General features: G+C 67.6%; 46 protein-coding genes and 3 pseudogenes (1 of these 49 only partly in view). 30 read left to right on the top strand and 19 right to left on the bottom strand.

Translation table 11 applies throughout. The features are described from left to right. Positions 1-131: 131 nt before the first annotated feature. The 4 genes from WT16_RS24305 to WT16_RS24290 all read left to right on the top strand — a co-directional run bounded on the left by WT16_RS24305 (position 132) and on the right by WT16_RS24290 (position 5,023). Positions 132-1,382: an ROK family protein gene (locus WT16_RS24305; protein WP_006028466.1), complete on the top strand. Its 1,251-nt coding sequence runs from the start codon at positions 132-134 to the stop codon at positions 1,380-1,382. Next, complete coding sequence (locus WT16_RS24300; RefSeq protein WP_015603781.1) at positions 1,369-2,922, top strand: sugar ABC transporter ATP-binding protein; 1,554 nt, start codon at positions 1,369-1,371, stop codon at positions 2,920-2,922. The genes WT16_RS24305 and WT16_RS24300 overlap by 14 nt, the downstream gene beginning before the upstream one ends. 42 nt (positions 2,923-2,964) lie before the next feature. Continuing rightward, positions 2,965-3,999: a branched-chain amino acid transport system / permease component family protein gene (locus WT16_RS24295; RefSeq protein WP_015603444.1), complete on the top strand. Its 1,035-nt coding sequence runs from the start codon at positions 2,965-2,967 to the stop codon at positions 3,997-3,999. 76 nt (positions 4,000-4,075) lie between these two features. After that, positions 4,076-5,023: an ABC transporter substrate-binding protein gene (locus tag WT16_RS24290; RefSeq protein ID WP_015602678.1), complete on the top strand. Its 948-nt coding sequence runs from the start codon at positions 4,076-4,078 to the stop codon at positions 5,021-5,023. Between the two features lie 99 nt (positions 5,024-5,122). Here WT16_RS24290 and WT16_RS24285 read toward each other — a convergent pair whose 3' ends face one another. Beyond that, positions 5,123-6,502 carry an FAD-containing oxidoreductase gene (locus WT16_RS24285; protein ID WP_063534956.1) on the bottom strand — a complete coding sequence of 460 codons (1,380 nt, stop codon included), beginning with the start codon at positions 6,500-6,502 and terminating at the stop codon, positions 5,123-5,125. A gap of 385 nt (positions 6,503-6,887) precedes the next feature. On the opposite strand from WT16_RS24285, the gene WT16_RS24280 reads away from it, so the two are divergent. Continuing rightward, positions 6,888-8,276, top strand: coding sequence for a GGDEF domain-containing protein (locus tag WT16_RS24280; protein WP_015603642.1), 1,389 nt, complete (start codon positions 6,888-6,890; stop codon positions 8,274-8,276). Positions 8,277-8,389: 113 nt separating this feature from the next. Here WT16_RS24280 and WT16_RS24275 read toward each other — a convergent pair whose 3' ends face one another. The 4 genes from WT16_RS24275 to WT16_RS24260 form a co-directional block, all read right to left on the bottom strand. Further along, on the bottom strand, positions 8,390-9,415 hold the full coding sequence (locus tag WT16_RS24275; RefSeq protein WP_063534402.1) for a methyltransferase: 1,026 nt from the start codon (positions 9,413-9,415) through the stop codon (positions 8,390-8,392). 100 nt (positions 9,416-9,515) lie between these two features. After that, entirely contained in the window at positions 9,516-9,911 is a 396-nt protein-coding gene (locus WT16_RS24270; RefSeq protein ID WP_015603358.1) for a nuclear transport factor 2 family protein, read from the bottom strand. A 24-nt stretch (positions 9,912-9,935) separates the two neighbouring features. Further along, positions 9,936-10,913 (bottom strand): NAD(P)-dependent oxidoreductase, encoded by a 978-nt coding sequence (locus WT16_RS24265; protein WP_063534955.1) that lies wholly within the window; start codon positions 10,911-10,913, stop codon positions 9,936-9,938. Between the two features lie 39 nt (positions 10,914-10,952). After that, complete coding sequence (locus tag WT16_RS24260) at positions 10,953-13,760, bottom strand: non-ribosomal peptide synthetase (RefSeq protein ID WP_063534401.1); 2,808 nt, start codon at positions 13,758-13,760, stop codon at positions 10,953-10,955. Positions 13,761-13,774: 14 nt separating this feature from the next. Here WT16_RS24260 and WT16_RS35170 point away from each other — a divergent pair, with 14 nt between their 5' ends. After that, complete coding sequence (locus WT16_RS35170) at positions 13,775-14,047, top strand: hypothetical protein (RefSeq protein WP_156436732.1); 273 nt, start codon at positions 13,775-13,777, stop codon at positions 14,045-14,047. A gap of 541 nt (positions 14,048-14,588) precedes the next feature. Here the strand turns inward: WT16_RS35170 and WT16_RS24255 are convergent. The 4 genes from WT16_RS24255 to WT16_RS24240 all read right to left on the bottom strand — a co-directional run bounded on the left by WT16_RS24255 (position 14,589) and on the right by WT16_RS24240 (position 20,018). Further along, a complete protein-coding gene (locus WT16_RS24255; RefSeq protein WP_063534400.1) occupies positions 14,589-15,797 on the bottom strand; it encodes a sugar diacid recognition domain-containing protein in 1,209 nt (402 codons plus the stop codon). A 100-nt stretch (positions 15,798-15,897) separates the two neighbouring features. Next, the gene (pyk, locus tag WT16_RS24250) at positions 15,898-17,352 is read right to left on the bottom strand and encodes a pyruvate kinase (RefSeq protein WP_063534399.1); all 1,455 of its coding nucleotides are present in this window, start codon (positions 17,350-17,352) and stop codon (positions 15,898-15,900) included. 92 nt (positions 17,353-17,444) lie between these two features. Beyond that, entirely contained in the window at positions 17,445-18,611 is a 1,167-nt protein-coding gene (locus tag WT16_RS24245) for a glycerate kinase (RefSeq protein ID WP_015602548.1), read from the bottom strand. 81 nt (positions 18,612-18,692) lie between these two features. Beyond that, entirely contained in the window at positions 18,693-20,018 is a 1,326-nt protein-coding gene (locus WT16_RS24240) for an MFS transporter (protein ID WP_063534398.1), read from the bottom strand. Positions 20,019-20,279: 261 nt separating this feature from the next. On the opposite strand from WT16_RS24240, the gene WT16_RS24235 reads away from it, so the two are divergent. The 3 genes and pseudogenes from WT16_RS24235 to WT16_RS35165 form a co-directional block, all read left to right on the top strand. Continuing rightward, positions 20,280-22,673, top strand: a complete 2,394-nt coding sequence (locus tag WT16_RS24235) for a DNA polymerase II (RefSeq protein WP_063534397.1) — start codon at positions 20,280-20,282, stop codon at positions 22,671-22,673. A gap of 198 nt (positions 22,674-22,871) precedes the next feature. Then, positions 22,872-23,153 (top strand): annotated as a pseudogene (locus WT16_RS32615) (cbb3-type cytochrome c oxidase subunit I); the annotation flags it as partial. A gap of 117 nt (positions 23,154-23,270) precedes the next feature. Further along, positions 23,271-23,675: pseudogene (locus WT16_RS35165) on the top strand (DUF2244 domain-containing protein); the annotation flags it as partial. On the opposite strand, the gene WT16_RS24220 reads toward WT16_RS35165, so the two are convergent. Next, the gene (locus WT16_RS24220) at positions 23,662-24,354 is read right to left on the bottom strand and encodes a hypothetical protein (RefSeq protein WP_006028450.1); all 693 of its coding nucleotides are present in this window, start codon (positions 24,352-24,354) and stop codon (positions 23,662-23,664) included. The pseudogene WT16_RS35165 and the gene WT16_RS24220 overlap by 14 nt on opposite strands. Positions 24,355-24,743: 389 nt before the next feature. On the opposite strand from WT16_RS24220, the gene WT16_RS24215 reads away from it, so the two are divergent. Both WT16_RS24215 and WT16_RS24210 read left to right on the top strand, forming a co-directional pair. Then, positions 24,744-25,070, top strand: a complete 327-nt coding sequence (locus WT16_RS24215; RefSeq protein WP_009917547.1) for a thioredoxin family protein — start codon at positions 24,744-24,746, stop codon at positions 25,068-25,070. 33 nt (positions 25,071-25,103) lie between these two features. Further along, positions 25,104-25,523, top strand: coding sequence for a secondary thiamine-phosphate synthase enzyme YjbQ (locus WT16_RS24210; protein ID WP_006028448.1), 420 nt, complete (start codon positions 25,104-25,106; stop codon positions 25,521-25,523). Between the two features lie 327 nt (positions 25,524-25,850). Here the strand turns inward: WT16_RS24210 and WT16_RS24205 are convergent, their stop codons facing one another. Beyond that, positions 25,851-28,046, bottom strand: coding sequence for a phospholipase C, phosphocholine-specific (locus tag WT16_RS24205; protein ID WP_063534395.1), 2,196 nt, complete (start codon positions 28,044-28,046; stop codon positions 25,851-25,853). Positions 28,047-28,410: 364 nt separating this feature from the next. On the opposite strand from WT16_RS24205, the gene WT16_RS24200 reads away from it, so the two are divergent. The 3 genes from WT16_RS24200 (at position 28,411) to WT16_RS24190 (ending at position 32,694) form a co-directional block, all read left to right on the top strand. Continuing rightward, positions 28,411-29,673 carry a putative glycoside hydrolase gene (locus WT16_RS24200; RefSeq protein ID WP_063534954.1) on the top strand — a complete coding sequence of 421 codons (1,263 nt, stop codon included), beginning with the start codon at positions 28,411-28,413 and terminating at the stop codon, positions 29,671-29,673. Continuing rightward, a complete protein-coding gene (locus tag WT16_RS24195) occupies positions 29,628-32,009 on the top strand; it encodes an exo-beta-N-acetylmuramidase NamZ domain-containing protein (RefSeq protein WP_063534394.1) in 2,382 nt (793 codons plus the stop codon). The genes WT16_RS24200 and WT16_RS24195 overlap by 46 nt, the downstream gene beginning before the upstream one ends. Positions 32,010-32,154: 145 nt before the next feature. Further along, positions 32,155-32,694, top strand: coding sequence for an Hsp20/alpha crystallin family protein (locus WT16_RS24190; RefSeq protein WP_006028443.1), 540 nt, complete (start codon positions 32,155-32,157; stop codon positions 32,692-32,694). 211 nt (positions 32,695-32,905) lie between these two features. Here the strand turns inward: WT16_RS24190 and WT16_RS24185 are convergent, their stop codons facing one another. From WT16_RS24185 to WT16_RS24175, 3 genes are all read right to left on the bottom strand, one after another. Further along, positions 32,906-33,253, bottom strand: a complete 348-nt coding sequence (locus tag WT16_RS24185) for a hypothetical protein (RefSeq protein WP_015602628.1) — start codon at positions 33,251-33,253, stop codon at positions 32,906-32,908. A gap of 191 nt (positions 33,254-33,444) precedes the next feature. Further along, positions 33,445-34,560 carry an alanine dehydrogenase gene (gene ald, locus WT16_RS24180; protein WP_006028441.1) on the bottom strand — a complete coding sequence of 372 codons (1,116 nt, stop codon included), beginning with the start codon at positions 34,558-34,560 and terminating at the stop codon, positions 33,445-33,447. Positions 34,561-34,684: 124 nt separating this feature from the next. After that, positions 34,685-35,134 carry a CBS domain-containing protein gene (locus WT16_RS24175; protein ID WP_006028440.1) on the bottom strand — a complete coding sequence of 150 codons (450 nt, stop codon included), beginning with the start codon at positions 35,132-35,134 and terminating at the stop codon, positions 34,685-34,687. Positions 35,135-35,504: 370 nt separating this feature from the next. On the opposite strand from WT16_RS24175, the gene WT16_RS24170 reads away from it, so the two are divergent. Both WT16_RS24170 and WT16_RS24165 read left to right on the top strand, forming a co-directional pair. Beyond that, positions 35,505-37,637: an NAD(+) synthase gene (locus tag WT16_RS24170; protein WP_063534393.1), complete on the top strand. Its 2,133-nt coding sequence runs from the start codon at positions 35,505-35,507 to the stop codon at positions 37,635-37,637. Between the two features lie 90 nt (positions 37,638-37,727). Then, a complete protein-coding gene (locus tag WT16_RS24165) occupies positions 37,728-38,714 on the top strand; it encodes a ribose-phosphate pyrophosphokinase (protein ID WP_063534392.1) in 987 nt (328 codons plus the stop codon). Here WT16_RS24165 and WT16_RS24160 read toward each other — a convergent pair. Continuing rightward, a complete protein-coding gene (locus tag WT16_RS24160) occupies positions 38,692-39,768 on the bottom strand; it encodes a hypothetical protein (RefSeq protein ID WP_015603633.1) in 1,077 nt (358 codons plus the stop codon). The genes WT16_RS24165 and WT16_RS24160 overlap by 23 nt on opposite strands. 243 nt (positions 39,769-40,011) lie before the next feature. Further along, positions 40,012-41,946: an SMP-30/gluconolactonase/LRE family protein gene (locus WT16_RS24155; protein ID WP_063534391.1), complete on the bottom strand. Its 1,935-nt coding sequence runs from the start codon at positions 41,944-41,946 to the stop codon at positions 40,012-40,014. Between the two features lie 147 nt (positions 41,947-42,093). Between WT16_RS24155 and WT16_RS24150 the strand changes: the two genes are divergently transcribed. Further along, on the top strand, positions 42,094-42,615 hold the full coding sequence (locus tag WT16_RS24150) for a hypothetical protein (protein WP_156521488.1): 522 nt from the start codon (positions 42,094-42,096) through the stop codon (positions 42,613-42,615). A 62-nt stretch (positions 42,616-42,677) separates the two neighbouring features. On the opposite strand, the gene WT16_RS24145 is transcribed toward WT16_RS24150, so the two are convergent. Together WT16_RS24145 and WT16_RS24140 are read right to left on the bottom strand one after the other, a co-directional pair. Then, positions 42,678-43,139 (bottom strand): SRPBCC family protein, encoded by a 462-nt coding sequence (locus WT16_RS24145; RefSeq protein WP_063534952.1) that lies wholly within the window; start codon positions 43,137-43,139, stop codon positions 42,678-42,680. 98 nt (positions 43,140-43,237) lie between these two features. Further along, a pseudogene (locus WT16_RS24140) lies at positions 43,238-43,369 on the bottom strand (formaldehyde dehydrogenase, glutathione-independent); the annotation flags it as partial. A 176-nt stretch (positions 43,370-43,545) separates the two neighbouring features. Here WT16_RS24140 and WT16_RS24135 point away from each other — a divergent pair. The 3 genes from WT16_RS24135 (at position 43,546) to WT16_RS24125 (ending at position 45,960) form a co-directional block, all read left to right on the top strand. Further along, the gene (locus tag WT16_RS24135) at positions 43,546-44,043 is read left to right on the top strand and encodes a helix-turn-helix domain-containing protein (RefSeq protein WP_006028432.1); all 498 of its coding nucleotides are present in this window, start codon (positions 43,546-43,548) and stop codon (positions 44,041-44,043) included. A gap of 485 nt (positions 44,044-44,528) precedes the next feature. Next, the gene (locus WT16_RS24130; RefSeq protein WP_009914102.1) at positions 44,529-45,134 is read left to right on the top strand and encodes a glutathione S-transferase N-terminal domain-containing protein; all 606 of its coding nucleotides are present in this window, start codon (positions 44,529-44,531) and stop codon (positions 45,132-45,134) included. 85 nt (positions 45,135-45,219) lie between these two features. Continuing rightward, positions 45,220-45,960, top strand: coding sequence for an SDR family NAD(P)-dependent oxidoreductase (locus WT16_RS24125; RefSeq protein WP_043282967.1), 741 nt, complete (start codon positions 45,220-45,222; stop codon positions 45,958-45,960). A gap of 134 nt (positions 45,961-46,094) precedes the next feature. Here the strand turns inward: WT16_RS24125 and WT16_RS24120 are convergent, their stop codons facing one another. After that, positions 46,095-46,553: a helix-turn-helix domain-containing protein gene (locus WT16_RS24120; RefSeq protein WP_009914101.1), complete on the bottom strand. Its 459-nt coding sequence runs from the start codon at positions 46,551-46,553 to the stop codon at positions 46,095-46,097. A gap of 508 nt (positions 46,554-47,061) precedes the next feature. Between WT16_RS24120 and WT16_RS24115 the strand changes: the two genes are divergently transcribed. From WT16_RS24115 to WT16_RS24070, 10 genes are all read left to right on the top strand, one after another. After that, positions 47,062-47,361: a 2Fe-2S iron-sulfur cluster-binding protein gene (locus WT16_RS24115; protein WP_006028428.1), complete on the top strand. Its 300-nt coding sequence runs from the start codon at positions 47,062-47,064 to the stop codon at positions 47,359-47,361. Between the two features lie 109 nt (positions 47,362-47,470). Beyond that, positions 47,471-48,175 (top strand): iron-containing redox enzyme family protein, encoded by a 705-nt coding sequence (locus WT16_RS24110; RefSeq protein WP_230479349.1) that lies wholly within the window; start codon positions 47,471-47,473, stop codon positions 48,173-48,175. A 17-nt stretch (positions 48,176-48,192) separates the two neighbouring features. Then, entirely contained in the window at positions 48,193-49,536 is a 1,344-nt protein-coding gene (locus tag WT16_RS24105; RefSeq protein ID WP_015602607.1) for an ATP-grasp domain-containing protein, read from the top strand. Positions 49,537-49,539: 3 nt separating this feature from the next. Beyond that, positions 49,540-50,883: a hypothetical protein gene (locus tag WT16_RS24100; protein ID WP_063534390.1), complete on the top strand. Its 1,344-nt coding sequence runs from the start codon at positions 49,540-49,542 to the stop codon at positions 50,881-50,883. Positions 50,884-50,897: 14 nt separating this feature from the next. Next, on the top strand, positions 50,898-52,142 hold the full coding sequence (locus WT16_RS24095; protein ID WP_015602995.1) for an ATP-grasp domain protein: 1,245 nt from the start codon (positions 50,898-50,900) through the stop codon (positions 52,140-52,142). A 46-nt stretch (positions 52,143-52,188) separates the two neighbouring features. After that, on the top strand, positions 52,189-53,088 hold the full coding sequence (locus WT16_RS24090; RefSeq protein ID WP_015603501.1) for an iron-containing redox enzyme family protein: 900 nt from the start codon (positions 52,189-52,191) through the stop codon (positions 53,086-53,088). A 67-nt stretch (positions 53,089-53,155) separates the two neighbouring features. Beyond that, positions 53,156-54,550 carry a pyridoxal-dependent decarboxylase gene (locus WT16_RS24085; protein ID WP_006028422.1) on the top strand — a complete coding sequence of 465 codons (1,395 nt, stop codon included), beginning with the start codon at positions 53,156-53,158 and terminating at the stop codon, positions 54,548-54,550. A 94-nt stretch (positions 54,551-54,644) separates the two neighbouring features. Next, a complete protein-coding gene (locus tag WT16_RS24080) occupies positions 54,645-56,129 on the top strand; it encodes a catalase (RefSeq protein ID WP_009914096.1) in 1,485 nt (494 codons plus the stop codon). A 225-nt stretch (positions 56,130-56,354) separates the two neighbouring features. Beyond that, positions 56,355-57,221 carry an alpha/beta hydrolase gene (locus tag WT16_RS24075; protein WP_015604149.1) on the top strand — a complete coding sequence of 289 codons (867 nt, stop codon included), beginning with the start codon at positions 56,355-56,357 and terminating at the stop codon, positions 57,219-57,221. 56 nt (positions 57,222-57,277) lie between these two features. Beyond that, positions 57,278-57,671 carry the 5' end (the start) of an MFS transporter gene (locus tag WT16_RS24070; protein ID WP_006028419.1) on the top strand. It continues 875 nt past the right edge of the window, so 394 of the gene's 1,269 nt are visible here — the first part of the coding sequence; its start codon is at positions 57,278-57,280; its stop codon lies off the right edge, out of view.

The raw sequence follows: 57,671 nt of genomic DNA, 5'->3' as shown, positions 1-57,671 counted from the left end.
CCATTTCCTTACATCAAGCCGTCGTTCCTCGGGAATCCCCTAGGCAGACACATGGCGCGTCGCGCAGTTAAATAAATCAACTTGATTTATTTAACCTCCGGCGCCCCGTGCCGGCTGGAGGAGGAGACATCATGAGGAGTCCGCACATCGGCCAGGGCAGCAACTCGGCCAACGTGCGCCGCTACAACGAGCGCCTTCTGCTGAAGACGCTCAGGCGCGCGGGCAGTGCGTCGAAGGCCGATCTCGCGCGGCTCGCCAATCTGACGGGCACCGCGGTCGGCAGCATCATCGCGTCGCTCGCCGAAGCGAAGCTCATCGAATTCGCCGGCCGCCGCGCCGAGGGCCAGCGCGGCCAGCCCGCTTCGCTGATCCGGCTCGACCCGCGCGGCGCGTTCGGCATCGGCGTGCGGCTCGACCGGATGCGCATCGAGACGGCGCTCGTCAACTTCGCCGGCGACGTGATCGGCCGCCGCTCGCACGACACGCTGCTGCCGCCGCCCGCCGTCGTGCTCGACATCGTCCGGGAAGACGTCGCCGCGATGCAGCGGCTGCTTCCCGCGCACGAGCGCGCGCGGCTCACGGGCGTCGGCGTCGCGCAGCCGTACAACCTCGGCAGTTGGCTGCGCGAGATCGACCTGCCCGCCGACGCGTTCGGCACATGGGCCGAAGTCGATTTCGCGCGCGAGCTCGATCGCGCGATCGAGCTGCCCGTCTTCAGCGAAAACGACGGCAACGCCGCCGCGATCGCCGAGCTGTTCTACGGCTGCGGCCGGCAGCGCGACGATTTCGTCTACCTGTTCCTCGGGCCCGCGATCGGCGGCGGCATCGCGGTGGACGGCGACTGCCTGCGCGGCGTCACCGGCAACGCGGGCGACTTCGCGATGATGCCGGTGCCGCCGAGCCGCCTGCCTTCGGCGCCGAAGCCGCGCGGCGCATGGGACATCCTGATCACGCGCGCATCGCTGAACGGGCTCGTCCGGCATCTGCGCCACTGCGGCGAAACAGTCGAGACCCGCGCGGATCTCGAAGCGTGCGTCGCGCGCGGCGCGAAGGCCGTCGGCGAATGGATCGACGATTGCGTCGACGCGCTCGCGCCCGCGCTGCGCGCGACGCTCGCCGTGCTCGATTCGCCCGTCGTCGTGCTCGACGCCGACACCGACGCGGGCCTCATCGACACGCTGATCGCGCGCCTGCACGCCGCGCTCGCGGCGCTCGCGCCCGAAGCGCGCGGCACGCCCGTGCTCGTGCGCGGCTCGTTCGGCCCGGACGCCGGCGCGATCGGCGCCGCGACGCTGCCGATGTTCTTCAACTTCTCGCCGCGCGCCGGCATTCTCCGCGGCGCCGGCGTGGATTCTCAGGAGGTCAGATATGCCGCGTTCTGATCCGTCACGGCCGCTGCTCGAAATGCGCGGCATCAGCAAGACGTTCCCGGCCGTGCGCGCGCTCGCCGGCGTGAGCCTCACCGCCCATCCGGGCGAAATCCATTCGCTGATGGGCGAGAACGGCGCCGGCAAGTCGACGCTCATCAAGATCCTGTCGGGCGCGTATCAGGCCGATCCCGGCGGCGAGATCCGGATCGACGGCGCGCCCGTCGCGATCGACGGCCCGCTCGCCGCGCGCGACGCCGGCATCGCGGTGATCTATCAGGAGCTGTGCCTCGCGCCGAACCTGACCGTCGCGGAGAACATCTACGTCGGCCGCGAGCTGCGCCGCGGCAACGGCCGCTGGAGCACGATCGATCGCGCCGCGATGGCGCGCGGCTGTCAGGACGTGCTCGAGCGGCTCGGCGCGGATTTCGGGCCGAACACGCTCGTCGGCACGCTGTCGATCGCCGAGCAGCAGCTCGTCGAGATCGCGCGCGCCGTCCACACGAAGGCGCGCATCCTCGTGATGGACGAGCCGACGACGCCGCTTTCGTCGCGCGAGACCGAGAACCTGTTCCGGCTGATCCGGCAGTTGCGCGCCGAGGGGCTCGCGATCATCTACATCAGCCACCGGATGGCGGAGATCTATGAGCTGTCCGACCGCGTGTCGGTGCTGCGCGACGGCGCGTACGTCGGCACGCTCGATCGCGATTCGCTGTCGGCCGAGCGGCTCGTCGGCATGATGGTCGGCCGCGATATTTCGGGCTTCTACAAGAAAGCGCACGCGCCATACGATCCGGGCAACCTGCTGCTGTCGGTGCGCGACGTCGCGGACGGCCGCCGCGTGCGCGGCTGCAGCCTCGATCTGCACGCGGGCGAAGTGCTCGGCATCGCGGGCCTCGTCGGCGCGGGCCGCACCGAGCTCGCGCGGCTCATCTTCGGCGCCGAGCCGCGCGTGCGCGGCGAAGTGACGCTCGGCGGCAAGGCGTTCGATGCGCATTCGCCGCGCGACGCGATCGACGCCGGGCTCGTGTATCTGACCGAGGACCGCAAGCGCCAGGGCCTGTTCCTCGACATGAGCGTGCGCGACAACATCAACATCTCCGTGTGCGGGCGCGACGCGCGGCTCGGCGCGCTCGATCTCGCACGCGGCGCGCAGCGCGCGCGCGACGCGATCGCCGCGCTGTCGATTCGCGTGCCGCACGCAAACGTTCACGTCGGCGCGCTGTCGGGCGGCAACCAGCAGAAGGTGCTGCTGTCGCGCCTGCTCGAGACGAAGCCGCGCGTGCTGATCCTCGACGAGCCGACGCGCGGCGTCGACATCGGCGCGAAATCAGAGATCTACCGGATCATCAACGATCTCGCGCGCGCCGGCGTCGGCGTGATCGTGATCTCGAGCGAGCTGCCGGAGATCATCGGCGTGGCCGACCGCGTGCTCGTGATGCGCGAAGGCCGGATCGCCGGCGAGCTCGGCGGACACACGGGCGAGCCGATCACGCAGGAAGCGATCATCGCGCTCGCCACCGGCTCCCGCACCGAGGCCGCGGCCGCGCACTGAGCGGCCGCCGCCGTCCTGTCATTTCACCTTCGGGTTATCGCCATGAACCAACAGATGAAGCAAAGCGAGATCGCTTCCGCGCCGCCGGGCGCGGCGCAACACCGCGCGACACCGCGCGCCGCCGACCGCCGCGCACGGATGCAGGCGCTGATGCGCACGGCCGGCATGCTGCCCGTTCTCGTGCTTTTGTGCGTCGGCTTCGGCTTCATGACCGACGGTTTCTTCACGCTGCAGAACCTGTCGATCGTCACGCAGCAGGCGTCGATCAACATCGTGCTCGCCGCCGGCATGACGTTCGTGATCCTGACGGGCGGCATCGATCTGTCGGTGGGCTCGGTGCTCGCGGCCGCCGCGGTCGCGTCGCTGCTCGCGTCGAACATTCCCGGCTGGGGCTGGCTCGGCATTCCGGCCGCGCTCGCGGTCGGGCTCGTGTTCGGCGTCGTCAACGGCGGGCTGATCTCGTTCCTGCGCCTGCCGCCCTTCATCGTCACGCTCGGCGCGCTGACCGCCGTGCGCGGCATCGCGCGCCTGATGGGCAACGACACCACGATCTTCAACCCGCAACTGCCATTCGCGTTCATCGGCAACGGCTCGATCCTCGGCGTGCCGTGGCTCGTCGTGATCGCGCTCGCCGTCGTCGCGCTCTCGTGGTTCATCCTGCGCCGCACGGTGCTCGGCATGCGGATCTATTCGGTCGGCGGCAACCCGGAGGCCGCGCGGCTGTCCGGCATCAACGTGCGCGGCATCGAGCTGTTCGTCTACGCAACGTCGGGCCTGCTCGCCGGCCTCGGCGCGCTGATGTCCGCCGCGCGGCTGTATGCGGCGAACGGACTGCAGCTCGGCCAGTCGTACGAGCTCGACGCGATCGCCGCGGTGATTCTCGGCGGCACAAGCTTCGTCGGCGGCGTCGGCTCGATCGTCGGCACGCTGATCGGCGCGCTGATCATCGCGGTGCTGTCGAACGGGCTCGTGCTGCTCGGCGTGTCCGACATCTGGCAATACATCATCAAGGGGCTCGTGATCATCGGCGCGGTCGCGCTCGACCGCTACCGCCAGCACGAATCGGCCCGCACCTGACATCATCAGCCGCCATGCGGCGCGCGCGCAGGTCCTCGCGCGCGCCCTCCATCCCGGACCATACGGAGACAACGACATGTTGGAGATCAAGCACAAGCTCGTTCAGACCGCCGCCGCGTGCGCGCTCACGTTCGCCGCATGCGCGGCGCACGCGGCCGACAAGCCGCTCAAGTCGATCGGCATCACCGTCGGCTCGCTCGGCAATCCGTACTTCGTGACCGTCGTGAAAGGCGCGCAAGCGCAGGCGAAGGAAATCAATCCGAACGCGAAAGTCACCGCGGTTTCCGCCGATTACGACCTGAACAAGCAGTTCACGCAGATCGACAACTTCATCTCGGCCCACGTCGACATGATCCTGCTGAACGCCGCCGATCCGAAGGCGATCGAGCCCGCCGTGCGCAAGGCGCAGGCGGCGGGCATCGCGGTGATCGCGGTCGACGTCGCGGCTTCCGGCGCGGACGCCACCGTGCAGACGAACAACGTGAAGGCGGGCGAGCTCGCGTGCGACTACCTCGCGAAGAAGCTCAACGGCAAGGGCAATGTGATCATCGAGAACGGCCCGCAGGTGTCGGCCGTCGTCGATCGCGTGAACGGCTGCAAGGCGGTGCTCGCGAAGAATCCGGGCCTCAAGCTGCTGTCGGGCGACCAGGACGGCAAGGGCTCGCGCGAAGGCGGGATGAACGCGATGCAGGGCTACCTGACGCGCTTCCCGAAGGTCGACGGGCTCTTCGCGATCAACGATCCGCAGGCGATCGGCAGCGACCTCGCCGCCAAGCAGTTGCATCGCACCGGCATCGTGATCACGTCGGTCGACGGCGCGCCCGACATCGAGATCGCGCTGAAGAGCGATACGCAGGTGCAGGCATCGTCGAGCCAGGACCCGTTCGCGATGGCGAAGAAGGCTGTGTCGGTCGGTTACGAAATCATGAACGGGCACAAGCCTGGGAACGCGATGATCCTGCTCGAGCCGACGCTCGTCACGCGCGACAACGTGAAGAGCTACAAGGGCTGGAGCTCGCATTGACGCGCGGCGGCCGCTCGCGCGGGGCGACGCGCGCGCCGACCGCGCATGCCTGAACGGCGCGCCGCCGCTGCGATTACGGCCGGCGCGTTCGCCGCCGCCCTATGCGGGCGGATGCAAATCCTGAAGCAGCGTCGGCACCAGCTCCGACACGGTCGGATGAATGTGCATCGCGCGGCTGATCGTCGTGTACGGCGCCTTCGCGTACATCACGTCGAGCAGCGAATGCACGACTTCGTCGCCCGTCACGCCGAGGATCGACGCGCCGAGAATCGCGCGGCTGTCCGCATCGACGATCACCTTCATGAAGCCCAGGCTCTCGCCTTTCTCCACCGCGCGCCCGACGCGCGTCATCGGGCGCGTGCCGACCAGCAGCCTGTGCCCCGAGCGCGCGGCCTCGGCCTGCGTGAGCCCGATGCGCGCGAGCGGCGGATCGATGAACATCGCGTAGGCTGGAATGCGGTCCGAGACCTTGCGCGGATCGTTGTCGAGCAGGTTCGCCGCGACGATCTCGTAATCGTTGTACGACGTATGCGTGAACGCGCCGCGGCCGTTGCAGTCGCCCATTGCCCAGATGCCCGCCACGTTCGTGCGCAACTGCTCGTCCACCCGGATATAGCCGCGCGCATCGGTTTCGACGCCCGCCTTCTCCAGCCCGAGATCGTCGGTATTCGGCACGCGCCCGACGGCGAGCAGCAGGTGCGAGCCCGTCACCTCATGCGCGCCGGCCGCGCAATCGAGGCTGACGGTCAACCCGCCGCCGTCGCGCCGCACGCTCAGGCAATCGGCGTCGAGCCGAACGTCGACGCCCTCGCCTTCCAGAATCTCGCGCACCGCCCGCGACACGTCCTCGTCCTCGCGCCCGATCAGCCGCGGGCCTTTCTCGACGATCGTCACGCGCGAGCCGAAGCGCCGGTACATCTGGCCGAACTCGAGCCCCACGTAGCTGCCGCCGAGAATGATCAGATGCCCGGGCAGGAAATCGACGTCCATCATCGTCGAGTTGGTCAGGTACGGCACCTGATCGAGGCCCGGGATCGGCGGAATCAGCGCGCGGCCGCCGACGTCGATGAAGATCCGCCCGGCTTCGAGCAACGCGTCGCCGACGCGCACCGTGCGCGCGCTCTCGAAGCGCGCGTGCCCGTGGTAGACCGTGCCGTTCTCGAGGCCGCGGACCCACTGCTCGACGCCGTGGTTCGAGCGCCCGGCAACCTGATCCTTGCGCGCCTTCACCTTCTTCATGTCGACCGTGACCGGCCCGCCGAGCGTCACGCCGTATTCGCCGGCCCGCCGCGCGAGATGCGCGGCGTAGGCGCTCGCGATCAACGTCTTCGTCGGAATGCAGCCCGTGTTCACGCAGGTGCCGCCGAAGCGCGCGCGCTCGACGACGGCCACTTTCATGCCCGCGGCGGACAGCCGGGCCGCGAGCGGGGGACCGGATTGACCGGTGCCGATGATGATCGCATCGAAACGTCGAGTCATGGCGCTCTCCTTCGTTGCGGCGGCGTGAAAATGCATTTGGCCGGCAATCCGCGTGCCTTCGGCTACGCATTCCGGAACGGCAATGGGTATGGTACGCGCGGCCGGCACGGAACGAATTGACAACATTACGCGCCCCTGTCGCCGCGAACGTGCTGGCGCGAACGGACGCAACCATCGGAACAATTCGTTTCGCGCCACGCCGCCGTCGCGCCGGCTCCGCGCGCATGACGGCGCATCCCGGAATGAACTAAAGTGAATCAACGTCGCGAAGGGGCGCGTATCGATACGCGATCCATTCGCACGGGACGCGTCACGGGTCCGCTTTCCACGCTACGATTCGCCGCCCACCGGAGGGCGGCGTCGGCTTTCGCGTTCGGGAGGTCCAATGGATGGTTTTCTCATTCAGCGCCCGTCTCGTCTGCAGACGCTTGGGGCCGGAGCATTCGCGCTGCTGACGCTGGGCGCGCTCGTCGCCACCGCGCCGAACGCGAATCTGAGGCTGCCGACGATCGAGCCGTTCCTGCCGATGTGCGCGTTGACCGTGTTCAGCACGTCGATCATCGCGGCCTTCCTGCTCGGCGCGCAGTTCACCGTCATGCGTCGCCCGGTTCTCGGCACGCTGGCCGGCGCGTATGCGTTCATCGCGACCACGGTCGCGCTGCAACTGCTCGCGTTTCCGGGCGTTTTTGCGCCGACCGGCCTGATCGGCGCCCGGCGTTACAGCGCGGCATGGATATGGATGTTCTGGCACGGCGGCTTCCCGCTGTTCGTCGTGCTCGCGATGCTGACGCGATACCGGCTCGCGAAGCGGCTCGACGACACCCGTCACGTCGGCCTCTGGCTGGCGGCATTGGCGGGCGTGCCGGTCGCAACCGGCATCGTGCTCGGGTCCGTCGCACTGTCCGTCGATCTGCCCGAGCCGTTCGACCCGTCGCTCGACAACGCGTTGCTCGCCGCCAATCCGGCTGCGATCGTCGTCTCGACGATCAATCTCGGCGCGTTCGCGGCCGCGCTGCTCGTCGGCCGAATGAGGACGATGCTCGACGTCTGGCTCATTGTCGTCCTGCTCGCCTCTTTCGCCGATACCAGCCTGAATCTGCTGAGCACGACGCGCTTCAGCGCCGGCTGGTACGTCGCGCGTCTGTTCAGCATGTTCACGCCGGGCATCCTCGTATGCGTGCTCGTCTGGGAAGTGACGATGCTGTACCGGCGGCTCTTCGACGCGCATACGTCGCTCGTGCGAACCGCCTCGCACGACGCGCTGACGATGGTGTACAACCGCCGCTATTTCAACGAGCAGTTCGAACACGCCTTTCACTACGCGCGCCGGCACCACTTGCCGATCGCACTCGTGATGGTCGACGTCGATCATTTCAAGCAGTACAACGACACGTTCGGCCACCTGCAAGGGGACACGTGCCTCGCCGCCGTCGCAGCCGCGCTGTCCAGCGTGGCGAGCCGCGCGACCGATTTCGTCGCGCGCTACGGCGGCGAGGAATTCGCCGTCGTGCTGCCCGGGACGGACGAACGCGGCGCGGCGGCGATCGCCGAACAGGCGCGGCAGTCCGTCGAGCGGCTACGCATCGCGGCCGATACGACGCCCGGCTACGTGACGGTGAGCGCCGGCTACGCGGCGAGCAGCGGCAATCCGTTCGAAACGCCCGGCGCGCTGGTCGCGGCCGCCGACGCGGGGCTGTATCGCGCGAAGATGCTGGGGCGCAACGTCAGCGCGGCGCCTCATCTCGACATGCAGAATGCGGCGATGCGCGACTGAGGCTCGGGACGCGGGCCGCCCGCTACCTTACGACGCAAAACCGCCGTGCGCCGGCCGCGACGCATTCGGCGAAGCCGCGCGGGCGGCTTCGCCACCGAATCGCGGTCACGCCGTCACGGCTTGACGCCCTCGATCACGCTCAGTGCGCCTTGCGTCGGATGAACGGCCGTCATCGACAGCCCGGCCGCCGCATAGAGCCGCCCGTACCCTTCGGCCGTGCGCCCGTGCCCGCCGGAACTCATGATCAGCATTTCGAGATCGTGCAGCTTCGCGAAATGCGGCTCGCCCGGCGGCGTGAGCACCGCATCGACGAGCAGGAGCTTGCCGCCCGGGCGCATCGCCTCCGCGCAGTTCGCCATGATCCGCGTCGCCTGCTCGTCGTCCCAGTCGCAGATCACGTGCTTCATCACGAACACGTCGCCGTGCGCGTCGATCGATTTGCTCGCGTCGCCCGCGACGACCTTCACCCGCCCGGTCAGCCCGTGTTTCGCGAAAAGCTGCCGCGCGCCTTCGCACGCGTGCGGCAGCTCGAAGAGCACGCCGTTCGCATTCGGGTTCGCGTGCAGCAGCGTCGCGAGCAGAAAGCCGTGGCCGCCGCCCACGTCGACGATCGTGCGCGCTTGCGAAAAATCATAGGCGCGCGCCACCGCCGGCGATTCCAGCTCGCTGATGCTCGTCATCGCATCGTTGACGATCGTCGCGATCTCCGGATGCGCATCGATGTACGCGAAGCCCGGCCCGCCCACGACATGCTCGAACGCGCTGCGTCCGGTCTTGACGCTGTACATCAGTTGCCCCCATGCCCGCCATCCCGCGTCCATTCCCGCGAGCCGCACGAAGCCGCGCATCGAGCCCGGCGCGTCGCGCCGCAGCGTGTCGCCGAGCGGGCTGTTGCGAAACCGCCGGCCCTCTTCCTCGACGAACACGCCGAGACTGCCGAGCGCGCGCAGCATGCGGTAAAGCGCCTCGGGATGGGTGTCCGTCGCGGCGGCCAGTTCGTCCGCCGTGCGTTCCCGCTCCGCCAGCAGGTCGGCAATGCCGAGCTCGGCGGCGACATAGAGCGCCTGCGCGTGCCACTTGCCGGTGACCATCTGCAGTATCGCGATATGCGGCGGCTGTCCCGCCTGCACTTCCGTCATGAGTTTTCTCCTTTCAAGTGATCGATCGAAATGCGAATGCGCAAGAGCGCGTATGAATGCGGCATGTCGGCGGCGGCCCGCGCCGCGCGAGCCGGTACGGTCAGGCCGCGATCAGCTTGATCATCTCGGCCGTGTCGAAGTGATCCTCGAACGTGACCGCCCGGCCGTTCTCGAACCGCCACACGTGCACGAACCTCAGCGTCGCGCTGCGCCCGTTGACCGCGGTGACGCGGCGCGAGCCGAGCACGACGATCCGCTCGCCGGACTCGATGAACTCCTCAGGCTCGATCCGCATCTCGGCGATGTGCGTCGGCACGTGCCTGATGAACGCGATCACTTCGTCGTGGCCGCGCTTCGTTCCGCCGAGCCCGTACGGGCTCATGCCGTCCGGATGGGTCCAGCGCACGTCCGGCGCGAGCGCCGCGAGCACGCCGGGCAGGTCGCGACGGTGGAAGGCCTCGTATGACTCGCGCACGGTCTGCATGTTGATCGACATTGCAAATAGCTCCTGTCTCGCGCGTCAGCGCTGCTCGGCCGGCAGCGCCTTCACCGCGCCGGGGAAGTGGGCTTCGATGGTCCGGCGCACGCCTTCCTTCCAGTGCACCGTGCAATCGCCGATCAGCGCGCGCCGCTTCGTGTTGTCGAACGCATAGGTTTCGCGCGTCACGTCGCTGCGCTCGAAACGCGCATCGACGCCCGTGATGTCCGCCACGTATTGCAGGCAATCCTGAATGCCGACGGCCTCGTCGCCGCCCCAGTTCAGCACGAGCGCGGGCGAGCTCGCCGCCTCCCACAGCAGCGGCACCTGGCGGACGAGATCGTCGGTGTGGATCAGCGACGCCCAGTTCTGGCCTTCGCGCGGCACCGGCACCGGCTTGCCGGCGAGCAGTTGCCGGTACAGCAGCACCGGCACGCCGCCGTGGCCGTATGGGCCGTACGCGACGTTCAGGCGTGCGATCACGGTCGGCAGGCCGAGCGTGGCCGAGAACGCGCGCACGACGCCCTCGCACGAGATCTTCACGATCGGATAGGCGGGCAGCCAGTGCGCGACGCCGTTCAGCGGGTCCGTCTCCGCATACGGATGATCGAGCGCCTGCCGCGCGTACAGGCTGCCGCTCGATACATAGATGAACGATTCCGCGTGGCGGCAATGCGTCATCAGGCGCCCGGTGGCGACCGTGTTGATCTCGATCGCCTTGTCGAAATCGCCGTCCTCGCCGCGCCTCACCGCCGCGTGCAGCACGTGCGTGAAGTCGTCGGGCAGGCCGTCGAGCGTGTCGCGCTCCATGTCCCACCGCCACGTGTTCACGCCCTTCGCGCGCAACGCGTCCTCCACGCTCGCATCGCCGAACCGGCCGATCGCCCACACCTCGTCCCGCGCCGCCAGCGCTTCGGCGACGGGCCGCGCCACCTGGCCGGTCGCGCCCGTGATCAGAACCTTGCGCTTCGCGTGCCGCCGTTTCGCGTCACCGCGCGCTTCGTTGACAGACACTGCCATGAGCCTCTTCTCCTTGTTCATCGTGATGTCGGACATCGGTCATTTGCCGCCGAGCGCGCGATCGAGCTCGGCCCGCAGCACCGCCTGGAACGTCGCGACGTGCGCGGGCCCCATCAGCGTGTAGTGCTCGCCCGCCACGTCGATGTAGCGATTCGGCGCGCGCGTGAACTCGTCCCACCGGCGCAGTTCGTTGTTCAGCCAGTCGTCCTTCGTGCCGCGCAGCGGGATCGCGTAGAAAATCGACATCGCCTGCACGCTGCCCGACGGCACGTACGAACGCCCGAGCGTCAGCAGCGATTGCGCGAGCCCCGCCCATGCGCGGAATTTCGGCAGATCGAGATCGAGCTCGGCGAGCCGCCCGGGCGGCGCGTGGTCGATCAGGTACGCGAGCGGGTCCTGTGCCGGCATCGCGGCGCGCAACTGCGGCGGCAGCGTCAGCGACTGCTGCTTGTCGATCAGCGACAGGAAGAACGCGAGGTTGACCGCGCCTTCCACCTCGTCGAGCTCGTCCATCCGGTACTTGATGTGCGGCGGCAGATTGAAGCTGCCGACGAAATCCACGCGCTCGCCCTGCGATTCGAGCACCTTCGCGATCTCGAACGCGACCGCGCCGCCGTACGAATAGCCGGCCACCGCGTAAGGTCCGTGCGGCTGCCGCTTGCGGATCGCGTCGGCATACGTGTTCACCATCTCGTCGAAGCTGGAGAAATACGTCTCCCCTTCGTTGAAGCCGCGCGCGCGCAGCGCGTAGAACGGGCGCTCGTTGACGAAATACTTCGCGAGATTGACGAACACGAGCACCTCGCCGACGCCGGGGTGCACGCAGAAGAGCGGCGTCTTGCCGCCCGTGAGCTGCAGCGGCACGACGGGGTCGTAATCGCCCGCCGTCACGCGCTCGCCCGACGCGAGGCGCGCGGCCAGCGCGCGCACGGTCGGATTCTGGAGAATCGTCACGATCGGCAGGTCGACGACGCCGAGCCGCTGCTCGACGTGGCGCTTGAGCTTCAGGATGTCGAGCGACGTGCCGCCGAGATCGAAGAAGCTCGCGGTCGCGCTGATCGCGTCGGGCGCGACCTGGAACATCTCCGCGAAGATCGCGGCGACCGCGGCCTCGGTGTCGCCCTCGGGCGCGGCGTAGCCGCCCATCTGCCGGTTCGCGAGATCGGCGACCAATGCCTTGCAGCCGTCGTAGCCGCCCGCTTCGAGCCGCTTGCGCATGATCGTGCGCTGGGTCTTGCCGAGGCTCGTCTTCGGAAACTCGTCTTCCGGCAACGGCAGGATCAACGCGGGCCGGAAGCCCCAGAGCAGGATCGTGCTGTTGCGGATCGCGATGATGACGCGATACAGCGCGTCCTCGTCGTCGAGCGGGAACGACGGCGTGAACGTCACGACGAGCTGCTCGGATTCGTCGCCGGCGCTGCGCGTCGGGAACGCCGCGACGAACGAGCGCTTGATGCCGTCGAGCGCTTCGAGCGTCGTCTCCAGCTCGTGGCTGAAGTAGTTGACGCCGTTGACGATGATGCTGTCCTTGCTGCGGCCGACGAGCCACAGCCGGCCGCGCTCGATGCGCCCGAGATCGCCCGTGCGAAACCAGCCGTCGCTCGTGAACGCCGCGCGCGTCGCCTCGGCGTTGTTGTAATAGCACTGGAAGATCATCGGGCCGCGCACCTGGAACTCGCCCGCTTCGCCGTCCGGCAGCACGTTGTTGCGGTCGTCCGCGATGCGCATCTGCAGCCCGGCCACCGGCAGGCCGAGCGACGCGAACTCGCGGCCCGCGTCGCCGTGCGGAAATTCGCGCGAATACACGGAGCCCGCGCACGTCTCGGTCATCCCGAACGCGGGCCACAGCGCGTCGCGCGCGAGGCCGCACGGCGCGAGAAGATCGAGGAAGCGCTGCCCGGTCGCGACGACGATCGCCTCGCCGCCCGACACGGCGTGCCGCAGCGACGAGAGATCCACCGAGCGGCGCCACGCCGCGAGCGCCTCGTCGCCCATCGCTTCGAGCGCGGCGTTCAGTTGCCCGAACAGGAAGTTCGGCGAGAAGGTCATCGTGACGCGATAGCGGCTGATGAGCCGCAGGAAGCGCAGCGGATCGGTCAGGATCGCCGCGGATTCGACATGGAGCTGCACGGCGCCCACGCAGAGCGGCAGCAGGTGGGCTTCGAGCAGCGCGGCGACGTGATCGAACGAGATCCAGTTGAGCGTGACGTCCGCGCCGGCGAGCTGCTGCCGGTCGTTCTTGCCCGCCATCGACGCGAGCAGGTTGCCGTGCGTGAGCACGACCGCCTTCGAATTGCCGGTGGAGCCCGACGTGAGCACGAAGACGGCCGGGTCCGACGGTTGCGCGGCATGAACCGATTCGTCGGGCGCGCCGGCGCGCAGTGCGTTCAGGTTGACGGCGAACGCGCCGCCCGGCAGATCGCTCTTCAGCGCTTCGGTGGTGACGAGCAGCGGATGGTCGAGCAGCGTGTCGACGTGCGCGAGATGCTTTGCCCAACGCTCGGGATCGTTGCGGATCGGCACGAGCGGACACGGCACGAATCCGCCGAGCGCGCACGCCCAGAACGCCGGGATGAAATCGTTCGCGTGCTCGAGCAGCAGCGCGACCTTCATGCCGGACCGGTAGCCGCGCGAGCGCAGGCCGCCCAGGATGCGGCGCGCCTCGTCGAGCAGTTCGGGATACGTGACGAAAGCGCCCTTTTCCTCGGATTGCGCGGCGATGAAACGCACGCCCGTATGCGGATGCAGCCGTGCGGCCCGCAACAGCAGGTCGACGATGTTGTGCGGCGAAGTGGCGCGCGATTCGTGTTCGGAAACGCGCGGCAAATCGAGAGTGGATGTCGTCATGGTGCAGGTACTCCATGCTGGTGGTGCAAGTGGTGAACGAACGTCCGGGCGCGTCCGCGCGGACGCGTCGATTGACGATTGCGGGTGAATCCCTACCTGACTGGCCGCCGATCCTCGCAAAGACGGACCGGCAGCCGATTGACACTCGACTGCGTGAGACGAACCGGCCGCTTGCCCGGCAAATAGCGGAATTGTTCGATCGAATCCCGACAACGGGCGCCGATGCGATCCGAAATGCCCGATTTCACCCCGAATCGCACACGGCGATGAACGGGATTTCGAAATAATCCACCGGCTGCATGGATGAAAAACGCCGAATGATTCGATTGTTTTCCGTGCGCCAATGATCGATGCGATTCATCGGCCGCATGCAAACGACTTGGCCCCGGCGACCGACAGGACGCCGCACGGAAATCGGCCGATCAACGGCGTTCCGGCGCCAGCGGCCCGCCGGTACCGGTTCGAGCGACAAGCATTGAAGCGAAACGGGAAACGGTCGGCGTTTCAATGAAACGCCGCGAGTTGCGACGGCGATATCCCTGTACCAGTCGGGATGATTGAAACGAAACGCAGTCTACGACAAAACGCGTGAAGTTTAAACGCGATTCGCAAGAATGCATTCGTACAAAAGCGCGGCATTTTTATTAAATATAATTCCGGGCAAATCAATTCATCCCGCCATTCACGCCATCGAAATCATGCGATTTTATTTGGCGACTTATATCCCGATCGAACGACATATTATCGACATTTATCGAGCCCGGCATTTCAAACTGGATATCCGTATTTCTTACGTACATTTCCAAAATCGATCGGGCGCGGCGGCGATCAGCTCGCCGAACGTCGGCCGTCAGCGTCGGCGTCGTCCTCGCCGCCGTCGCGGCTGCCCGCCATCGTCTGCAGCGCGATATAGAGCCAGAGCCGATCGTCGATCGCGCCGAGATCGAGGCCCGTCGCGTCGCGGATCTGCTGCAGCCGGTAGTCGAGCGTGTTGCGGTGAATGCCGAGCGCTTGCGCCGTCGCGCTCGGGTGGCCGTCGTTCGCGTACCAGGCCCTCAGCGTGTCGAGCAGCGCGCCGGAGCGCCGCTCGCGCGCGAGCAGGCGCGTGAGCGGCAGCCGCAACTGCCGTGCCTGCCAGCCTTGCGACAGCGCCGACAGCAGAACGGGCAGCACGAAGTCGTAGTATGAATAGGCAGCCTTTTGCGGCGTGCGCGCCGCGCCGACGCGAAGCGTCGCGAGCGCGCACTGATACGAGCGCTCGAAGCCGTCGATGCCGTCGAGCGCGATGCCGAGCGCGAGCGAGAACGGCTGCGTCGCGACCTTGCGCAACGTGCCCTCCAGCGCGGCGAGCCGCTTGCCGGCGTGCGTCGCGAGCACGCTGTCGCGCACCGCGCGCGCGTCGATCGCATCGAACATCACGAGCTCCCGATACGACGTCTGCGCGCTCAGCAACTGCGGCCACTCGTCGGCCAGTTGCGACCGCATCGCCTCGATCTGGCCGACGCCCGCTTCCGGGTCCGCGTCGACGCCGCTCAGGCGGCACACGATCGCCGCATGCGCGAGCCGCAGGTCGATGCCGAGCCGGTCGGCCCACGCTTCCAGCTCGGCGGCCGCGGCCGTGCGCCTCAGAAGCTGAAGCACGAACTCTTCCCGATGGCGCGCGTTGCGGCGCAATTCGACGGTCAACTGCTCGCGCTCGAGGATCAATTCCGCGGTGACGCGCAGCAGCTCGCCGAAGCCGCGCACCGCGTCCGGCTCGCCGGTGACGCCGATCACGCCGCACACCTTGCCGCGCACGCTCAGCGGCAGGTTGATGCCGGGCCGCGCGCCGCTCAGGTTCGCGGCCATCGCGTCGTCGATCTCGACCGCGCGCGCCCGGGCGAGCGCGAGCTGCGCGCCCGCGTGGATCTCGCCGACGCGCGCCGCGTCGCTGCTCGCGAGGATCAGGCCGTGCGCGTCCATCACGTTCACGTCGAACGGCATCACTTCGACGGTGCGTGCGACGATTTCAGTCGCGAGACGGGCATCGATCATCATGGCGGTCAGGTCGAATGGCAGGAACGGCGGCGAGCGGGCCGTGGAGCGGGCTGCAAGGCAGACGGCGAAGCAGGCCGCGGGCCATCGTGCGGCCCGACGCCTATTGTCGCGTCATTTCGGTCGGCCAGACGATGCGCATCAGGTTCGTCGAGCCGGGATGGCCGAACGGCACGCCCGCGGCGACGACGATCGGGCGTTCGTCAGTGGCGAATCCTTCCGCGTGCGCGGCTTCGATCGCGATCTCGACGATGTTCTCGATGCCGGCCGCCTCGACCGCCACGCGCGAGCGCACGCCCCATGCGAGCGTGAGCCGCCGCGCGATGTCCGCGCGCGGCGTGAGGCTCAGGATCGCCGTGCGCGGCCGCAGGCGCGACAGGCGTATCGCCGTGGCGCCCGACGCCGTGTACGTGACCGCGACGCCGAGCCGCAGCGTGTCCGAAACCACTTCGATCGCCGCGCCGATCGCGTCGGTCGCGTTCGGCGCGTGCGCGGTGACGATCGCCTTCATCAGTTGCGGCTGGATCGGGTCCGCCTCAGTCGTCGCGATGATCTTGCGCATGAAGTCGACCGCCTCGACCGGATACTGGCCCGACGCCGATTCCGCGGACAGCATCACCGCGTCGGCGCCGTCGTAGACGGCCGCGGCGACGTCGGACGCCTCCGCGCGCGTCGGCGTGGGCGCGAGCGTCATCGATTCGAGCATCTGCGTCGCGACGATCACCGGCTTGCCCGCCGCGCGCGCGAGCCTGATGATCTGCTTCTGCACGCTCGGCACGTCCTCGAGCGACATCTCCACGCCGAGATCGCCGCGCGCGACCATCACCGCATCGGCGGCGTCGACGATGTCGACGATGTTCGCCACCGCCTGCGGCTTCTCGATCTTCGCGACGATCGCCGCGCGCGCGCCGATCAGCGCGCGCGCGGCGCGCACGTCCTGCGCGGTCTGCACGAACGACAGCGCGACCCAGTCGACGCCGAGCGACAGCCCGAATTCCAGATCGTCGCGATCCTTCCCGGACAGCGCCGGAATCGCGAGCGGCGCGTCGGGCACGCTCACGCCCTTGCGGTCGGACACGATCCCGTCGAGCAGCGCGGTCGTCTCGATGCGCGCCGCCGACGCCGCGTCGACGCGAAACCGCAGCTTGCCGTCGTCGACGAGCAGCAGATGGCCGGGGCGCGTGGCGGCGAAGATCTCCGGATGCGGCAGCGACACGCGCCGCGCGTCGCCGGGCGCGGGGTCCAGGTCGAACACGAACGGCTGGCCCTTCGCGATCTGCGCACGTCCGCCCGCGAACTGCCCGACCCGCAGCTTCGGGCCCTGCAGATCGAGCAGGATGCCGATCGGGTGCCCGATGCGCGCCTCGATCGCGCGCACGGCCGCGTGGCGCGCCGCGTGATCGGCGTGCTCGCCGTGGCTGAAGTTCAGGCGGAACACGTCGGCGCCCGCGCGCGCGAGCGCTTCGATCGTGGTTTCCGTCGAGCTCGACGGGCCGAGCGTCGCGACGATCTTCGTCGAACGGCAGCGCTCGCGGCCGGTGTGGCTTTCGTTTCGCATGTCCGGTTCCAGTGCAGGAAATGAGTCGGATGGTTCGGGAGGATCGCGCCGCCCGCTGCCGGGCGGCCCGGGATGAATGCGTGGCGAGTGCGCTACGCGACGCGCGGCGGCGACGCGTGACAGCCGAGCTCCCGGCCGATGCGAATCGCCGCCGCGACGTTGCGCGCCGCGAAGCGCACGTTCGTTGCCGCGTCGCGCAGCGCCTCGTCGATCGTACACGCGCGCCGGACGGACGCGAAGACCGCGTCGAAGCCGTGCGCGTACAGCGCGTCGGCCTGTTTCGTCACCGCGCCGCCGATCGCGACGACGGGCACCCCGCATTCGGCCGCGATCCGCGCAACGCCGATGGGAGCCTTGCCGCGCAGCGTCTGGCCGTCGATGCAGCCTTCGCCCGTCACGACGAGGCTCGCGCCGCGAATCGCGTCGCGCAGCCGCAGCGCGTCGGTGACGATCTCGACGCCCGGGCGCAGCGTCGCGTTCAGGAACGCGGACATCGCCGCGCCGAGGCCGCCCGCCGCGCCGCCGCCCGGCAGCCGCGCGACGTCCGGGCCCACGTCGCGCGCGACGATCGCCGCGAAATGCGCGAGATGCCGGTCGAGATCCGCGACCATTTCCGGCGTCGCGCCCTTCTGCGGGCCGAACACCGCCGACGCGCCGTTCGGCCCGACGAGCGGATTGTCGACGTCGCACGCGACTTCGAACGTGCAATCGGCAAGCCGGCCGTCGAGGCCCGCCGCATCGATGCGCGCGAGCCGCGCGAGCGATGCGCCGCCCGGGCCGAGCGGCCGGCCGCCGGCGTCCGCGAGGTGCACGCCGAGCGCCTGCAGCATGCCCGCGCCGCCGTCGTTCGTCGCGCTGCCGCCGAGGCCGACGATGAAGCGCCGCGCGCCCGCGTCGAGCGCCGCGCGGATCAGCTCGCCCGTGCCCCGGCTCGACGTGACGCGCGGATCGCGCGATTCGGGCGACACGAGATGCAGGCCGCTCGCCTCGGCCATCTCGATCACGGCGGTGCCGTCGGGCAGGACCCCGAACGCGGCGTGCGTCGGCCGGCCGAGCGGATCGGCGACGCTCGCGCTGCGGCGCTCGCCGCCCGCGGCCGCGACGAGCGCGTCGACCGTGCCTTCGCCGCCGTCGGCGATCGGCAGGCACCGGTAATCGGCGTCGGCGAACACCTCGCGGAATCCGGCCTCGATCTGCCGCGCCGTTTCGACCGCGGTCAGGCTTTCCTTGAACGAATCGGGAGCAATCACGATCTTCATCAGCGAACCTCTTCGGTGACGGGTGACGCGCGCGGCTCGCGCGCTCAGCATGCAATGACGAAACGCGCGGCGTGGCCCGCGTCAGCGGCCGGCGCGTCGCGCGTGCGTGCGCATCACGAGCACGATGCCGACGACCATCGTGCTCGACAGGATGTAGAGCGCGAGATCGGTGCGCTGCGTCGCGTCCTTGATCCAGCCGACGATGTAGGGGCTCACGAAGCCGGCAACCTGCCCGAGCGAGTTGATCAGCGCGACGCCGCCCGCCGCGGCCGTACCCGTCAGCACGAGCGTCGGCAGCGGCCAGAACATCGCGAGCGCGGTGAGCGCGCCGGCCGTCGCGAGCACGAGGCCGATCATCGCGGGCACGATCGCGTTGCCCGATTGCGCGGCCATCAGCAGCCCCGCGACGCCGACCGCCATCGGCACGCTCAGATGCCAGCGGCGCTCCTGCCGCGCATCGGCCGATTTGCCGACGGCGATCATCGCGACGCACGCGAACAGGTACGGGATCGCGCTCAGCCAGCCGATCGCGCCGCTACCGCCGACGCCGAGCGAGCGGATGATCGACGGCAGCCAGAAGTTGATCGCGTACACGCCCATCTGGATGCTGAAATAGACGACGCCGAATTTCCACACGGAGGCGTTCAGCAGGATGTCGCGCAACGTGTGCGGCCGGCCGGACGATGCGAGGGCGGCGTCGGCGGCCGTCGTCGCGATCGCGCGGGTGAGCGCGGCCTTCTCGTCGCCCGACAGCCAGCGCGCGTCGTCGATCCGGTCCTCGAGAAACACGAACACCGCGGCGCCGAGCACGATCGTCGGCGCGCCCTGCAACAGGAACAGCCACTGCCAGCCGGCGAGCCCGCCTTGGCCCGCCGAGAAGCGATCGAGCATCCAGCCCGACAGCGGGCCGCCGATCACGCCGGAGATCGGGATCGCCGACATGAAGAGCGCGATCGCGCGGCCGCGGTGCTCGGCGCTGAACCATTGCGTCAGATACAGCACCATGCCCGGGAAGAACCCGGCTTCCGCGATGCCGGTGAAGAAGCGCAGCGTATAGAACGACGCCGGCGTCTTCACGAGCAGCAGCGCCGACGACAGCGCGCCCCACACGATCATGATGATCGCGATCCACGCGCGCGCGCCGACGCGCCGCAACACCAGATTGCTCGGCACGCCCGCGAGCACGTAGCCGACGAAGAAGATGCCCGCGCCGAGACCGTAGACGGTCTCGCTCATGTTCAGGTCGCCCAGCATCTGCAGCTTCGCGAAGCCGACGTTCACGCGGTCGAGGTAGTTGAACAGGTAGCAGACGAAGATCAACGGGATCAGCCGCAACGTGACCTTGCGATAGCCGTCGTTCAGCGGTTCCGATGCGGGCCGTGCCGCAGCGGACGAGAGAGGGTTCATGCGTGTCTCCGGATCGTTTGTATCGTGTGATGCGTATGGTAGGCACGTCGCCCCAGGGATTCATCGGGCGAATGCATGGCTGCGAAGCATGCCTGACGTTATATATTAGGCAAACGCCCAATCCGGCGAACGTTCCCGAGCGGCCGAACCACGGCGACCGCGCTCGTCGACCGAATCGGCGGCCGCACGCCGCACGCGCGCCCCCCGGCGCTACAATCCCGCAGCGGCATGTCGACAGATAGAGCAGATAGAGAACCCGTTTTGACGGAATTCGAAGAGGGCTTCATTCTCACCCGCCACTGGCGGGACACGGCGCAGGGCACCGAGGTCGAGTTCTGGCTGGCGACCGCGCGCGGTGCGCGCCGGGTCCGCCTGCGCGCGCAGGAATCGGTCGCGTTCATCCCTGCCGAGCAGCAGGAGCAGGCCGAGCGCGCGCTTCAGGGCGTTCAGGGCGCCCCGGACGCCGTGCTGCGCCCGCTTGCGCTGCGCGATTTCCGCCGACGCCCGGTCGTCGGACTCTATTGCCGCCGATACCGCCGCCTCGCCGCGCTGAAGAAGCGCCTGAGCCAGTCGGGCGTCGACGTCTACGAAGCCGACGTCCTGCCGCCGGAGCGCTACATGATGGAGCGCTTCATCACCGCGCCCGTCCGGTTTCGCGGCGCGCCCGACGGCGACGGCAATGGAGATGACAATGGCGCGCTGCGCGACGGCGAACTGAAACCCGGCGGCGACTATCGTCCGGCGCTGCGCTGCGTGTCGCTCGACATCGAGACGAGCGCGCAGGGCGAGCTCTATTCGATCGCGCTCGAGGGATGCGGCGAGCGGCAGGTCTTCATGCTCGGGCCGGCGAACGGCGACGCGCGCGACGTCGATTTCCGGCTCGACTACTGCGACAGCCGGCCGGCGCTGATCGAGCGGCTGAACGACTGGCTCGCGCGGCACGATCCGGACGCGATCATCGGCTGGAACCTCGTGCAGTTCGACTTGCGCGTACTGCAGGCGCACGCCGTGCAGTACCGCGTGCCGTTGCGGCTCGGCCGCGGCGGCGGCGTGCTCGACTGGCGCGCGCACGGCCAGCAGCCCGACCATTTCTTCGCGGCGGCGGCCGGGAGGCTCGTGATCGACGGCATCGACGCGCTGAAATCCGCGACGTGGACCTTTCCGTCGTTCAGCCTCGAATACGTCGCGCAGGCGCTGCTCGGCGAAGGCAAGGCGATCGACAATCCGTACCAGCGCATGGACGAAATCCAGCGCCGTTTCGATTGCGACAAGCCCGCGCTCGCGCGCTACAACCTGAAGGACTGCGAGCTCGTCACGCGCATTTTCGAGAAGGCGGACCTGCTGCCGTTCATGCTCGAGCGCGCGGCCGTCACCGGGCTGCCGGCCGACCGCATCGGCGGCTCGGTCGCCGCGTTCACGCATCTGTACATGCCGAGGATGCACCGGCTCGGCTACGTCGCGCCGAACCTCGGCGACGTGACCGGCGACACGAGTCCCGGCGGCTTCGTGATGGATTCGCGGCCCGGCCTCTACGATTCGGTGCTCGTGCTCGATTACAAGAGCCTGTATCCGTCGATCATCCGCAGCTTCCTGATCGATCCCGTCGGGCTCATCGAAGGCGCCGCCCATCCCGAAGACGCCGAATCGGTGCCCGGCTTTCTCGGCGCGCGCTTCTCGCGCAGCCGCCATTGCCTGCCGGACATCGTGCGCCGCGTCTGGGAAGGCCGCGAGCTCGCGAAGCGCCAGCGCAATCAGCCGCTGTCGCAGGCGCTGAAGATCATCATGAACGCGTTCTACGGCGTGCTCGGCTCGTCCGGATGCCGGTTCTTCGATCCGCGGCTCGCGTCGTCGATCACGATGCGCGGCCACGAGATCATGCACAAGACGCGCGAGCTGATCGAGGCGCAAGGCTACGACGTGATCTACGGCGACACCGATTCGACGTTCGTCTGGCTCAAGCGCGCGCACGCCGGCGACGAAGCGGACCGCATCGGCCGCGCGCTCGTCGGGCACGTCAACGGCTGGTGGCACGCGCACCTGGCGGAGCGCTTCGGGCTCGACAGCGCGCTCGAGCTCCAGTACGAGCGGCACTACCATCGCTTCCTGATGCCGACCGTGCGCGGCGCGGAGGAAGGCAGCAAGAAACGCTACGCGGGCCTCGTCATCGCGGCGCATGGCGGCGAGGACGTCGTGTTCAAGGGCCTCGAAACCGTGCGGACCGACTGGACGCCGCTCGCGCAGCAGTTCCAGCGGGAGCTGTACCGGCTCGTCTTCAAGCGCGAGCCGTATCGCGCTTTCATCCGCGAATACGTGCGCCGCACGCTCGCCGGCGAATTCGACGGGCAGCTCGTCTACCGCAAGCGGCTGCGCCGGCCGCTTCGCGATTACGAGCGCAACGTGCCGCCGCACGTGCGCGCCGCGCGCGTCGCCGACGCGTTCAACCGCGAACAGGGGCGCCCGCTCCAGTACCAGCGCGGCGGATGGATCAGCTACGTGATGACGACGGCCGGCCCCGAGCCGCTCGAGACGCTTCGCATGCCGATCGATTACGCGTTCTACGTGAGCCGGCAGCTTCAGCCCGTCGCCGACGCGATTCTTCCGTTCGTGCGCGACGATTTCGAGTCGGTGATCTCCGGGCAGGGGCAGTTGTTCTAGGGTCTGTCTATTTACATACGGATCGCACATCGGGCCGCGCCCGCATCGCGCGCAGCGGATGCCGGCGATGCGCGCGGCGCGCGAATCCGTGCTCCGGAATCACGAGAACGAGGCAAGCACACGATGAGCGAAACGACGACCGACGCGGCGGACCTCGATGCCGTCGCGCATCCCATACCGACCGGCTGATGCCGCTGGCTGTTCGCGACGAATCACAAGGACATCGGCACGCTGTATCTGCTGTTCTCGGTCATCAATCTGATGATCGGCGGCGTGATGGCACTGATGATTCGCGCGGATGAACAACTCCAGCTTCTGGCTGCTGCCGGTGTCGAGCGCGCTGCTGATCGGCTCGTTCTTCGTGCCGGGCGGCGCGCCGGCCGCCGGCTGGACGATGTACGCGCCGCTCTCGACGCAGATGGGCCCCGCATGGACCTGTCGATCTTCGCGATTCACATCGCCGGCGCGTCGTCGATCATGGATCAGATCGCGACGATCGGCGCATTCGCGTTCGGACTGATGCAGGCGTACTTCCTGTTCCGGGTCGCGCTGCCGACGTACATGGGCAAGACGCGGCGGTATGCGCGTGCGAACGCGAATCGCCAGGTGTGGATGCTGCGGCGGAATTGCGCGTTGTCGCCGCGCCAGTCGTTGCTGTCGATGGGCGTGCTGGCCGCGCTCACGCCGGCGATCGCGACGCCGTTCGCGATCGGCGAAGCCGTCGCCATCGGCGGGCGCTTCTTGATGTATGCGCGGCACGCCGTCGATTACGACTGCGTCGTGCTGACCAGGCGGCGTCTCGAAGTGATTCGATGCGACGGCGCGAAGCTCCGGCGATACGACTGGATTCCGCGCTGGGCGACGGTGGCGTTCGAGAGCGGACGCAATCCCGGGATACGGATACGGCATGGCGGCGATGCGGCGTCCATCGGGCGGCATGTCACGCTGGCGCAACGGCGGTATGTCGTCACGGAGGCGAATCGGGCGCTCACAGCGGATGCGCGGCGCCCGCCTGTTGCAGCAGCGACACGGCGGCGGCATCGGGCATGCCGTTGGCGTCGATCGCGCCCGCGTTCGCGAGCGCGCCGAGGTCGCCGTCGACACCCGGCTGTCCGACAAAAAACGGCGTCGTCAAAAACGCCGGCGTCGCGAACGTGACCGCATAGCGCTGCTGGAGGTTCGCGACGACGGCCGTTTGCGCGGCCAGCACATCGGTCTGATTCTCCAGCGTCTGCTGAAAGCGCGAATTGTTCGGCAGATCGCCGACCAAGCGGGCCGCGCTCGTGCCAAGCTGCGCAGCGAGGTAGACGAGCATCAGCTCGGTCTCGGGCGTCGTATTGAACGTGCCGCCGGCGTATGCCAGCGAATGCAGGCTCGCGCCGCCGGAGGTCACGGTGATGACACAGGGGAGTGTGGCGTCGAACGTGACGCCATAGTGGCCGCCGCCGTCGGACAGCGTCGCGGCCGAGCCCTGTGCGCAGTCGACGTTGACCGTCGCGCTGGCGAGCGCCCGGCCGGTGGCGGCGGTGCCGGACAGCGTGACGGTCTGCACGCCGCCATCGTTGAAGCAACCGTCGAAACCGAAGCATGCCTCGCCGCCGCACCCATGAAGCGACGCCAGCGAAGCGATGCAAAGTGCGCCCAGCGCCGGGCGAATGAAGTGTGCGTTGTGAATATTCATGTCCGCTTCGGTCGCTAGCAGGAGGAAAAATCGGCTGGTTTCGCACCAAGGTGCAGACGCTACAGCCCATTCTAGGCTCCGCATCGAGAAAACGCTCGCCGCACCGCCCCCAAGTCGTGATCGTAGTTTGCTCTCGCGCCAACGCGACGGATTTGCATTCCGTCGACAAGATTCCCGGCCCGCCGCTTGCCGACGTTGAAGAAACGCCCGTCCCATCGCCCGGTCCGGGTTCGCTTCTTGCAAGATCGACGGATACGTCACGCGTCGCGGCGGCGAGCCGGGCAACGCCCCGTGTAATCGCGCCCTTTTTCGACTACAGTAAAACCGCTGGCCTCGACGACGGCCACGACACGACGCAACCATGCCTTTGCCAAGCCCACGGAGCCATGATGACCCCTCCACAAGCCTATGCCGCCGACGCGCCCACGCGCGCGGAAGTCGATGCGCTCGCCGGCGCGACCGTCATCGAATTCGGCGCCAACTGGTGCGGCATCTGCGCGGGCGCCCAGCCCGCAATTCGCGACGCGTTTTCCGCGCACGCCGAGGTTCGACACCTGAAAATCGAAGACGGCCCCGGCCGGCCGCTCGGCCGCTCGTTCGGGATCAAGCTCTGGCCGACGCTGGTGTTCCTGCGCGACGGCGCCGAAGTGGCGCGCGTCGTCCGCCCGACCGATGCCGAGCAGATCGAATCCATCGGCTTCGCCGCGCTGGTATGAACCCGCTGGTATGAACCCTCTACGCCCATCGCCATGCAACAGTCGATTCAACACATCACCGTCGAGGCGCGCGGATGCGGTCTCGTCGAGTTCACGCCGCAAGTGCGCGCGTTCGTCGAATTGCAGTCGATCAGCACGGGCCTGCTCACCGTGTTCTGCCGGCACACGTCCGCTTCGCTGCTGATCCAGGAGAACGCGGACCCATCGGTGCAGCGCGACCTCGAGCGATATTTCGCGGCCCTCGCGCCCGAGGACGATACGCGCTACGAGCACGACACCGAAGGCGCCGACGACATGCCGGCGCATCTGCGCACGGCGCTCACGCAGGTGCAGCTATCGATTCCCGTCGAGCATGGGCGCATGGTGCTCGGCGCGTGGCAGGGCATCTATCTGTTCGAGCATCGGCGCGCGCCGCATCGGCGTGATGTGGTGCTGCATCTGATCGGCGAGTGAACGTGCGGCGTATCCGTTGCGCACGGTGTCGCACGCGGTTGTCATGCCGCGAGCGCTGACGATGCGCGGCCGGATACGGCACGGGGCGAATGCGCATCGGGACGTCGCGTCGCGATATCGCAATGGCGCATTGACCGTCGCCCCCGCGCGATGCGGCACGTGTTGGCCGACGCCGGACTGGCGATCGCCCGAGGCGGTGAACGATGCGCCGTCGATCCATACCGAATCGGCGTCTCGTCCGCGAATCGACGGACGCGCACTCCCCCGGCGCGCCGGGCAGACGCAATCGACAGACAGCGCGTCTGCCCGAGCCGCCGCAGTGTCCACTCAGAACCGGTCGCCCATTCCCATCGCCGGATCGCTGACGGAATGCTCGCCGGTTTCCACCCGGCCGGCAAAGCGGCGCGCGTAGCCGGCGTCGGCGTCGCAGGTCACGACGAAGTCGTACCAGTTGCCGCTGTCGTCCAGCTTCCAGTGGTGCTTGCGCCCGGCGCCGCCCTTGACCTTGAAGGTCCACGGGCCATCGTTGCGGTACGCCTTCGCGCGCACGGTAAACACGCACTCGCGCGACCCTTCGTTGCGCAACAGCAATTGCACGTTGCCGTGCTTCCTGTCGTACTCCACCCGCACTTCGGGCGCGGGAGCGCCGCCCGCGCGCAAGCGGTTCAGGTCGCCGGTGAAGTGGCGGTGAAAGCCGTTGGGCCCGAGCACCCACAGGTCGTACTTGCCCGCGTTGTCGGTCATGGCGGCCCACACGTCGTCGAGCTGCCTGCCGGCCTCGACCGTGTAGCGGCGCGGCAGGCGGCCCAGATTCAGCTTGTCGTAGACGTGGAACACGGCCGCGGCCTGACCCGTGTTGGCGAATACGAGGCGCAGCGTGCCGTCGAGCGTCCCGGCGACGGCATTGACGTGCAGCTCGTACGGCAATGCGCGCGAAGGCCGCGTGCCCGCCGCCTGGCGCGGCAACTGGCCGTTCGCGGGCGGCACGATCTGCGGCATCTGCTGCTGCGCGGCGCGCAGCGCATCGGCCTGGGCCTGGGTCTTGCGGCCGGCGAGCGTGGGCAGCGGCTCGTCGTTCGGTTGCACGAAGTTGAAGGCGCTCGTCAGATCGCCGCATACCGCGCGGCGGAACGCGGAGATGTTGGGCTCGCGCACGCCGAAGCGCGCCTCGATGAAGCGCAGGGTCGACGTGTGGTCGAATACCTGCGAGTTGACCCAGCCGCCGCGGCTCCACGGCGAGATCACGTACATCGGCACGCGCACGCCGGGGCCATACACGCGAGCGTCGGGCTGCGGCTGGCTCTTGGTGCCCGGCGGCTTCGGGTGGGTGAAGCGCTCGAACGCGATGTCGGCGTCGGACAGCGTGGTCTTGCCGGCCGGCGTGCCGTCCGGGTTCAGCGAAGGCGCCGACGGCGAAGGCACGTGGTCGAAGTAGCCGTCGTTCTCGTCGAAGTTCACGAGCAGCACGGTCTTGCTCCAGACGTCGGGCATCGCGGTGAGCGCATCGAGCGTCTCCTGGATGTACCACGCGCCCTGCACCGGGCTCGACGGGCCGGGGTGCTCGGAATACGCGGCCGGCGCCACCACCCACGACACCTGCGGCAGCTTGCCGTTGCGGACGTCTTCCTTGAAAGCGCCGAGAAAACCGCCGTCGGGCATCGTGTTGGCGATGCCCTTGTACAGCGGGTTGCGCACGTCGTCGCTCGCCGGATCATACGCGGGCGAAACCACCTTGTCGCTGTTGCTCACCGGCTTGCCCGACGCCTCGTTCGCGCGCCGGTATTGCTTGAAGCCGGCGAGCGAGTTGTCGGTGAAGTTGTCGGGCATGTTCTGGTAGACCTTCCAGCTCACGCCGGCTTCCTGCAGGCGCTCGGGATAGGTCTTCCACTCGTAGCCGAGCGTGGAAGGACCGATGTCGTCCCATTCGTTCACCACCGAGGCCACGCCCGCGCCGGTCGGGCCGTTGGTGCCGGTCCACATGAACAGGCGGTTGGAGTTGGTGCCCGCGTGCATCGAGCAGTGGTAGGCGTCGCAGATCGTGAACGCATTCGCGAGCGCGAACTGGAACGGCAGCTCGCTCTCCCGGAAGTAACCCATCGATGCCGTGTTCTTGTAGCGCGGCCACTGGTACATGCGCCCGCCGTCCCACGCATTCTGGCCGTCGTCCCACGAGTGCGGCGTGCCGCTCACGCGCTGCGCGTTGCCCTTGCTGCCGTCCAGGTGGTACGGCAATACCGGCGCGCCCGCCGCGTTGCGCTGCTGCCAGACCGTCGGCGCGTTGGGCAGCGGAATGCCGAAGCGGTCGCCGAAGCCGCGCACGCCGCGCAGCGTGCCGAAGTAGTTGTCGAACGAGCGGTTTTCCTGCATCAGGATGACGATGTGCTCGACATCCCGAATGGTGCCGGTCCGGTTGTTGGCGGGAATGGCGAGCGCGCGGCGAATGCTGGGCGGGAACGCGGCCAGCGTGGCGGCCGCGATGCCGGTGGATGCGGCGCCTTGCAGAAATCTGCGGCGAGAGTTCATGTTCCGGAGTCCTTGTTCTGAATTGACCGAGCGATGAACCGGCGATGCACGCGCGCGCCGCCGGACGCGCATGCGACGCGCGCCGGTGACGCCGGACATCGAGCCCCTCCTCGGCATGGGAATTCCCAAGCGGACTGTAAGGTTCGAGCGTGACGTCAGCGTGATGCGGAGATGACGATGGCGGGTATCGGAATTCGGGCCGTCGCGCGCGTCGTCGCGGAAAACCCTGCCGACCGGATGATTGATCTGCCTCAGTGCGCCAGAACGACCAACAATGAAACTGGCTGAAAAACGTCTGGCGAGGCTCCCATGAGAGTCTTTCCTCTTGATCCGCGCGGCGCGTCGCGCGCCGCGTGAGGCGGTCATGGCTAGCCGCGCCGCCATTGCGATCCTGTGCCTGCTGGTCTGGCTGCCGGGCCACGCGGCGACGGTCGCGATTACCGTCGTCGATGCCGCGAGCGGTCGCCCGCTTGCGGGCGCGACCGCCTACGCATCGGGCACGGCCCGAATCACTGCGGCGGACGGCAAGCTCGCCGTGCCGGCCGCGGCCGGCGGAGCCGCCACGACGATGAGCGTGACGGCGCCCGGCTACGCGCGCGCGGAAACCGCATTGCGCGACGGGGACGCGGCGCGCATCGTGCGCATGATGCCGCTGCGTCCCAAAGCGGTTTATCTGTCCGCGTTCGGCGTTGCGAACCGGGCGCTGCGCGACGCCGTCCTCGCGCTGCCCGGCAAGACCGCGATCAATGCGCTCGTGATCGACGTGAAAGGAGATGACGGAGCGACGCCGTATCGCAGCGCGGCGCGCGAATCGATCGGCGCAGCAGCCGTTCGGCGCGACGCCGCGCCGCGCGCGATCGATCTATCTGCGCTGGTGCGCGCGCTGCACGCACGCGGCCTTTATCTGATCGCACGGATCGTCGTGTTCAAGGACGATCCGCTCGCGGCCGCGCACCCGGATTGGGCGGTGCGCGATGCCGCCGGCGCGGTCTGGCGCGATCGGGAGCGCCAGCGCTGGATCGATCCGACCGTGCGCGGAGCCTGGGAGCACCACTACGATCTCGCGGAAGAAGCAGCCCGCATGGGCTTCGACGAAATCCAGTTCGACTACTTGCGCTTCCCGGACGCGAACGGCCTGCGGTTCGGCGAGCCCAACACCGAATCGAACCGCGTCGCGGCGATCACCGGCTTTCTGATGGGTGCGCGGGCGCGACTGCGGCCGTACAACGTCTATCTGTCGGTCGACATCTTCGGCTATGTCTGCTGGAATTCAAACGATACGCGCATCGGCCAGCGGCTCGAGACGCTCGGGCGCACGGTCGACTACATTTCGCCGATGCTGTATCCGTCCGGCTTCGCGTGGGGCGTGCCGGGCGTCAGGAAGCCGACCGAGCGGCCCGGCGAGATCGTCCGCCGCTCGCTGGCGAAAGCCATGCGCCGCACCGGGCTTGCCGGCGTGCGCTTCCGGCCGTGGCTACAGGCTTTTCGCGACTACGCGTTCGATCGCCGCACATTCGGCGCCGACGAGATTCGCGTGCAAATCGACGCCGCCGAAGCGGCGGGCACGGACGGATGGATGGTATGGAATCCGCACAATCGCTACGATTCCGCTGCGTTGCCGCATTGAGCGGCGCGCTGATGCTGGCATCGCCGGTGTCGGCGCCGCCGGGCGCGCATGCCGACGCGGGCCGCCACCCCGCGCCGCAATCGGCGGCCGTCGCGATCGGCGCCGCGATCGACGCGGAGATCGCCGACGGCCACATTACGGGCGCGGTCGTCGTGACGGGCGACGCCGGCGGCGTGCGCGAGCGCGTGGCTCGCGGCTGGCGCATGACGGGGCCGGCCGCCGAAGCGATGACGGCCGACACCGTGTTCGATCTCGCCTCGCTCACGAAAGTCGTCGCGACCGCCACGGCGGTCATGCAGCTTGCGGAGCAAGGCCGGCTCGCGCTGGATGCGCCGGCCGCACGCTACTGGCCCGCTTTCGCCGCGCAGGGCAAGGCCGGCGTGACGGTCCGGCAGTTGCTCGCGCACACGTCCGGCTTGCCCGCCGGCGTGACGTCGACGCGGGCGCTGCGCAGCCGGGCGGCGGTGCTCGCCGATATCGCGCGAATGTCGCCCGTGGCGCCGCCGGGAACGCGCGTGATCTACAGCGACGTCAACTACGTGGCGCTTGGCGAGATCGTCGAGCGCGTGACCGGTCGGCCGCTCGATGCATGGTGCGCGAAGCATGTCTTCGCGCCGCTTCGCATGGCGACCGCGACGTTCCGGCCCCGCGCCGCGGCGATCTCGCGCGTCGCGCCGACCGCCGTTCGCGACGGCCGCCTGCTCAGGGGCCGCGTGCACGACCCGATCGCCGCGGCAATGACGGGCGTCGCCGGCAATGCCGGCCTGTTCGCCAGCGCCGACGATCTCGCACGCTTCGCACGGATGCTGCTGAACGGCGGCGCGATCGGCGCGGCGCGCGTGCTGAGCCGCGCGAGCGTGGCCGCGCTCGAGACGCCGGCCACGCTCGACGCCGAAGGCGATGCGCGCACGGCCGGCTGGGAACTGCAGCCGCCGCTCGCCGCGAATCGCTATCGGCTGCCGCCGGTCGGTCTGCTGCGGCACCTCGGCTATACGGGCACCGGTCTCTGGATCGATCTCGTCACGCATCGCTTCGTGATCGTCCTGACGAGCCGCCTCTATCCGGACGAACGCGGCGACGCGGCGCCGCTGCGCGAACAGGTGCTCGGCATCGTCGCGAGCCGCTCGCCACCCGTATCCGCCGAACGGATCGCCGAGGAAGCGCCCGCGATGGCGGCGGCGCTCGCGCGGGCGGCGCGAGCGCCGGCCTCGGCCGGGCCCGTGCTGGCCGGCATCGACGTGCTCGAGTCGAACGGCTTTGCAGCCGTGGCCGGCAAGCGAATCGGACTCGTGACGAACCGCAGCGGATTCGACCGGCTCGGCCGGCGCACGATCGATCTGCTCGCGCACGCGCCCGGCGCCCGGCTCGTCGCGATCTTCGCGCCCGAGCACGGGCTCGGGACCGACGTCGACTCGCCGTTCGGCGATGCGACCGACGCGGATACGCACGTCGTCGTCCACAGCCTGTATGGCAACCGGCGACGGATCGCGCCCGCGATGATGTCGAACGTCGACGTGCTCGTGTTCGACATCCAGGACGCCGGCGTGCGCTTCTTCACGTATCTCGCGACGCTGGGTTACGTGCTCGAGGCGGCGGCGGCCGCGCACGTTCCCGTGGTCGTGCTCGACCGGCCGGACCCGCTTGGCGCCGACGTCGCCGGGGGGCCGGTGTCGGACGCCGACACCGGATCGTTCACGAACTATTACCCGTTGCCGCTCGCGCCCGGGATGACGATCGGCGAGCTCGCGAAGCTGTTCGACGATCGGCTTCGCATCGGCGCCGATCTCGTCGTGGTGCCGATGGAAAATTACCGGCGCACGATGCGCTACGGCGATACCGGGCTCGGCTGGGTGCCGCCGTCGCCGAATCTGCGCGATGCCGCCGCGCTGTCTCTGTATCCGGACGTCGGCATCGTCGAAGGCGCGGACATCAGCGTCGGACGGGGCACCGCGACGCCGTTCCGCGTGGTCGGCGCGCCGTGGATCGATGGCCGCGCGCTCGCGGACGACCTCGGCGCGATGCATTTGAACGCGACGTTCGCGCCGGCCCGGTTCGTGCCGACGGAAGGGCCGTACCGCGGCGCGCTCTGCGAAGGCGTGCGGATCGAGCGGCTGCCGGGAACGGTGCGGCCCGGCAGCGTGGGGCTTGCGCTCGCGCTCGCACTGCATCGGCGCTATCCGGACCGGTTCCGGATCGATGCGATCCGTGCGTCGGTCGGCTCGCGCAAGGTGGCCGACATGTTGGCCGACGGGCGTCCGCTCGACGAGATCGAGCAGGTCGTCGACGCGCAGAACGCGGCGTTCGCGCATGAGCGGGCCGCGTATCTGCTGTATTGACGCACGCGTTCACGGCGGAGGGCCGCGCGGCGGCGCGTGCGTGCGGAGCCGATTCGCCGCCCCATTTTGAGCGTTGACCTTCGTCAAGAATCGCAACCGGTGCCGGCCGAGAATGAACGCTCCATTGACGAGAAGGAGGTGCGACATGAGCGAAACCACCAAGCTGCCGGTCAAGAAGCCGCGGGAAAGCACGGAGCGTTCGTTGACCGCGCCGTTCTGGCACCCGATCGAGACGCTGCGGCGCGAGATCGATCGCCTGCTCGACGATTTCGATCACGGCGTGCGCGTGTCGTCGATGCGACGGGCGATCTTCGACATCGAGCCGTTCTGGCGCCGCGAACGAGAGTGGGCGGCCGAGCCCGCCGTCGACTTCGTCGAAACCGACACGTCCTACGAAATCACCGCGGAATTACCGGGGCTGAGCGAGAAGGATATCGAGGTCAAGCTCTCGAACGGCGGCCTGTCGATTCACGGCGAAAAACACGAAGAGAAAGAAGAAAAGCGCAAGGGCTATTACGTTCACGAGCGTCGCTTCGGCGCTTTCGAGCGGTACTTCCGAGTGCCGGACGGCGTCGACCGCGACAGGATCGACGCGTCGTTCGACAAGGGCGTGCTGAAGGTCACGCTGCCGAAGACGCCCGAAGCGTCCAGGGCCGAGAAAAAGATCGAGATCAAGGCCGGCTGACGCTCCGCGGCTGCCCGGCGGCCACCGCACGCGCCGCGGCGCGGCCGTGAACATTGGCGCGCGTCGGCGACCCCGGCATCGTTCGAGGTCGCTCGACGATATTTTGGGATGCAGACCGTGACTCCCGGTCGATGCGAAATGCTTCGCCGCGGGCGGCCCGCGACGCCGCGCAACGCGCAGCGCGCAGCGCCTGCGGCCGGGCGGCGGCGGCTCAGAACACAACCTGCAGCACGACGTCGAATGCGAGCACGAGCGCCGAGCAGATGATGCCGAACGTCAGGTTCGAGAGCCGGTGCTCGACGTCCGGATGCCGGCCGACCCACGCGGTGATGAAGAACAGCCCGTCGAGCACGACTTGCAGCGCGAACACGATCAGCATCAGCGTGAATTCGTAGCCCGCCTGGGACAGTTCGTTGAAATGCCAGCCGTGCCGGCTGACCCAGTATCCGACGCGGTACGCTTCGTAGCCCGCGAGAAGCAGCGGGAACAGATAGGAGACGAAGTAAGTCGGCACCGTTGCATGCCGGAGTTCGGGAAAGAAGTGATGTCCGGTCCGCACAATAGCCTCCGATCCGTGCATGCGCGCATCGCGCCGATGCCGCTCACGATTTCAGCGTATGCATTCGAACACGCCGGCGATTGATGTGCGTCAATCCGCCGTCACGGCCGGGCATGCGCGGCGCGCATCGGGCTGGTTTGCCGCGCAGCCCGCCGGCCGATCCGCGTTCGTTCGGGCTGCTGCGCAACGATTCAGTCCAGCATCTCGTCCGCGTGCATGTAGGCGAGACCGAGCGCGCGCGCGACCGCTTCGTGCGTGACTCGGCCGTCGCAGACGTTCAGCCCCGAGCGCAGATACGGATCGTCGGCGAGCGCGCGCTTCCAGCCCTTGTTCGCGAGCGCGATCGCATGGCGGATCGTCGCATTGCCGAGCGCGAACGTCGACGTGCGCGCGACCGCGCCGGGCATGTTCGCGACGCAGTAGTGAACCACGCCGTCGACGACGTAGGTCGGCTGCGCGTGCGTCGTAGGATGCGACGTCTCGAAGCAGCCGCCCTGATCGATCGCGACGTCGACGACGACCGCGCCGGCGCGCATCTTCGACACCATCTCGCGCGTGACGAGCCGCGGCGCGGACGCGCCCGGTACGAGCACCGCGCCGATCACCACGTCCGCGTTGCGCACCGCGTCGTCGATCGCATGCGCGTTCGAATGGAGCGTCGCGATCCGGTTGCCGAAGATCAGGTCGAGCTGGCGCAGGCGATCGACGCTGGTGTCGAGCACGGTCACGCGCGCGCCGAGGCCGACCGCCATCTGCAGCGCGCAGGTGCCGACGACGCCCGCGCCGAGCACGACGACGTGCGCGGCCGGCACGCCGGGCACGCCCGCCATCAGGAGGCCCATTCCGCCACCGGGACTTTCGAGATGCGCTGCGGCAACCTGAATCGACATGCGGCCGGCCACCTCGCTCATCGGCGCGAGCAGCGGCAGGCCGCCGCCGGGAGCGGTGACGGTTTCGTAGGCGATGCAGACCGCGCGCGACTTGACGAGCGCCGCCGCCTGCTCGGGATCGGGCGCGAGATGCAGGTACGTGAACAGGATCTGCCCGCGCCGCAGCATCGCGCATTCGGCCGGCTGCGGCTCCTTGACCTTGATGATCATGTCGGCGCGCGCGTACACGTCGGCCGGGTCGTCGGCGAGCGTCGCGCCGGCCGCCGCGTAATCCTCGTCCCGCAGGCCGATCGCCGCGCCCGCGCTGCGCTGCACCAGCACCTGATGGCCGTGCAGTGCAAGTTCGCGCGCACCCGCCGGCGTCAGGCCGACGCGATATTCGTAGACCTTGATCTCCTTCGGCACGCCAATCAGCATGATTTGTCTCCTCGGGTTTTGGTGCAGAGTCTACTCGCATGCTCGCCGCTCCACCCAACCGGGCGGCCGCGATGCGCTTGCTCCCTCCCCCTGCCGGCGTCCGAAGCGTGACGCACGTGATCGGCTACGCGCGGAAGCGTTGCTCCTCGACCTGCTGCAGCTTGCTGACTTCCGCAATTCCGCCGAACAGCGCCGCAAGATACTCGACGATGTCGTCGAGCGTGACGATTCCGGTCAGCCGGCCTGCGTCGTCGACGACCGGCAGCCTGCGAATGCCTGAACGGCGCATCTCCTCGAGTGCGACGGCAATTTCGTCGGTCTCCGATACGACGATCAGACCCCGCGACATGATCTGGCCGGCAGTCACATGGCCCGGATCTTCGCCGCGCGCCATCACTTCGATGACGAGATCCCGGTCGGTGACAAGGCCGATCGGCACGGCGTCGCCATCGCGGTATTCGATCACGACGATATCACCGACATGAACGTGGCGCATGCGCTCTGCCAATTCGAGCGCGCTGCAATCGACCGTGCAGAATTCGACGGGCTGGGTGCTGATTCTTCCGATATGCATGGTTGTCTCTCCTGTGCCAATGGCCGCGCACGGCGAAGCGCGTCGCGCGACGTATCGTGCGATCAGGTTAGGAGCCGCCACTCGGCGGGGATTGACGTACGTCAACGCATCGCGCGCGGCGAACGCGGGCGCAATCGACGCGACGCGCTGCGAGCCGAATGCCGCTGCCTCGGCCCGCGTCGGCGCTTCCGCGCGGACTTGATGTCCGTCAAATCATCCTCGCGGCTTTGTTCCTAGATTCGAAACGTCAGGCGCTGTGCGGCACGTCGGGCGCGCCGCGGCTCGCCCGCCTGGCCGCGCGCAGCCCACTCGGCGAGCGTTCCGCCCCCGACGCATGTGTCGGCCCGCGGCGCGCCATCCGGAGCAAGCAATGACGACCCCCGCCCGCCCTCGCCGCCCGGCGACCGGCGACGCACCCGCGCAACGCTTCCTCAATCCGTACCGGCACGGCTTCGTCCGGATCGCCATCGCCATACCGCCCGTGCGCGTCGCGGACCCGGCCTTCAATGCGGCGCGCACGATCGACGCGATGCGCGACGCGGCGCGCGAACGCGCACTGGTCGTCGTCTGTCCGGAACTCGGCCTGTCCGCCTATACCTGCGACGACCTCTTCCAGCAGCAGGCGCTGCTCGACGCCGGCCTTGCGGCGCTGGACGACGTGGTCGCCGCGTCGAACGATCTCGCGACGGTCGCCATCGTCGGCGTGCCGCTGCGAATCGGCGCCACGCTCTACAACTGCGCGGCGGTCGTCCATCGGGGGCGAATCTGCGGAATCGTGCCGAAGACCTATCTCGCGAACTACCGCGAGTTCTACGAGGCGCGGCAATTCGCGTCGGGGGACGCGCTCGCGCAGGAAACCGTCGATCTGCCGATGCAAGCCGGGATTCCATGCGGAAGCCGCCTGCTGTTCCAGGCCCGCGCGCAGCCGCTGCTGACGTTCCATGTCGAGATCTGCGAGGATTTGTGGGTGCCGATTCCGCCGTCGTCGTATGCCGCCCTCGCCGGCGCAACGGTGCTGTTCAACCTGTCCGCCTCGAACGCCACCGTCGCGAAGGCGCAATACCGGCGCGCCCTCGTCGGCAACCAGTCGGCCCGTTGCCTGGCCGCGTACGCATACAGTTGCGCGGGCGCGGGCGAATCGACGACCGATCTCGCATGGGACGGCCACGGCATGCTGTTCGAGAACGGCATGCTGCTTGCGCAGGCGCGCCGCTTTGCGCCGACGCCGCAGCTCCTGTTCGCCGATGTCGACGTCGAGCGTCTCGCCAGCGAACGGATGCGGCAGACGAGCTTCGCGCACGCCGCGCTGCGGCACCAGAGCGCGTGCGCGGCATTCCGGACGATTCCGATCGACGTCGCCGTCGATTCCGATGGCGTGTTGCCGCTCGCGAGGGTGTGCGAGCGATTTCCCTATGTCCCGTCCGATCCGGCCCTGCGCCACGAACGCTGCGAGGAAATCAGCGCGATTCAGGTGCAGGGGCTCGTGACGCGGATGAAGGCGGCCGGCGTCGAGCGTCTGGTGATCGGCGTATCGGGCGGGCTCGATTCGACTCTTGCGCTGCTCACGTGCGTGCGCGCGGCGGATGCGCTTCGTCTGCCGCGGGATCACGTGCTTGCGTGCACGCTGCCGGGCTTCGCGACGAGCGCGCGCACGGCGGGGCAGGCCGCCCGCCTGATCGCCGCGCTCGGCTGCCGGCACATCGGCATCGACATCCGGCCCGCCTGCACGCGGATGCTCCGCGATCTCGACCACCCGTTCTCGCGCGGCGAGGCGTGCTACGACGTGACCTTCGAAAACGTGCAGGCCGGCATGCGCACCGATTACCTGTTCCGCCTCGCGAACCGGCATGGGGCGCTCGTCGTCGGCACGGGCGATCTGAGCGAGCTCGCGCTCGGCTGGTGCACGTATGGCGTCGGCGACCAGATGTCCCATTACGCCGTCAACGCGAGCATTCCGAAAACGCTCGTTCGCTACCTCGTGCGCTGGGCGGCCGAGCAGGGCCCGTTCGCGGGCGCAGCAAGCCCGGTGCTGCACGACGTGCTCGCGACGGCGATCAGCCCCGAACTGATTCCGGGCGACGCCCATGCCGAACCGGCGCAGCAATCGGAAACCGCCGTCGGTCCGTTCGAGTTGCAGGACTTCAATCTCTATTACCTGCTGCGGCTGGGCTATCGGCCGTCGAAAGTCGCGTATCTCGCCTGGCATGCATGGCATGACGCAACGCGCGGCCGCTGGCCCGACGTGCCGGACGGCCAGCGGCATGCCTATTCGATCGGCGAGATCAAGCACTGGCTCGAAATCTTCGTCACGCGCTTCTTCGAGGACATGCAGTTCAAGCGCAGTTGCCTGCCGAACGGCCCGAAGGTCGGCTCCGGCGGTTCGCTGTCGCCGCGCGGCGACTACCGCGCGCCGAGCGACGCGAGTGCGCGCGCCTGGCTCGCCGACCTCGCGACGGTGCCGGAGACCATCGATGACGACCGCTCCGCCCCTGCGTCGCGCTGAAGCGGATGCCGCCGCCTCCGCCATGACCGCGCCGGCGTGTCTTGCCCGTCGCCGCCGCGGCGACGGCTCCTGAATCGAGGATCTCCCACCATGACATACAGCCCCTTCAGCCTCTTTGCCTTCGCGACGAGCCGCTCGTTCGGCGAGCGGCTCGCGGCCCATCTCGGCGTCACGCTCACGGCGCACGAAGAGCGCGCGTTCGAGGACGGCGAACACAAGACGCGCCCGCTCGTCAGCGTGCGCGGACACGACGTCTATGTCGTGCAGTCGCTGTACGGAGAAGCGGGAAGCTCCGTCAACGACAAGCTGTGCCGGCTGCTCCTGTTCATCGGCGCGCTCAAGGACGCCTCCGCCGCGCGCGTCTGCGCGGTCGTGCCGTACCTGTGCTACTCCCGCAAGGACCGACGATCGCAGCCGCGCGATCCGGTCTCCACGCGCTACGTGGCGGCCATGCTCGAAGCCGTCGGCGTCGATCGCATCGTCACGATCGACGTGCACAACGTCGCCGCGTACCAGAATGCGTTTCGCTGCCCGACCGAACACCTCGAAGCCAACGGGCTGCTGGTCGACTGGTTCGCCGGGCAGGCGGGCGAGCTGCCCATCGTGGTCGTGTCACCGGATGCCGGCGGCGTGCGCCGCGCGGAAGATTTTCGGGCGAGGCTCGCCACGCGGCTCGGCCGCCCCGTCGACGCGGCCTTCGCGGGCAAGCTGCGCAGCAGCGGCGTCGTGACCGCCAAGCCGCTCGTCGGCGACGTCGCGGGCCGCTGCGCGGTCATCGTCGACGATCTGATCGGCTCCGGCACGACGCTCGCCCACACCGCCGCCGACTGCCGGGCATTGGGCGCGCAGTCTGTCTATGCGGTCGCGACGCACGGGATGTTCTTCGACCGCGCCGCCGAACTGCTCGGCGGCGACGCGCTCACCGCGCTTGCCGTCACCGACTCGGTGCCGCCGTGGCGCGTGCCGCCCGGCGCGCTCAGAGACAAGCTCACCGTGCTCGACAGCGCCCCGCTGTTCGCGGAGGCGATCGCGCGCATCCATCGCGGCGGCTCGCTCACGGACCTGCTGCGGCGCTGATGCGCGCCGCCGTCCACAGGCGCTCGCAGCAACCGGCGTGCCGCTGCGCGAGCGCGACGTATGCGCGCGCGCGATCGCGCCAGACCGGGGTCGCCCGGAACGCCTTCTCGCGCAGATGCCAGGCGGCCAGTCGCGCGCGCGTCATCGCGCGGCAGCTCTGATAGAAATGCACGAGCGCGTCGTCGACGGCGTCGCCGCTCGCCGCGCGATATTCGTCCAATAGCGCGCGCGCGAAGTCGGGCGCGCCGAGTCGCTCGCATTCGAGTGCGAGAAAGCCGATCTCGTCGGCCATGTCCTGCGTGCGCAGCCGCCTGGAGAATTCCAGGCAATCGATGATCGCGATCTGCGCGTCGATGCAGACGTGCTCGGGCCGCAGATCGCCATGCCCTTCCACGATGCGCCCCTGCCGGACGCGCGCGTCGAAGCGGGCGGCCTCGGCGTCCAGCAGCGCACGCTGCAATACGCAAACCGCCCGAACGACCTCGACAGGCTGCTCGAACATCGGCCGGCGCAACGCACGTTCGTTGCAGTCGATCGTTCGGCGCAAGCCGTCGCGGTACAGATCGGCGCCGCCTCGCGCGGGGGCAAGCGAGCGGTAGAACGCGCTCAATCGCTCCGCGACGCGACGCGCGTCTGCCCGCGTCGCGGTCCCGTGCAGCAGCGCCCGGTCGAGCATCCGTTCAGCAGGCAGGCGCTTCATCTCGACGAGCCAGTCGACGATCTCGCCCGCGCCATTCGGCCTCAAGCGGCCGTCCGAATCGATCGTGAGCGGCACCGCATCGAGATAGACGTCCGCCGCAAGCCGGCGATTCAATCGGACTTCCTCGTGGCAGAAACGCGCGCGCGCGGCGAGCGAGCGAAAATCGAGCTGCGACGCCCGCACCGGCTTTTTGAGTTTCCACGCATGGCGATCGGTGAGGAATACCCAGGACATGTGCGTTTCGATCGCCGTCACCGCATGCGCGCCGTCCGGCCAGGTAGCGGGCTCCCGCAGCCGGGCGACTTTCTCCATCAGCGAGGCGACGGGCGACCGCCCACGATCCGCATCGATCATGCAAGCCTCTGATCCGAGTACGCGATTCGCACCGCTCAGATCGCGCATTGAGCGTGGGTGGCGCGGCGAGGCGCACGCGTCCCCGACGGCCGCGCACCGGCTCGCCGTGCGACGTTCCGATGCCGATGCGCCGCCATCGACACGGCCAGCATAGATTTCGGCGCGGCGGCAATGTTGCGCGAGATCAAGCGCGGGCGCGTTGCCGCGGCGCTCGGCCGCCGCTTTCACGGACGCAACGCACGATCAGGGCTTCCAGCGATAAACGGTGATGCTGTTGCCCTTGACGTTGTTCTTCGTGACCACGTATTCGCCCGTCGATCGGAGGTATGCCCTGACGCCGTACATCGAATCGACGGCGCTGCTGGCGTCGACGGTGGCGGTGCTGGTGTTGACCAGCGTGGCGTCGAGCTTGCCCGTGGCGAGGTTGAAGGCGTCGATGTCCGGCCTCGCCGGCCCCCCGCTGCTGAACCAGTAGCCGACGAACAGGTGATTGCCGGCCGCATCGATCGACTTGGCGCCCGCGCTGGCGAGATTGATCACCGGATCGGGCGCGGTGGTGTTGCCCGCGCGCCAGCCGTGATACACCTCGATCCGCGTGCCGATCGACGTCCAGTCCGTGCTCCCCGCGATGCCCTGCGCGAGAATCATGGTGTCGCTGTCCGCGAGGTAGACGATGCGCGTCAGCGGCTGGACGCTCGCAGGAATGCGGACCGGAATGCCGGCTCCCCATGCCGGCTTGCCGCTCGCGTCGAAACCGGTCAGCGGGTAATGGTAGATCGAGCCGGTCTTGTCCAGCCCCGCCCACACGCCGCCCTTGCTGTCGATGCAGAATCCGCCCGTGACCCGCTGGGTCGTATTGAACGCGGGGCCGGGAATCGATGCGTCCGGAATGGCGACGTAGCCATTCGCGTTGTTGAAATGGAAAAAGTAGAAGATCGGCGGATTCTGGCCGGACGCCACGAGAATCCGGTTCGCGCCAACGGCGACGAGTTGCCCGAAATGCTCGTCGCGCTGCGTATCGTTCATGTCGATGCGCGGGTCCGACGGGTAGGAGAACGGATCGACGGTGTTCGCGACGAAGGCGCCGCCGGCGCTGCCGGCATGGATGTTGGTGCCGCCGTAGAACAGCGCGCCGTCCGTGGCCGGGTCCGGCGCGGCGACGCCCTCGAAGTTGAGGGACTGAAGCGTCCACTGCAGGTTGCCGGCGCTGTCGTACGCATGAATGTCGGTGCCGCCGTTGCGGCCGAGGTCCCAACTGCCGCCCCACGGGTTGTTGAGCACATAGAGATTGCCGGCGGTGTCCTTGCCGATGCCGGCGACGCGGGTGAAGCGCTTCGCGCCCACCTGGCCCTTGATGCCCGTCGTGGCGTCGAGATAGCCGCCCCGAATGCCGAACGTGCCGGCGAGCGCCGGCGTGCCCGAGACGTCGTAGCGCTTGATGTTCATGTCCGGGCCCTCGTCCCCGACCATCAGTTGCCCCGACGACGCATCGAAATCGAGCGCGGACGGCTGCGATCCGACGGGCATCCGGATGGTGTTCAGCAACGCGCCGGCCGGGCTGAACTCGACGATCGCGCCCGCGCTCTTGCGTGCGACCCAGACGTTGCCTGCGCGATCCACGGCGAGCGCGCCCGGGCCCGAGACGCCGATGTCCCGCTGCCAGACGCCGCCCGTCGTGAAGATCCGGACGCGATTGCCGTAGAAGTCGCTCGCATAGAGGAGCGAGCCCGCGGTGGCGAGCCCGGTGACGACGTCGACCCGAGGCTGGTTGTTCGACGCGCTGACCTGAATGAAAAGATCGCGAGCCCGGGTGGCGCGGTTGTAGCGCCCGACCGCGCCGCTTCCATGCGACTTGTCGTACTGAAGCGCGACGAAGATCGACGTCGCGTTGCCCGTGATCGCGCCGCCCTGAAACTCGGCGTGCGAGCCGATCGAGCCGAGGCTCTTGCCGTTCTGATAGATCGCGACGCCGCCCTCGTATTCGTCCCACATCGAGGACGTGTAGATGACGCCTTCGGGCGCGACCCACATCGAACGCGCGGTGTTGCCCACGTGGGCCGCGAGGGTGCCGTAGGTGTTCGCCAGCCAGTCGGTGGTGTTTTGCGCGTGACAGGCCGGTGCAATCGCGGCGATCGCTGCCGCGACGAGCGCAGCATGCATTCGTCTTGTTTCGACCATGACTGATGCCCTCCTGAATGTGGCGATCATTCACGTGAATGGTCGGCCAGCCGGATTTCTCGACATCCGTGATCGGTGATTGATGAAATCTTCCTCGGTATCGCTGGCGCAGCCTGCAGTCTGTATTGCGTCCGGTGTACCGTCAACGTGCGCGTGACGAACGCGTTGCTGCCGGGGGGCGGCATTGGCATCGGCATCGGCGCGGCGCGCCCTCATCCGGAATCGCACTACAATCCGACATTCGTTCCGACGACAGCGTCCCGCACCATGCCCTTCCTTCGAATCTCGATCCTCACCGCGCTGGCCGCGGCCATCTGCGCGGCCGCGCATGCGCAGGCAGTCGACGACACGCCCGCGGCCGCCCCGGCATGCGCAATCGCGATCGTCACGGGCGTCGGCGGCGCCGCGCCGAACCTGCGCGAATATCTCGCCGCGCGCGAGCGCGATCGCTACCGCTATCTCGCGGACCATCCGCTCGACTGCCGCGTGTCCGAAGACGGCCGCGCATCCGGCTGCGCCGGCCTCGCGTATCTGCGCCGCGAGCGCGTCAGCGTGTACGACGATGGCGACGACACGATGCTGGACGTCGTCGCGCGCATCGACCTCGATCACGGCACGTATCCGGCGATCATCTCGGTGCTGAAGCGCGACGTGCGGTGCGAGCAGTAAGCGCCGCAATCCGATTGAGCGTCCGTGCTGTCAGGGCGACGAATGCACGGCTGCGCCCGCGTTCATTCGACATACGCCGCGAGATTGGCCAGCGATGAGTTCATGCCGGTTTCATGATCCGCTCGATCGATGCCAAGCGGAACGTTCTCGGCCGTCACGGTAACGATCGTGCCGCCCTCCGCCGCCCTCAGACTCCATGTCATCGTCATCGTTCCGGCAAAGGCCGGATCGGCGGCGGCGAACTCGAAAGCCTGAACGATACGTTCCTGCGGCACGAGGTCGACAAATCGACCCGCCACGACGTCAGTATTCGCGGTCGATTTGCCGGAAGCCGTAGCGAAGGTAAGCGTCATCTGAAATCGCCCGCCCGTCCACGGCTCGAAAGCCTGGACCTGCGCAGTCGCGCCCTGCGGCGGCAACCATGTCGACACGGCGTCGCACCTCACGAACGCATCATAGATCGTTTGGCGCGACGCCTTGATCAGCCTTGCCGCCGTGTCGCGGCGGCCTGTCAAACGGGTCATGGTTCTGCTCCATCCTTTTGCGCCGGCCTGTACGGCCGGATCGGATTCGATCATGAGCCGCCCCGTCCGCGCTCGGCAACACGATCGGACCGATCCGGTCATGCGGCTGCCGCCAGGCTCCCGTGCGGATCGATCACGAATTTCTTCGGCACGCCAGCATCGAATTCCGCATATCCGTCCGGCGCCTGGTCCAACTCGATGACTGCCACATCCACGAGCGCCGGCAAAGGCCGGCCCCGGACACGGCAGATCCATGCCGGCATCGTTTTATAATGCAACCACGGCATGCTGGAATGCCAATCCGATTTTGCAACAATCCTGCGTCCGCCCATCACCGGGGGCGCAACGGCCGATCCCGCGCCATCACGGACTCGACGTGCGCGGCCGTCTGCTTTTTGGGAATCAAATGGGCAAGCGAACTAGTCACAAGGAAAGCGGCTGCGGCGTCGCGCGTCCACTCGACGCGATCGGCGACAACTGGTCGTTGCTGATCGTGCGCGACGCATTCGACGGCCTGCGGCGGTTCGGCGAGTTTCAGGAAAGCCTCGGGCTCGCGAAGAACATCCTCGCAGCCCGGCTGCGCAGCCTCGTCGAGCACGGCATCTTCATCACCGTGCCGGCGTCGGACGGCAGCGTCCATCACGAATACGAGCTGACCGAAAAGGGGCGCGCGCTGTTTCCCTTGCTCGTCGCGCTGAGGCAATGGGGTGAAGACTATTGCTTCCCCGGGAGTGCCGCGCGCGTGCGCCTCGTCGATCGGCAAACGGGTCGGCCGGTCAAGCGCGTCGAAGTGTACGCTCAGGACGGCAACCTGTTGCAGCCTGAGGACACCGTCGTGCGTGTCGTCAAACCTCGCGCGGCAACTCGCGCGGCAACCAAGTCGAAAACGACGGGTTCCCGTTAAGCCGATACTCGCGACTTGGCGGCCGTAACCGCCTGCGCCCGCTCCGCCGAAGCGGCGCTCACGATCTCGCAACGCCGGCAAATTGGCGTCGCTTCATCCCGCTCCCGTCGCCCGCCTCAGCGGGCCGCATTCGGCGAACGCCGAGCGCGGCTGCCCTGCCGCACGAAAACACCGCGCCGCGCGCTCGCACACGAATCCTCCATGCGCTCTTTTTTTGGCGGCTCGCGGTCAATCGTCCAGTAGGTTGCAATATGAAACCATGAGTGCTATAAAGCGGCATTGTCGGCCTCATCGGTTCGGAAAAAAGGAACATACGATGCAATCGCAACGTGGAACGACATGCGCCTACGGCGCGACGCACAGCCGACCGGGCTCGCCGCCGCCACAAGCAAGGCGGCGCACCTGAATCAGGCAATCCGAGCCGATGCGGCCGGGCGTTCGCGTCTTGCCTTCGTCAAATCGATGCATTCCTCAATATCATCGCCATGAAATTGATCGGCACCTACTTCTCGCCGTTCGCACGTCGTGTCGGCGTTGCGCTCAACGTTCTCGACATCGGTTTCGAGCACGATCCGTTGAACGGCTATACCGAAGCCGCGCGAGCCGACTTGCTGAATCCGGTCGGCAAAGTGCCGGTGCTCGAACTCGACGACGGCACCCGCCTGATCGACAGCGGCGCGATTCTCGACTTTCTCGACGAGCGAGTCGGCCCCGAGCGCGCACTCGCCCCGCGCTTCGGCGCGCCGCGTCAAGCGATGCTTCAACTCGCGGCAATCGCGACGACGATTTACGAAAAAACCACCGCGCGCTACGCGGAAGAGCACCGGGCGGACAACGGTACGCAGGCCGATCTGATCGACCGCTATCGCACGCAAACGCTCAACGGCTTCACCGCGCTCGACGAAGTCGTTCGCTCGGGCGGCCCGATCCGCTCGACCGCGCTGAATCTGGCGACGATCACCGCCGTTGTCGCGTACGACTATGCGCAAGCAACCCATCCGGATCTCGATTTGGGCTCGCATGCGCGTGCGCTCTCCGCCGTCGCCGCGTCCGTCGCGGACCATCCCGCATTCGCCCGCACTCGCCCGTAGAACGCCGCGATCGAAATGAAAAAACGTCGACGCCGCGCAAAAGCGAGCGCCGCCATATCGCCGCATTTCGACAGGACACCACACCATGACTGACCGAATCTGCTTGATCACCGGAGTGGGCAGCGCGACCGGCTCATCGATCGCCCGCCGGTTCGCCCGCGACGGCTACCGGGTCGCGATGCTCGCGCGCAACCGCGAACGTCTGCTCGACTTCGAGCGCACGATCGAAGGCAGTCGCGCATTCGTCTGCGACGTCGGCGATCTCGACGCGCTTGCAACGACAGTCGAAGCCGTGCGCAACGAGTTTGGCCGGCCGTCGGTCGTCGTCCATAACGCCGTGTCCGAAACGTTCGCGACGTTCCTCGAAGCGGACCCCGCACGGCTCGAGCGCAACTTTCGCGTGAACACGACGGCGCTGCTGCATCTTGCCCGCGCGTGCGCGCCGGGCATGATCGAAGCGGGAGGCGGCGCGATCATCGTGACGGGCAACACGGCTTCGCTGCGCGGCAAGCCGAACTATGCGCTGTTCGCGCCCACCAAGGCCGCGCAGCGGATTCTCGCCGAAGCGCTCGCGCGCGAACTCGGCCCGCAACGCGTGCATGTCGGTTATGTGATCATCGACGCGGCGATCGACGCGCCCTGGCTCGGTGAAGACGGCCGCACGCGGCCTGCGTGGGTCGAACCGCCGAAAGGCTGGCCATTCGCGCGCGACGAGTACTTCGCGCACCCCGACGCGATTGCCGACGAGGTCTTTCACATCGCGCATCAACACCCGTCGACCTGGTCGTTCGATCACGTGATTCGCCCGTTCGCAGAGAAGTGGTGAACGCGGGCCCTCGACCAGGGTCTGTTTCCATACGAAACGCACATGCGTTGCCACGAGAACGGCCGCTCGCGAGGCGCGCGCCGCTGCATTGCGCGATCACGCCCGGAAGAAGCGGCATCGCCGCAACCGCGCGTTCAATCGCCAGCGGCGGGCAAATAGACGACCGTGTTCGTCGCACTCAGCGGGCCGCCATCGTGCCGCAGCAACTCCAGTCGGCGAATCGGCCGCTCGCTGCCTCGTTCGATCAGCATCGCGTAGCGCTCGCCTTCCGCATACAAATAAGTTTCCGCCCACTGATGCAGCGTGACGATGACCGGAAACAGCCCTTCACCGAGCTTCGTCGGCGCGTACTCGAGATGAGCCGACCCGTCCGACGCCTGCTTCGCCTCCAGCACGCCTTTTGCCATCAACGTCCGCAACCGGTCATTCAGGATGTTGCTTGCAATGCCGAGATGACGTTGCAATGCACCGAACCGCCGGACGCCTTCGAGCACCGCGCGAACGATCAATAGCGACCAGCGATCGCCTATCACGTCCACCGCGCGCGCGACGGGGCAAATCGCCTGAATTTCCACGCAGTTTCGCTTGATCATTGGAATCTCCCTTGTTCGGTATCGAGCCTTTCCCGGAAGGTGCTCGGCATGCGCGCCGATGCATCGGCCGGTCCGAATTCGTCACATTACCCGGACTTTCACGATCAAATTAATGCTTCCAAATCCGCTTGTCCATACGCGCGACTGGCCGGCGTGACGTCGACTCGCCGGGCAACCGAACGAGGCGCCTCATTGGGCGAATCAGCCCGCCCAATTCCCAGCGCAAACGCGCCTTTGTGCGCGACCCCCCAAACAAACCGGCAACCAATATTCGCTCATAAATTATTCTCAAAATATAAGTTGCAATCTGCAACTTTAAGAAAAATAATCCGGTCTCACAGACGCAATCAACCATAACCAATAAGAATTTTCTGATTCAGTCCTTATTTCGATCTCCATTTTTATTCGATCGGATCACCAGCCTCATCCATCTGAAATTTCATTGTCTTCATATTTTGAATTCAGGCATTCAAATTAACCTGACCTCACATCGCGTCAAAGTTCGATCATGCCTACCGTCAAACTTCTTCCGCAAAACATCGAGGTTCAACTGCCGTCCGGAAGCTCGCTGACCGAGCTGGAGTTCGAGCTGCACGGGCAGGAGTCGATCCCGTTCGGCTGCCGTGCGGGCGCATGCGGCGCGTGCGTCATAGAGGTTCTGGAAGGGCGCGATCAGCTCGGCAAGCGCTCGACGGGCGAAAGCGCCTTTCTCGACACCTTGGGCTATGCGGGCGACGCATTCAGATTGGCGTGTCAATGTCGCGTCAACGGAGCGGTCGCGATTCGCGTCGCAGCGCCTCACACCTGATACCGCGAATCGCCGCACCGGATTCACCTCGTATTTTCCTCAACCAAACAAGGAAATCATCATGGTTAACCGCGTAAAAAATACCGGACTCGGAAATCGGGTTCCTTTCTTGAGCTCCCATGATTCCGACGAATTGCGCAAGCAAATCGACGCGCTCATCGATACGCAAATCGAGAACTGGTATGAAACGGTTCCGTATGCCGCGCATCTGGAAGGCAAGAAGGTCGATTCCGAATACTACAAGCGCCATTTGATCGAGACCGCATGGAGAATCCGCTTGCTGCGCGTGTCCGAATCGAAGGCGCTGGCGGAAATCGCGAAGCAAAGCCCGGAAGCCGCGCAGATCTGGGCGAACTACGAGCGCGAAGAGATGTTGCACGACGAGCTGTTCATTCAGGATCTCGCGCGAGCGGGCGTGAGCCGCGATCAGTTTCTCGCGACCGAGCCGTATCTGTCGACGAAGCTGCTGACGGGCTACTTCTCGTACCTGCTCGACCACGAAGGTCCGCTCGGCGTGGTCGCCTATTCGTACCTCGTCGAATACGTGAACGTGAAGCTCGAGCCGCGCAAGATCAAGGCGCTGAAGGAATCCGTCGGCGAAACCAACATTACCGGCCAGGTCGCGCACTCGCACACCGACATCAACGACGACCATCCGGGCGAAGTGTGGCAGGCGATCCGCCACCTGCTGCGCAGCGATGACGACATCGATGCGTTGAAGCGCTACTTGGGCGAGCATCAGTCCGTGCTCGCGCTGTACTTCAAGGAGCTTTACGAAGACAAGATCCAGGCGCCGCTGAAAGCGGCCGCCTGACGACGGGAGGACAGGCGATGGCATCCACAGGTGTCCTGATCTTGAGCCACTGCGGCTTCTCGTTCGCGGAGGATCTGATCGCCGCAATCCACGCACGCGGCCTGCAAGCGTACGTCCTGAGCTCCAAGCCCCTGCCGGAACACGGCGACGCGCGTCTGCAGGCGTTGCGGGACAAGGCGGAAGCGGTGCTGTCGGCCGATTCGCACGTGCTCGCGGAAAACGACGTCCTGCATGCCATCGCCGCCCTGCGCGAATCGAATGCCGCCGTCATCGCATGCGTCAGCGTGTGGGAAGGCTATCGCGCTCTCATGGCGCTCGCGAACGCGAGCCTCGACGTGAGCGACGTGCCGGCCAAACGCATCGCTGCGCTGCGCGACAAGCATTTCGTGCGCAACGCACTGCAACGGGCGGAACTGTCCCGCAGCGGCGCGCGTCTGCTGACGCCCGAATCGCTCGACGTGCTGAAACGCGACGGACGGGCGTACTTCGTGAAGCCCGCACGCGGCATCGCGTCCTACGGCGCGTTCCGGCTGACCGCCGATACGACGTGGTCGACGCTCGCCGACATCGCGACGCGCGCGCGCGACGACACGGTCTATGCATCCGCGCTCGGTGACGACATCGCGTTCATCGCCGAGGATTACGTCGCCGGCATCGAGTTCAGCTTCGAGGCGCTGACCGTGAACGGCGAGACGTTCGTCGTGGCGATCCACGAGAAATGCCAGTTGACCGAGGCGAACGGCACCGTACTCGAAGACAGTTGCACGAGTCCGCCCGTCTCGATTTCCGCGGCCGGCATCGCCGCGGGAATCGACTGGCTGCGCGCCGTGCTCGCCCACTTCTCGCTCGACTGGGGTTGCTTTCACGTCGAAGCCCGCTTCGACGGCGACCGGTGGGATCTCATCGAGATCAATCCGCGGATCGGCGGCAGCCTGATTTCACCGAGCGTCGGCGCGCTGAACGAAGAGGCGAACCTGCTCGAACTATGGCTCGATCTGCTGCTCGCGCAGACGAAGGAACGCGCGCATCCATCGTTCCGCGACACGCTCGCGCGCCTCGCCTATACGGCGAACGGCACGCCCCCCACGGCGAACGCGACGTTTTTCCGGGTGTATTTCGCCGCACCCGGCCACATCGACCGCATCGAAATCCGGCCGCTCAGCCGGCCGCCCGCGCTCACGCACATTCTGCTGAAGGCAGGCGACGTCGTCGAGCAAGCGTCAAGGGAAGTGTTTCTCGGCCAACTGCTGTGGCACATGACGCGGGATGCGCAGAAAGCCGAGCTGCCCGCGCTCCTTGCCGAGTCGGCCAACGCGATCGATGTGCACTACCACTCATCATCCATCGCATTGGAGGCATAAATCGTGAATGCCCAATCGTCGTTGCTGCTGATCGTCGATTACAACCTCTCGCGGATATCCGACGTCGAGCACATCGCCGCTTACGCACGCCTGCGCCACGGCGCGCAAACGCTGCTGATCCGCGCGCAGCCGACCGAACGCGACGCGCGGATCTGTGACTACGTGCTCGATCTCGACCCGCTCGCCGAAGATTTCGTCGACACCGCGCTGCAACGCCTGGCGCCGTGGCGCGCGCGGCTGCGGGCCGGCATGGTGTTCTCCGACAACGCGGTGCAAAGCGGCGCCGCGCTGCTCGAGCGGCTCGGCCTGCCGGTCGATTCCGCGCCGCTCGCCGCGAGTGCGTTCAGCAAGCGCGCCTATCGCGTCGCCGAGGCCCGCGCGCGCGAACTGCTCGAAGCCCAGCATCTGTTCGTTCCTGACAGCGCCGACGTGAAAGACGTCGCCGATCTGCGCGAATTCGCCGCATCGCATCCGGAGGGCTTCGTCGTCAAGCCGTCGTGCGAAGGCAACAATCGCGGCGTCGTGGTGGTCAAGCCGGGTGACGATCTGGATGCCGCGTTCGCGGCCGTCGCGCCCTATCTTTCTCGCGGCGCGATTTGCGAGACCCTGATTCCGTTCGCCCGGGAATTCTCGTTCGACGGCGTGGGCGCAACGGAATTCATCACGGAGAAGATCAGCGCCGAAGGCCGCTATCCGGTCGAAATCGCGCAGGTATTGCCCGCCGCGCTCACGCCCGCCGAGCGCCGCACGCTCACGCGGAGCGGACGGCTCGCGAACGTGCTGGTCGGGCAACGCGACGGCCCGTTCCACAACGAGATCAAGCTCGACGACGACGGCCGGCTCGCCGCCGTCGTCGAACCGAACCGCCGCCCGGCCGGCATGAAGATATGGACGATCGCCGCGGAAGTCTACGGCGTCGACTTCTACGCGCTTTGGGTCGACGCCGCGTTCGGCGTGCCGCGCGAGCCGAGCCTGGCGACGTCTGGCCGGCAAGCGGCGACCGTGATGCTCGGCGCGCCGGCCGACCGCGTCTTCACGCCGCCCGACATCGAAACCGGCATCGCATGGTTCGAGCAGGCGCTCGACAGCGCAGCGCGCAAAACCAACACGGGAGCGCTGCGGCGGCTGGCGTTCGATTGGCTTTCCGAACGGTCGCGCGCCATCCCGGCCGTGCCGCGCGACAACGCGGACTTCGTCGCGCAGGCATGCTTCGCGACCGACGACGATGCGGCCGACATGCGCGCGCTCGTCGCCGCCGTGCGCGATGCGTGGCTCGCGAAACTCGCGCGGGCGCCGATCGGCGCCGGCGAAGCGGCAGCGCGGCGCGGCGCCGCTCTCGCGGCCTGAACGGAGCCCGAACCATGAATCTGCTCATCCTGCATCGCGTGCCCTATCCGCGCATCGAATATTCGCGCGGCATCGATCATGACGCCCACTTCGTCACGTACTTCGGCACGCGCGCGCTGCTCGACACGCTGCCGCCCGGCCTGCGCCACGAAGTCGTGGAGCGCCCCGGCCACGCCGGCACGTTCGACGAAGCGCGCGCGTGGCTGCAGCGCGAAGACCGTCGCTTCGACCGGATCATCGCGATGTCCGAATACGACCTGCTCGATGCGGCGCGCCTGCGCGAATGGCTCGGCGTGCCGGGCGCGACCGTCGGCGACGTCACGCTCGTGCGAGACAAGGTCGAAATGAAGGAGGCGGTACGGCGCGCCGGCCTGCGCGTGCCGCGCTTCGCTTCGGTCGCCGAGCTCCTGCGCGCGCCCGCCGCGTTGCCGTGGCGCGGCCGCACCGTGCTCAAGCCGATCAGCGGCGCGTCGAGCGAGGACGTCGTCATCTTCGATTCGCCCGCCGACATCGCCCAGGCGATCGCCGGCCGCCGCTCGGGCGTCGCGCGGCTCGACGGCGAAGTCCAGGCGATCGACGCCTACGAGCTCGAAGAATTCGTCGAAGGCGCGATCGTGCACTTCGACGGCCTCGTCGCGAACGGCGACGTGCTGACGCTGACCGCGAGCCGCTACATCGGCACCTGCCTCGGCTTCGCGCAGGGCGAGCCGCTCGGCTCGTACCACTTCCCGGTGTCGGACGACGCGGCCGCGTGGGTGCGCGCCACGCTCGCCGCCGTCGGCATCCGCCAAGGCAGCTTCCATCTGGAGGCGATCGAAAATCGCGCGGAGACGGTCTTCCTCGAAGTCGGCAATCGCGTCGGCGGCGCGGACGTCGTCGCGACATTCGAGCATGCAACGGGCGTCCACCTGCCGTCGGAGGAGCTGCGCGTGATGCTGGACGGCCGGCCGTCGCGCCCGCTGCCGCCGACGCAAACCCATCCGCACTGGCACGGGTGGTTCGTCTTCCCGGGTCACAAGCGCGAGGCCGACACGCATCGCGGCATCGCCGGAATCGACGCGTTTCGCGACGATCCTTCGCTCGTTCGCTGGGCGGAGCTCGCGCCCGGCACGCCGCTGCCTCGCCGGATCACGTACTCGGCCCATGAGGCACCGCTCGCCGGCATCGTCGCTAGGCCGGACTGGCGGGACACGCGGGACTGGATCGACGCGCTCTTCGCCGCCGCCCGCAACGCCGAGCAACTGGCGCGCGCCGCGTAGCCGGATCGCGAAGGCCCGCCTCCATCTCAACCATCAGGAATTCATCGTGACCACACAACAGATCATCCCTGACACGCTCGATTGCAACACGCTCGCCGGCCAGCAGGCGCTCAATTCGTTCTATCTGAGGGAGCTCGCGCCGCCGAGCGCGCCCGAAACGGTTCCGCTGCCGGAAGACTACGCCCGCATCCTGGGGCTCGAAACGGCATGGAGCAACTATGAAGCATCCCGAATCGAACTCGGCGACGTGCCGGCCGACGCGGAGCAGTTCGAGGAATGGTACGTCGAGCTGCGCAACGCGCATCGCAAGGCGGTCGCGCCGTTCTTCGATTTTCTCGCCGAACAGGCGTCGCTGCCGCAGCTATCGCTGTTCGTCAGCCTCGAAGCGCAGGTGGACGGCCGCTTCGACGACATCATCGCGCTCTCGCAGCTCGGCATGGACGGCGACATGAAACTCGCGCTCGCCGAGAACTACTGGGACGAGATGGGTCTCGGCGATCTCGACGAGATGCACACGCGCGTGTTCACGCGCGCCGCGCCGTTCTTCAAGGCGCAGCTCGGCGCGCTCGATCTCGACCGGGACATCCCCGTCGCGGCGCTCAAGAACGGCAATCTGCTGCTGATGTATGCGCTGCGCCGCCAGCACGTCGGGCGCCTGCTCGGCGCGCTGACGCTGCTCGAGCAAACGGTCCCGTACCGCTTCACGCGGATGCTGAAAGGCATGCACCGCCACAACGTGCCGAAAGAGTTTCGCTACTACCACGATCTGCACGTGCCCGTCGACGCGAACCACGGCAAGCAGTTGGTCGCGCGGGTGCTGCTGCCACTCGCCCGCAAGAGCCCGCGCGTCATTCGCGATCTCTGCGAAGGCTGCCTGATCCGCTTCCAGATCGAGCAGGAGTATTACGCGGGTGCACGCGACGTGATGGATCGCCGCCTGCACTGAGCGTTCCGACGCGCAACCGGTTCGTCCCGTCACCAACGACGACGCCATTCCAACCTTCGACTTCATCATGCATCCAACTCTCGCCTCCGATCTCGCCGACATCGATTCACATCTCGAACGCACGCTGCGCCACGCGACGTCGGCGCTCGCCGCGCTCGACACGCGTCCCGCCGCGCTCGCGCCGCCCCCCGCCAATCCGCAGCCGCTGCGCGACGACGGCATCGGGCTCGACGGCGCGCTCGCGGAGTTCGCGAAACGCTGGGTGCCCGGCTTCTCGGGCAGCCCGGGGCCGCGCTATCTCGGCTTCGTCACGGGCGGAGCAACGCCCGCGTCGCTCGCGGGCGATTGGCTCACGAGCGTCTACGACCAGAATCCGACCGCCGGCATCGACAGCGCCGCGCCGGATCTGGAGCGCGAGACTGTCGGCCAGTTGCGCGAGCTCTTCGGGTTGAGCGACGCGCAGCAAGGCGTTTTCGTGACGGGCGCAACGATGTCGAATCTCGTCGGCCTCGCACTGGGCCGCGAATGGCTCGGCGAGCGCAAGCGCGTCAACGTCTCCGAACAAGGGCTCGCCGCGCTCGGCGACGTGCGCGTGCTGTCGGCCGTGCCCCATTCGAGCATCTACAAGGCGCTGTCGGTGCTCGGCATCGGGCGCCGCGCGGTACGGAAGATCGCGACGCAACCCGGACGCGAATCGGTCGACGTCGCCGCGCTCGAAGCCGCGCTCGCCGCGCTGAACGGCGAGCCGGCGATCGTCGTCGCCAGCGCGGGCACGGTCAACACCGTCGATTTCGACGACCTGCGCGCAATCCACGCGCTGAAGGCGCGTTATCCGTTCTGGCTGCACGTCGACGCCGCGTTCGGCGCATTCGTCGCGCTCGTGCCTGAGTATGCCGCGCTCGTCGACGGGCTCGACGCCGCCGATTCGATCTGCATCGATCTGCACAAGTGGCTCAACGTGCCGTACGACGCGGCCGTCCAGTTCACCCGGCGCCGCGACCTGCAGGTACGCATATTCCAGAACAGCTCGGCTTATCTCGGCGTGCCGACCGACAACCCCGACTTCGTCCATCTGACGCCGGAGAACTCGCGCCGGCTGCGCGCGCTGGCGACATGGTTCGCGCTCGCCGCGTACGGGCGCGCGGGGCATGCGGAAATCGTCGCGCGCAACATCCGGCTCGCCCAGGCACTCGGCGAACGGCTCGCGCAGACGCCGGGCCTGCGGCTCCTCGCGCCGACGCGCGTCAACGTCGTGTGCTTCACGCTGGCCGAGCGGCCCGACGAGGCACGCGTGAACGCATACGTGCGCGCAATACGGGATCTCGGCGACGTGTTCGTCACGAGCACCGTCTACGACGGCACGTGGGGCTTGCGCGTCGCCTTCACGAACTGGCGCACCGTCGACGACGACATCGAACGCATCGCTTCGTCGTTACGCGACGCGCTGAACGCGCTGCACTGACCATTTCCCGCCCCGAGCGGCCGAACGGCCGTCGTGACCGTTCGGCCGGGCAACCGTCCCCCCCACCACACACGTCTTACAAAAGGAATCGAACATGTCGAATGAACCTCTGAGCGCCGGGCAAACCGTGCTGACCCGCGACAATGCCGCGCCAGTCGGCGACAACCGAAACTCGCAGACGGCCGGACCGACCGGACCCGATACGCTGCAGGACGTGCAGCTCGTTCAGAAGCTGCAGCGCTTCAATCGCGAACGGATTCCGGAGCGCGTCGTGCATGCGCGCGGCACCGGCGTCCACGGCCATTTCGTCGCGACGGCCGACATCTCGCACCTGACGCGCGCCGCCGTGTTTGCTCCCGGCAAGCGCACGCCGGCGTTCGTGCGCTTCTCCACGGTGATCCATCCGGCCGGCTCGCCCGAAACGCTGCGCGATCCTCGCGGTTTCGCGACCAAGTTCTACACGGACGAGGGGAACTGGGATCTGGTGGGGCTGAATCTGCCGGTGTTCTTCATTCGCGACGCGATCAAGTTTCCGGACATCGTTCACAGCTTCAAGCCGTCGCCCGTTCGCAACGTTCAGGACCCCGAACGCATATTCGACTTCCTGTCGCACGTTCCCGAGGTGACGCACATCCTGACCCGCCTGTACACGGATCTCGGCATTCCGGCGAGCTACCGGAAAATGGACGGCTACAGCGTGCACGCATACAAGTTCGTCGATGCGCAGGGACGCTATGCTTACGTCAAGTTTCGCTGGAAGAGCCTGCAAGGCGTCGCGACGCTCGACATCGATCAAGCGGCCGACATCCAGGGCAAGGATTTCAACAATCTGACCAACGATCTGTACCGGGCGATTGCCGCGGGCGAGTTCCCCCAATGGGATCTGTACATCCAGGTGCTGCAGCCCAGCGAGCTGAACCGCTTCTATTTCGATCCGCTCGACGCGACGAAGATCTGGCCCGACGTGCCCGAACAGAAGATCGGCACGCTCACGCTGGACCGCGTTCCCGACAATTTCTTCGAGGCGACGGAACAGGTCGCGCTGTCGCCCGCGAACCTCGTGCCCGGCATCGAGCCGTCGGAGGACCGGCTGCTGCAAGGGCGCATCTTCGCGTATTCGGACACGCAACTCTATCGGCTCGGCGCGAATCATTCGCAGTTTCCGGTCAACCGTCCGATCGCGCCGGTCGTCAATTACAACCAGAACGGCGCCGGCGATTACGGCGCGCGCAGCGGAGAAGTCAATTACGAGCCGAGTCACTTCAGCGACGTGCATGCCGATCCGCAGTATCGCTACAGCCAATTGCCGCTGACCGGAACGACGCAGCAAGAACCGATCCGCAAGCGACAGGACTTCCAGCAGGCGGGCGACTTCTATCGATCGCTGTCCGATACGGACAAGGCCCATCTCGTCAGGAATCTGTCAGGCGACTTGCGCCAGGTCACGAACGAGCGCAATCGCTATACGATCCTGAGCTTTCTCTATCGAGCCGATCCGGCCTACGGCACGTCTGTCGCCCAGGCGCTCGGCGACGACGCGGCCCGCGTGAAGGCCGAAGCCGCGCATCTCGAAGACTGAGCGCCGCCATGTCGGCGTAAACGCGGCGGCCTCGCGCCTCGGCGCGCCGCGTCACTCGCCGCCCCCTCTTTCTCACGCCGCCTTCGACAACTCCGAGGCTTCGACGCCGAGATTCCCTCATGCCCTTATGGTTGCACATAAAAACCATACATGCTACAAAACACGTAGTTTCAATTTAAAACCATGCATGTCTTCCGGCATGCCATTCGTTCATAGGAGAAGTTCGTGACGTACTACCGCACCCAGATCGTCGACGGCATCAAGATCTTCTACCGCGAAGCAGGCGACAGAAAGAATCCGACGCTTCTGCTCCTGCACGGTTTCCCCGCCTCTTCGTTCATGTACCGCGATCTCATCGAACAGTTGAAGGACCGCTTTCATCTGATCGCCCCGGACTATCCTGGCTTCGGATACAGCGACGCGCCGTCCGTCGGGGCGTTCACGTACACGTTCGACCGCCTCGCCGACGTGATCGACGCATTCACGGCTCAGCTCGGCATCGAGCGCTACGGGCTGTATCTGCAGGATTTCGGCGGCCCCGTGGGCTTCCGTCTCGCAAGCCGGCATCCGGACAAAGTCACGTTTCTCGTCATTCAGAACGCGAATGCGTATGAGGAAGGGCTGCCCGACGATTTCTGGGCGCCCGCGCGCGCGCTCTGGAACGATCCTTCGCCCGAGAACTTCGACAAGATCCGCAACGCGGCGATCTCCGACGAGGCGCTCGAATGGAACTACACCCACGGCGTCGCCGACGTCGAGCGCGTGAATCCGGACAACTGGGTGCTGCAGCGCGCGCTGCTCGCGCGGCCGGGCAACAAGGAGATCATGCTCGCGCTGCTGTACGACTACCGGACCAATCTCGATCGCTATCCGGAATGGCATGCGTACTTCGAAGCCCATCAGCCGCCGACGCTCATCGTATGGGGCAAGCACGACGTGGTGTTCCCGGAAAGCGGCGCCCATCCGTATCGTCGGCATCTGAAGCAGCTCGACTTCCATCTGCTGGAAACCGGCCACTTCGCGCTCGAAGATCAATCCGCGGAAATCGCCGCGCACATCAAGCGGTTTGCGGAAAACGCCGTATCCGCATGAAGCCGATGCGCGCGCGCATCGCGCTTGCACGCCCCCTTTTTCGAACGGAGCCACCGATGCCCCCCGACACCGATACCCTACGCGCTTCCCCCGGCGAGTTCGACGCCGGCTACGCCGCGAGCCAGACGACCTTCGACGCGCCCACGCTCTCCCGCGCCGTCGCGCTGCTGTTCGCACTCGCCTGCGGCCTCGCGGTCGCCAACGTCTATTACTCTCAGCCGCTGCTCGACACGATGGCGCACGAGTTCGGCATCAGCCCCGCGACCATCGGCCTCGTCGTCACCGTCACGCAGATCGGCTACGGTTTCGGCCTGCTGCTCATCGTGCCGCTCGGCGATCTGCTCAATCGAAGGCGGCTGATCGTCGGACAGTCGCTGCTGTCGGTCCTCGCGCTGGTCGCGGTCGGCGTGGCGCCGACGAGCGCCATCCTGTTGATCGGCATGGCCGCCG

It is taken from the genome of Burkholderia sp. MSMB1589WGS, from assembly GCF_001636105.1.
Classification (GTDB): Bacteria; Pseudomonadota; Gammaproteobacteria; order Burkholderiales; family Burkholderiaceae; genus Burkholderia; species Burkholderia humptydooensis.
This window is presented reverse-complemented; position numbering and strand designations above follow the sequence as displayed.

Excerpts from the sequence above, each read along its gene's own strand:
- WT16_RS24255 (WP_063534400.1), bottom strand. The coding sequence starts at position 15,797 with ATGATGATCGATGCCCGTCTCGCGACTGAAATCGTCGCACGCACCGTC.
- WT16_RS24215 (WP_009917547.1), top strand. The coding sequence starts at position 24,744 with ATGACCCCTCCACAAGCCTATGCCGCCGACGCGCCCACGCGCGCGGAA.
- WT16_RS24125 (WP_043282967.1), top strand. The coding sequence starts at position 45,220 with ATGACTGACCGAATCTGCTTGATCACCGGAGTGGGCAGCGCGACCGGC.
- WT16_RS24300 (WP_015603781.1), top strand. The coding sequence starts at position 1,369 with ATGCCGCGTTCTGATCCGTCACGGCCGCTGCTCGAAATGCGCGGCATC.
- WT16_RS24240 (WP_063534398.1), bottom strand. The coding sequence starts at position 20,018 with ATGAACCCTCTCTCGTCCGCTGCGGCACGGCCCGCATCGGAACCGCTG.
- WT16_RS24280 (WP_015603642.1), top strand. The coding sequence starts at position 6,888 with ATGGATGGTTTTCTCATTCAGCGCCCGTCTCGTCTGCAGACGCTTGGG.
- WT16_RS24145 (WP_063534952.1), bottom strand. The coding sequence starts at position 43,139 with ATGACCCGTTTGACAGGCCGCCGCGACACGGCGGCAAGGCTGATCAAG.
- WT16_RS24290 (WP_015602678.1), top strand. The coding sequence starts at position 4,076 with ATGTTGGAGATCAAGCACAAGCTCGTTCAGACCGCCGCCGCGTGCGCG.
- WT16_RS24160 (WP_015603633.1), bottom strand. The coding sequence starts at position 39,768 with ATGATCGATGCGGATCGTGGGCGGTCGCCCGTCGCCTCGCTGATGGAG.
- WT16_RS24220 (WP_006028450.1), bottom strand. The coding sequence starts at position 24,354 with ATGAATATTCACAACGCACACTTCATTCGCCCGGCGCTGGGCGCACTT.
- WT16_RS24130 (WP_009914102.1), top strand. The coding sequence starts at position 44,529 with ATGAAATTGATCGGCACCTACTTCTCGCCGTTCGCACGTCGTGTCGGC.
- WT16_RS24190 (WP_006028443.1), top strand. The coding sequence starts at position 32,155 with ATGAGCGAAACCACCAAGCTGCCGGTCAAGAAGCCGCGGGAAAGCACG.
- WT16_RS24285 (WP_063534956.1), bottom strand. The coding sequence starts at position 6,502 with ATGACTCGACGTTTCGATGCGATCATCATCGGCACCGGTCAATCCGGT.
- WT16_RS24200 (WP_063534954.1), top strand. The coding sequence starts at position 28,411 with ATGGCTAGCCGCGCCGCCATTGCGATCCTGTGCCTGCTGGTCTGGCTG.
- WT16_RS24195 (WP_063534394.1), top strand. The coding sequence starts at position 29,628 with ATGGAATCCGCACAATCGCTACGATTCCGCTGCGTTGCCGCATTGAGC.
- WT16_RS35170 (WP_156436732.1), top strand. The coding sequence starts at position 13,775 with ATGCTGGTGGTGCAAGTGGTGAACGAACGTCCGGGCGCGTCCGCGCGG.
- WT16_RS24270 (WP_015603358.1), bottom strand. The coding sequence starts at position 9,911 with ATGTCGATCAACATGCAGACCGTGCGCGAGTCATACGAGGCCTTCCAC.
- WT16_RS24175 (WP_006028440.1), bottom strand. The coding sequence starts at position 35,134 with ATGCATATCGGAAGAATCAGCACCCAGCCCGTCGAATTCTGCACGGTC.
- WT16_RS24115 (WP_006028428.1), top strand. The coding sequence starts at position 47,062 with ATGCCTACCGTCAAACTTCTTCCGCAAAACATCGAGGTTCAACTGCCG.
- WT16_RS24305 (WP_006028466.1), top strand. The coding sequence starts at position 132 with ATGAGGAGTCCGCACATCGGCCAGGGCAGCAACTCGGCCAACGTGCGC.
- WT16_RS24120 (WP_009914101.1), bottom strand. The coding sequence starts at position 46,553 with ATGATCAAGCGAAACTGCGTGGAAATTCAGGCGATTTGCCCCGTCGCG.
- WT16_RS24260 (WP_063534401.1), bottom strand. The coding sequence starts at position 13,760 with ATGACGACATCCACTCTCGATTTGCCGCGCGTTTCCGAACACGAATCG.
- WT16_RS24155 (WP_063534391.1), bottom strand. The coding sequence starts at position 41,946 with ATGGTCGAAACAAGACGAATGCATGCTGCGCTCGTCGCGGCAGCGATC.
- WT16_RS24295 (WP_015603444.1), top strand. The coding sequence starts at position 2,965 with ATGAACCAACAGATGAAGCAAAGCGAGATCGCTTCCGCGCCGCCGGGC.
- pyk (WP_063534399.1), bottom strand. The coding sequence starts at position 17,352 with ATGCGAAACGAAAGCCACACCGGCCGCGAGCGCTGCCGTTCGACGAAG.
- WT16_RS24080 (WP_009914096.1), top strand. The coding sequence starts at position 54,645 with ATGTCGAATGAACCTCTGAGCGCCGGGCAAACCGTGCTGACCCGCGAC.
- WT16_RS24135 (WP_006028432.1), top strand. The coding sequence starts at position 43,546 with ATGGGCAAGCGAACTAGTCACAAGGAAAGCGGCTGCGGCGTCGCGCGT.
- ald (WP_006028441.1), bottom strand. The coding sequence starts at position 34,560 with ATGCTGATTGGCGTGCCGAAGGAGATCAAGGTCTACGAATATCGCGTC.
- WT16_RS24265 (WP_063534955.1), bottom strand. The coding sequence starts at position 10,913 with ATGGCAGTGTCTGTCAACGAAGCGCGCGGTGACGCGAAACGGCGGCAC.
- WT16_RS24275 (WP_063534402.1), bottom strand. The coding sequence starts at position 9,415 with ATGACGGAAGTGCAGGCGGGACAGCCGCCGCATATCGCGATACTGCAG.
- WT16_RS24105 (WP_015602607.1), top strand. The coding sequence starts at position 48,193 with ATGGCATCCACAGGTGTCCTGATCTTGAGCCACTGCGGCTTCTCGTTC.
- WT16_RS24210 (WP_006028448.1), top strand. The coding sequence starts at position 25,104 with ATGCAACAGTCGATTCAACACATCACCGTCGAGGCGCGCGGATGCGGT.
- WT16_RS24165 (WP_063534392.1), top strand. The coding sequence starts at position 37,728 with ATGACATACAGCCCCTTCAGCCTCTTTGCCTTCGCGACGAGCCGCTCG.
- WT16_RS24205 (WP_063534395.1), bottom strand. The coding sequence starts at position 28,046 with ATGAACTCTCGCCGCAGATTTCTGCAAGGCGCCGCATCCACCGGCATC.
- WT16_RS24085 (WP_006028422.1), top strand. The coding sequence starts at position 53,156 with ATGCATCCAACTCTCGCCTCCGATCTCGCCGACATCGATTCACATCTC.
- WT16_RS24095 (WP_015602995.1), top strand. The coding sequence starts at position 50,898 with ATGAATCTGCTCATCCTGCATCGCGTGCCCTATCCGCGCATCGAATAT.
- WT16_RS24245 (WP_015602548.1), bottom strand. The coding sequence starts at position 18,611 with ATGAAGATCGTGATTGCTCCCGATTCGTTCAAGGAAAGCCTGACCGCG.
- WT16_RS24170 (WP_063534393.1), top strand. The coding sequence starts at position 35,505 with ATGACGACCCCCGCCCGCCCTCGCCGCCCGGCGACCGGCGACGCACCC.